General features: G+C 69.4%; 55 protein-coding genes and 3 tRNA genes (1 of these 58 cut by a window edge). 20 read left to right on the forward strand and 38 right to left on the reverse strand.

Annotation, left to right across the window (positions count from 1 at the left end; genetic code table 11):
• Window position 1 precedes the first annotated feature (1 nt).
• The 12 genes from ITJ43_RS15400 to ITJ43_RS07420 all read right to left on the reverse strand — a co-directional run bounded on the left by ITJ43_RS15400 (window position 2) and on the right by ITJ43_RS07420 (window position 8,361).
• Entirely contained in the window at window positions 2–520 is a 519-nt protein-coding gene (locus ITJ43_RS15400; RefSeq protein ID WP_416361065.1) for a transposase, read from the reverse strand.
• 214 nt (window positions 521–734) lie between these two features.
• A tRNA-Met gene (locus ITJ43_RS07370) sits at window positions 735–811 on the reverse strand.
• A 35-nt stretch (window positions 812–846) separates the two neighbouring features.
• Window positions 847–918 (reverse strand) — tRNA-Thr (locus tag ITJ43_RS07375).
• 63 nt (window positions 919–981) lie between these two features.
• Window positions 982–2,400: a M23 family metallopeptidase gene (locus ITJ43_RS07380; protein ID WP_194583217.1), complete on the reverse strand. Its 1,419-nt coding sequence runs from the start codon at window positions 2,398–2,400 to the stop codon at window positions 982–984.
• 181 nt (window positions 2,401–2,581) lie between these two features.
• Complete coding sequence (locus ITJ43_RS07385; RefSeq protein ID WP_228495603.1) at window positions 2,582–3,373, reverse strand: inositol monophosphatase family protein; 792 nt, start codon at window positions 3,371–3,373, stop codon at window positions 2,582–2,584.
• Between the two features lie 61 nt (window positions 3,374–3,434).
• Window positions 3,435–4,355: a hypothetical protein gene (locus tag ITJ43_RS07390; RefSeq protein WP_194583218.1), complete on the reverse strand. Its 921-nt coding sequence runs from the start codon at window positions 4,353–4,355 to the stop codon at window positions 3,435–3,437.
• Between the two features lie 142 nt (window positions 4,356–4,497).
• Window positions 4,498–4,579, reverse strand: a tRNA-Tyr gene (locus tag ITJ43_RS07395).
• Window positions 4,580–4,678: 99 nt separating this feature from the next.
• On the reverse strand, window positions 4,679–5,164 hold the full coding sequence (locus tag ITJ43_RS07400; RefSeq protein WP_194583219.1) for an FBP domain-containing protein: 486 nt from the start codon (window positions 5,162–5,164) through the stop codon (window positions 4,679–4,681).
• Between the two features lie 9 nt (window positions 5,165–5,173).
• Entirely contained in the window at window positions 5,174–6,049 is an 876-nt protein-coding gene (locus tag ITJ43_RS07405) for a phosphotransferase (RefSeq protein ID WP_194583220.1), read from the reverse strand.
• 36 nt (window positions 6,050–6,085) lie between these two features.
• Complete coding sequence (locus ITJ43_RS07410; RefSeq protein ID WP_194583221.1) at window positions 6,086–6,628, reverse strand: hypothetical protein; 543 nt, start codon at window positions 6,626–6,628, stop codon at window positions 6,086–6,088.
• Between the two features lie 197 nt (window positions 6,629–6,825).
• Window positions 6,826–7,605, reverse strand: coding sequence for a Sua5/YciO/YrdC/YwlC family protein (locus tag ITJ43_RS07415; RefSeq protein WP_194583222.1), 780 nt, complete (start codon window positions 7,603–7,605; stop codon window positions 6,826–6,828).
• Between the two features lie 114 nt (window positions 7,606–7,719).
• Complete coding sequence (locus tag ITJ43_RS07420; protein ID WP_194583223.1) at window positions 7,720–8,361, reverse strand: TetR family transcriptional regulator; 642 nt, start codon at window positions 8,359–8,361, stop codon at window positions 7,720–7,722.
• 215 nt (window positions 8,362–8,576) lie between these two features.
• On the opposite strand from ITJ43_RS07420, the gene ITJ43_RS07425 reads away from it, so the two are divergent.
• Both ITJ43_RS07425 and ITJ43_RS07430 read left to right on the forward strand, forming a co-directional pair.
• Window positions 8,577–9,065 carry a YajQ family cyclic di-GMP-binding protein gene (locus ITJ43_RS07425; RefSeq protein ID WP_194583224.1) on the forward strand — a complete coding sequence of 163 codons (489 nt, stop codon included), beginning with the start codon at window positions 8,577–8,579 and terminating at the stop codon, window positions 9,063–9,065.
• A gap of 63 nt (window positions 9,066–9,128) precedes the next feature.
• The gene (locus ITJ43_RS07430) at window positions 9,129–9,791 is read left to right on the forward strand and encodes a L,D-transpeptidase (RefSeq protein WP_228495604.1); all 663 of its coding nucleotides are present in this window, start codon (window positions 9,129–9,131) and stop codon (window positions 9,789–9,791) included.
• 123 nt (window positions 9,792–9,914) lie between these two features.
• Here ITJ43_RS07430 and ITJ43_RS07435 read toward each other — a convergent pair whose 3' ends face one another.
• A complete protein-coding gene (locus tag ITJ43_RS07435) occupies window positions 9,915–10,790 on the reverse strand; it encodes a DUF1295 domain-containing protein (RefSeq protein ID WP_194583225.1) in 876 nt (291 codons plus the stop codon).
• A 33-nt stretch (window positions 10,791–10,823) separates the two neighbouring features.
• Window positions 10,824–12,584, reverse strand: coding sequence for an AMP-dependent synthetase/ligase (locus ITJ43_RS07440; RefSeq protein WP_194583226.1), 1,761 nt, complete (start codon window positions 12,582–12,584; stop codon window positions 10,824–10,826).
• Window positions 12,585–12,726: 142 nt separating this feature from the next.
• On the opposite strand from ITJ43_RS07440, the gene ITJ43_RS07445 reads away from it, so the two are divergent.
• Window positions 12,727–14,145, forward strand: a complete 1,419-nt coding sequence (locus ITJ43_RS07445; RefSeq protein WP_323741156.1) for a D-alanyl-D-alanine carboxypeptidase — start codon at window positions 12,727–12,729, stop codon at window positions 14,143–14,145.
• Between the two features lie 18 nt (window positions 14,146–14,163).
• Here ITJ43_RS07445 and ITJ43_RS07450 read toward each other — a convergent pair whose 3' ends face one another.
• The 5 genes from ITJ43_RS07450 to ITJ43_RS07470 form a co-directional block, all read right to left on the reverse strand.
• A complete protein-coding gene (locus tag ITJ43_RS07450; protein ID WP_194583228.1) occupies window positions 14,164–15,135 on the reverse strand; it encodes an alpha/beta hydrolase in 972 nt (323 codons plus the stop codon).
• Window positions 15,136–15,182: 47 nt separating this feature from the next.
• On the reverse strand, window positions 15,183–16,556 hold the full coding sequence (locus tag ITJ43_RS07455) for an FAD-dependent oxidoreductase (RefSeq protein ID WP_194583229.1): 1,374 nt from the start codon (window positions 16,554–16,556) through the stop codon (window positions 15,183–15,185).
• Window positions 16,557–16,581: 25 nt separating this feature from the next.
• Window positions 16,582–17,643, reverse strand: coding sequence for a polyprenyl synthetase family protein (locus ITJ43_RS07460; RefSeq protein ID WP_194583230.1), 1,062 nt, complete (start codon window positions 17,641–17,643; stop codon window positions 16,582–16,584).
• Between the two features lie 117 nt (window positions 17,644–17,760).
• Window positions 17,761–18,474, reverse strand: coding sequence for a bifunctional demethylmenaquinone methyltransferase/2-methoxy-6-polyprenyl-1,4-benzoquinol methylase UbiE (gene ubiE, locus ITJ43_RS07465; protein WP_194583231.1), 714 nt, complete (start codon window positions 18,472–18,474; stop codon window positions 17,761–17,763).
• Window positions 18,475–18,517: 43 nt separating this feature from the next.
• Complete coding sequence (locus ITJ43_RS07470) at window positions 18,518–19,069, reverse strand: YgaC family protein (protein WP_194583232.1); 552 nt, start codon at window positions 19,067–19,069, stop codon at window positions 18,518–18,520.
• Between the two features lie 44 nt (window positions 19,070–19,113).
• On the opposite strand from ITJ43_RS07470, the gene ITJ43_RS07475 reads away from it, so the two are divergent.
• Window positions 19,114–20,376 carry an isochorismate synthase gene (locus ITJ43_RS07475; RefSeq protein ID WP_194583233.1) on the forward strand — a complete coding sequence of 421 codons (1,263 nt, stop codon included), beginning with the start codon at window positions 19,114–19,116 and terminating at the stop codon, window positions 20,374–20,376.
• 20 nt (window positions 20,377–20,396) lie between these two features.
• Here the strand turns inward: ITJ43_RS07475 and ITJ43_RS07480 are convergent, their stop codons facing one another.
• From ITJ43_RS07480 to ITJ43_RS07490, 3 genes are read right to left on the reverse strand one after another with little or no spacing between them, the layout of a single operon-like run.
• Window positions 20,397–21,275, reverse strand: a complete 879-nt coding sequence (locus ITJ43_RS07480) for a polyphosphate kinase 2 family protein (RefSeq protein WP_194583234.1) — start codon at window positions 21,273–21,275, stop codon at window positions 20,397–20,399.
• A gap of 42 nt (window positions 21,276–21,317) precedes the next feature.
• Window positions 21,318–23,123, reverse strand: coding sequence for a 2-succinyl-5-enolpyruvyl-6-hydroxy-3-cyclohexene-1-carboxylic-acid synthase (menD, locus tag ITJ43_RS07485; RefSeq protein ID WP_194583235.1), 1,806 nt, complete (start codon window positions 23,121–23,123; stop codon window positions 21,318–21,320).
• Between the two features lies 1 nt (window position 23,124).
• Window positions 23,125–23,514, reverse strand: a complete 390-nt coding sequence (locus ITJ43_RS07490) for a PLD nuclease N-terminal domain-containing protein (RefSeq protein ID WP_194583236.1) — start codon at window positions 23,512–23,514, stop codon at window positions 23,125–23,127.
• A 95-nt stretch (window positions 23,515–23,609) separates the two neighbouring features.
• Here ITJ43_RS07490 and ITJ43_RS07495 point away from each other — a divergent pair, with 95 nt between their 5' ends.
• Window positions 23,610–23,888, forward strand: coding sequence for a DUF4229 domain-containing protein (locus ITJ43_RS07495; RefSeq protein WP_194583237.1), 279 nt, complete (start codon window positions 23,610–23,612; stop codon window positions 23,886–23,888).
• 19 nt (window positions 23,889–23,907) lie between these two features.
• Here the strand turns inward: ITJ43_RS07495 and ITJ43_RS07500 are convergent, their stop codons facing one another.
• The 3 genes from ITJ43_RS07500 to ITJ43_RS07510 form a co-directional block, all read right to left on the reverse strand.
• Window positions 23,908–24,897 (reverse strand): 1,4-dihydroxy-2-naphthoate polyprenyltransferase, encoded by a 990-nt coding sequence (locus tag ITJ43_RS07500; RefSeq protein WP_194583238.1) that lies wholly within the window; start codon window positions 24,895–24,897, stop codon window positions 23,908–23,910.
• A gap of 93 nt (window positions 24,898–24,990) precedes the next feature.
• Complete coding sequence (locus ITJ43_RS07505) at window positions 24,991–26,172, reverse strand: AMP-binding protein (RefSeq protein WP_194583239.1); 1,182 nt, start codon at window positions 26,170–26,172, stop codon at window positions 24,991–24,993.
• Window positions 26,173–26,182: 10 nt separating this feature from the next.
• Window positions 26,183–27,094 carry a 1,4-dihydroxy-2-naphthoyl-CoA synthase gene (locus ITJ43_RS07510; protein WP_194583240.1) on the reverse strand — a complete coding sequence of 304 codons (912 nt, stop codon included), beginning with the start codon at window positions 27,092–27,094 and terminating at the stop codon, window positions 26,183–26,185.
• 69 nt (window positions 27,095–27,163) lie between these two features.
• Between ITJ43_RS07510 and ITJ43_RS07515 the strand changes: the two genes are divergently transcribed.
• The 6 genes from ITJ43_RS07515 to ITJ43_RS07540 all read left to right on the forward strand — a co-directional run bounded on the left by ITJ43_RS07515 (window position 27,164) and on the right by ITJ43_RS07540 (window position 32,857).
• The gene (locus ITJ43_RS07515; RefSeq protein ID WP_323741157.1) at window positions 27,164–27,712 is read left to right on the forward strand and encodes a hypothetical protein; all 549 of its coding nucleotides are present in this window, start codon (window positions 27,164–27,166) and stop codon (window positions 27,710–27,712) included.
• Between the two features lie 23 nt (window positions 27,713–27,735).
• A complete protein-coding gene (locus ITJ43_RS07520) occupies window positions 27,736–30,621 on the forward strand; it encodes an ATP-binding cassette domain-containing protein (RefSeq protein ID WP_194583242.1) in 2,886 nt (961 codons plus the stop codon).
• Entirely contained in the window at window positions 30,618–31,058 is a 441-nt protein-coding gene (locus ITJ43_RS07525) for a GNAT family N-acetyltransferase (RefSeq protein WP_194583243.1), read from the forward strand. The genes ITJ43_RS07520 and ITJ43_RS07525 overlap by 4 nt, the downstream gene beginning before the upstream one ends.
• A gap of 151 nt (window positions 31,059–31,209) precedes the next feature.
• Window positions 31,210–31,614 carry a glucose-6-phosphate dehydrogenase gene (locus tag ITJ43_RS07530; RefSeq protein ID WP_194583244.1) on the forward strand — a complete coding sequence of 135 codons (405 nt, stop codon included), beginning with the start codon at window positions 31,210–31,212 and terminating at the stop codon, window positions 31,612–31,614.
• A 160-nt stretch (window positions 31,615–31,774) separates the two neighbouring features.
• Window positions 31,775–32,284 carry a hypothetical protein gene (locus ITJ43_RS07535; protein ID WP_194583245.1) on the forward strand — a complete coding sequence of 170 codons (510 nt, stop codon included), beginning with the start codon at window positions 31,775–31,777 and terminating at the stop codon, window positions 32,282–32,284.
• 9 nt (window positions 32,285–32,293) lie between these two features.
• Window positions 32,294–32,857 carry a hypothetical protein gene (locus ITJ43_RS07540; RefSeq protein ID WP_194583246.1) on the forward strand — a complete coding sequence of 188 codons (564 nt, stop codon included), beginning with the start codon at window positions 32,294–32,296 and terminating at the stop codon, window positions 32,855–32,857.
• Between the two features lie 24 nt (window positions 32,858–32,881).
• On the opposite strand, the gene metH is transcribed toward ITJ43_RS07540, so the two are convergent.
• Entirely contained in the window at window positions 32,882–36,556 is a 3,675-nt protein-coding gene (gene metH, locus ITJ43_RS07545) for a methionine synthase (protein WP_194583247.1), read from the reverse strand.
• 66 nt (window positions 36,557–36,622) lie between these two features.
• On the opposite strand from metH, the gene ITJ43_RS07550 reads away from it, so the two are divergent.
• The gene (locus ITJ43_RS07550; protein ID WP_194583248.1) at window positions 36,623–37,600 is read left to right on the forward strand and encodes an o-succinylbenzoate synthase; all 978 of its coding nucleotides are present in this window, start codon (window positions 36,623–36,625) and stop codon (window positions 37,598–37,600) included.
• 33 nt (window positions 37,601–37,633) lie between these two features.
• Here the strand turns inward: ITJ43_RS07550 and ITJ43_RS07555 are convergent, their stop codons facing one another.
• On the reverse strand, window positions 37,634–38,302 hold the full coding sequence (locus tag ITJ43_RS07555) for a TetR/AcrR family transcriptional regulator (protein WP_228495605.1): 669 nt from the start codon (window positions 38,300–38,302) through the stop codon (window positions 37,634–37,636).
• Window positions 38,303–38,472: 170 nt separating this feature from the next.
• Here ITJ43_RS07555 and ITJ43_RS07560 point away from each other — a divergent pair, with 170 nt between their 5' ends.
• The gene (locus ITJ43_RS07560; protein ID WP_194583249.1) at window positions 38,473–41,370 is read left to right on the forward strand and encodes an MMPL family transporter; all 2,898 of its coding nucleotides are present in this window, start codon (window positions 38,473–38,475) and stop codon (window positions 41,368–41,370) included.
• The gene (locus ITJ43_RS07565; RefSeq protein ID WP_194583250.1) at window positions 41,367–43,328 is read left to right on the forward strand and encodes a YhgE/Pip family protein; all 1,962 of its coding nucleotides are present in this window, start codon (window positions 41,367–41,369) and stop codon (window positions 43,326–43,328) included. Before ITJ43_RS07560 ends, ITJ43_RS07565 begins: the two co-directional genes overlap by 4 nt.
• Before the next feature lie 107 nt (window positions 43,329–43,435).
• Here ITJ43_RS07565 and ccsB read toward each other — a convergent pair whose 3' ends face one another.
• From ccsB to ITJ43_RS07595, 6 genes are all read right to left on the reverse strand, one after another.
• Window positions 43,436–44,503: a c-type cytochrome biogenesis protein CcsB gene (gene ccsB / locus ITJ43_RS07570; RefSeq protein WP_194583251.1), complete on the reverse strand. Its 1,068-nt coding sequence runs from the start codon at window positions 44,501–44,503 to the stop codon at window positions 43,436–43,438.
• 29 nt (window positions 44,504–44,532) lie between these two features.
• The gene (resB, locus tag ITJ43_RS07575) at window positions 44,533–46,308 is read right to left on the reverse strand and encodes a cytochrome c biogenesis protein ResB (RefSeq protein ID WP_194583815.1); all 1,776 of its coding nucleotides are present in this window, start codon (window positions 46,306–46,308) and stop codon (window positions 44,533–44,535) included.
• Window positions 46,289–47,041 carry a cytochrome c biogenesis CcdA family protein gene (locus tag ITJ43_RS07580; RefSeq protein WP_323741158.1) on the reverse strand — a complete coding sequence of 251 codons (753 nt, stop codon included), beginning with the start codon at window positions 47,039–47,041 and terminating at the stop codon, window positions 46,289–46,291. The genes resB and ITJ43_RS07580 overlap by 20 nt, the downstream gene beginning before the upstream one ends.
• Window positions 47,038–47,652, reverse strand: a complete 615-nt coding sequence (locus tag ITJ43_RS07585) for a TlpA family protein disulfide reductase (RefSeq protein WP_194583252.1) — start codon at window positions 47,650–47,652, stop codon at window positions 47,038–47,040. The genes ITJ43_RS07580 and ITJ43_RS07585 overlap by 4 nt, the downstream gene beginning before the upstream one ends.
• The gene (locus ITJ43_RS07590; protein ID WP_194583253.1) at window positions 47,649–48,278 is read right to left on the reverse strand and encodes a histidine phosphatase family protein; all 630 of its coding nucleotides are present in this window, start codon (window positions 48,276–48,278) and stop codon (window positions 47,649–47,651) included. Before ITJ43_RS07590 ends, ITJ43_RS07585 begins: the two co-directional genes overlap by 4 nt.
• 62 nt (window positions 48,279–48,340) lie before the next feature.
• Window positions 48,341–48,997 carry a DedA family protein gene (locus tag ITJ43_RS07595; RefSeq protein ID WP_194583254.1) on the reverse strand — a complete coding sequence of 219 codons (657 nt, stop codon included), beginning with the start codon at window positions 48,995–48,997 and terminating at the stop codon, window positions 48,341–48,343.
• A 77-nt stretch (window positions 48,998–49,074) separates the two neighbouring features.
• Here ITJ43_RS07595 and aspS point away from each other — a divergent pair, with 77 nt between their 5' ends.
• From aspS to ITJ43_RS07620, 5 genes are all read left to right on the forward strand, one after another.
• The gene (gene aspS, locus ITJ43_RS07600; RefSeq protein ID WP_194583255.1) at window positions 49,075–50,415 is read left to right on the forward strand and encodes an aspartate--tRNA(Asn) ligase; all 1,341 of its coding nucleotides are present in this window, start codon (window positions 49,075–49,077) and stop codon (window positions 50,413–50,415) included.
• Window positions 50,416–50,575: 160 nt separating this feature from the next.
• Window positions 50,576–51,706 (forward strand): ABC transporter substrate-binding protein, encoded by a 1,131-nt coding sequence (locus ITJ43_RS07605; RefSeq protein ID WP_194583256.1) that lies wholly within the window; start codon window positions 50,576–50,578, stop codon window positions 51,704–51,706.
• Complete coding sequence (locus tag ITJ43_RS07610) at window positions 51,703–52,605, forward strand: ABC transporter permease (RefSeq protein ID WP_194583257.1); 903 nt, start codon at window positions 51,703–51,705, stop codon at window positions 52,603–52,605. Before ITJ43_RS07605 ends, ITJ43_RS07610 begins: the two co-directional genes overlap by 4 nt.
• The gene (locus ITJ43_RS07615; RefSeq protein WP_194583258.1) at window positions 52,602–53,396 is read left to right on the forward strand and encodes an ABC transporter permease; all 795 of its coding nucleotides are present in this window, start codon (window positions 52,602–52,604) and stop codon (window positions 53,394–53,396) included. The genes ITJ43_RS07610 and ITJ43_RS07615 overlap by 4 nt, the downstream gene beginning before the upstream one ends.
• Window positions 53,393–54,511, forward strand: coding sequence for an ABC transporter ATP-binding protein (locus ITJ43_RS07620; protein ID WP_194583259.1), 1,119 nt, complete (start codon window positions 53,393–53,395; stop codon window positions 54,509–54,511). Before ITJ43_RS07615 ends, ITJ43_RS07620 begins: the two co-directional genes overlap by 4 nt.
• Window positions 54,512–54,518: 7 nt before the next feature.
• Here the strand turns inward: ITJ43_RS07620 and ITJ43_RS07625 are convergent, their stop codons facing one another.
• From ITJ43_RS07625 to ITJ43_RS07645, 5 genes are all read right to left on the reverse strand, one after another.
• A complete protein-coding gene (locus tag ITJ43_RS07625) occupies window positions 54,519–54,815 on the reverse strand; it encodes a Dabb family protein (RefSeq protein ID WP_194583260.1) in 297 nt (98 codons plus the stop codon).
• Window positions 54,812–55,108, reverse strand: a complete 297-nt coding sequence (locus tag ITJ43_RS07630; protein WP_194583261.1) for a glutaredoxin family protein — start codon at window positions 55,106–55,108, stop codon at window positions 54,812–54,814. Before ITJ43_RS07630 ends, ITJ43_RS07625 begins: the two co-directional genes overlap by 4 nt.
• 94 nt (window positions 55,109–55,202) lie before the next feature.
• Window positions 55,203–55,301, reverse strand: coding sequence for a 30S ribosomal protein bS22 (locus ITJ43_RS07635; protein WP_194583262.1), 99 nt, complete (start codon window positions 55,299–55,301; stop codon window positions 55,203–55,205).
• Between the two features lie 82 nt (window positions 55,302–55,383).
• On the reverse strand, window positions 55,384–55,575 hold the full coding sequence (locus ITJ43_RS07640) for a helix-turn-helix domain-containing protein (RefSeq protein WP_101305621.1): 192 nt from the start codon (window positions 55,573–55,575) through the stop codon (window positions 55,384–55,386).
• Window positions 55,576–55,683: 108 nt separating this feature from the next.
• Window positions 55,684–56,091 (reverse strand): ArsR/SmtB family transcription factor, encoded by a 408-nt coding sequence (locus ITJ43_RS07645; protein WP_194583263.1) that lies wholly within the window; start codon window positions 56,089–56,091, stop codon window positions 55,684–55,686.
• A 121-nt stretch (window positions 56,092–56,212) separates the two neighbouring features.
• Here ITJ43_RS07645 and ITJ43_RS07650 point away from each other — a divergent pair, with 121 nt between their 5' ends.
• On the forward strand, window positions 56,213–56,848 hold the start of the coding sequence (locus tag ITJ43_RS07650) for a TrkH family potassium uptake protein (protein ID WP_228495661.1). 756 nt of this gene lie beyond the right edge of the window; only the first 636 of its 1,392 coding nucleotides appear in the window; it begins with the start codon at window positions 56,213–56,215; its stop codon lies off the right edge, out of view.

Below are 56,848 nucleotides of genomic sequence, written 5' to 3' on the forward strand. Positions count from 1 at the left end.
GTCAGCGTCCCCGCCCGACGGCGCTGCGGCGCTTGGTAGAAGCCGCCGAACGGCAACAGGATCGAGAAGATCGATCCTGGCGGTGACCCCACCGTTCGAGAGATCTCACTGATCGACGCTCCCGCCTTCCACAGCTCCCACACCTGTTGCCGCCGATCCGACGGTAAACCCGGTCTCCCGATCTTCGCCACGCCACACCTCCGAGATGATCATCGATGGTGTTGCGCTGACGGGTTGAGTTCACCCTGGCGCGCTTGAGGATCTCGTTCTCCATCTCGAGCACTCGCAGCCGACGGCGCAGCTCGACGAGCTCCTTGTGCTCATCTGTCGTCAGACCGGGCTTGCGGCCGCTGTCGACCGCGTCACGGTTCATCCAATTCCGAAGACAGGACTCGCTGATTCCGAGATCACGGGCAGTCTGGCCGACAGGGTTTCCCTGGGCGACCAGATCCAAGGCTCGACGCCGGAACTCCGGCGGGTGGGCAGCAGGCATCTCACGGACTCCTTCCGAGACGATCATCGCCTCAACTCAGGTGTCCGGGAAACCGGGTCAGGCTCCCACCTCCTCCAGGTCAGTCGAGAGTTCCAACCCCTCGTCGCCGACATCCGCGACGCCGCCCTCAACAACCCACCCACACCAACCAACACGAAAAGCGCCGGAGAAATCTCCGACGCTTCTTCTTCCCAACGCCTCGACCTTTATCTCAAGGTCATTTGTTTGAGGAAAACTAGTTTGGTAGCGGGAGCGGGGCTTGAACCCGCGACCTCACGATTATGAGTCGTGCGCTCTCACCAACTGAGCTACCCCGCCGCGCCGCACCCACACGGCGAGATGTGGATGCTGCGAGCCCCGAGTCAGGATTGAACTGACGACCCCTTCCTTACCATGGAAGTGCTCTGCCACTGAGCTATCGGGGCGTGCTGCCCGTCTCGGGGCAACCAGAAAAGAATATCAGAGCCGAGGCATCCGACAGAATCGGCTCAGCCGACGGTGTGACCGCCCTTGGTGTGCTCGGCCAGCCACGGCATCGGGTCGATGCGCGTGGTGCCGCCCAGCAGCACCTCGAGGTGCAGGTGCGGGCCGGTGGCCTTGCCCGTCTGACCGACGAGTCCGATGACCTGGCCGACCGTGACGTGGTCGCCCACCTTCACCCGCAGCGAGCCGTACTGCATGTGCCCGTAGCGCGTGGAGACCAACTGACCGTCGATGATGTGGTCGATGAGCACCGTGACGCCGTAGTCACCCCCGGATTCGGTGGCGATCCGCACGGTTCCCGCCGCCACGGCGTGGATCTCTGCCCCGGCGCCGGGCGTGAGGTCGACACCGTTGTGCGGCGTGGCGAACTCCGACTCGTACGCGATCGAGCCGAAGGCAGCCGAGATCGGCACTCCGACGGGGAACGGGTATTGGATCGGCGAGGAGGGATCGTTGACCCACGTGTTCGCGAACAGGCGCACACCCGACTCCGCGGCGAGCTCCGCCATCGACGTGACGCTGTAGTTGTCCGGCCGCTCGAGGGTCGTCGGCTGCGTGGCGCCGGAAGCGACGAAGGCCTGGATCTGATCCGTCGACGACGTCAGCTTCGTCCCCGTCTTCGCGCTCGACGCCACGACAGTCGGCTGCGACGCCGTCGACACCTGGGATGCCGAGGCGACCGCCGCCGCCGGGGTTGTCGTCCCCACGGCCAGCAGTCCCACGACGGTCATCACGCCGACCGAGAAGGATGCCGCGGCCATCCGCTTGACGACCGTGGCCCCTCGCGTGCGTCGCCGCGGTGCCACGTGGGGCGGGACGTCATCGGAAGCGTTCGGCGCGGTGCTGTCCGCACCGTCCGCGGGGGGCGCCTTCTGGACGGGAGTCGCACCGGTGAAGGAAAACAGGCGCGCGGCAAGCTCGAACTCGTCGACGTCGCAGGATTCCTCTGCCGCGGCGGGAGCTACGAAGACCGACCCGGTCGGGAGCTGGTCTACAACCGGAAGGGGCGTCTCATCCATGATGAGCTGCTCGGCGGGCATCACGCGAGCCGACGTGTCCGTCGCATCCTGAGCCACAACCTCCGTCGTCGCCGACTCCGCAGCAACCGACTCGAATACGGCACGCGCGGCGCGGCGCATGCGACGGCGCGACGCCTCGTCGGGCTGAGCTCCCACCGCGGTCTCCGCGACGATAGCCGCGGCCACATCCGCGATGACCGTTTCGGCCAGCGAGGGCTCCTCCACCGCGGGAGTCTCCACGACCTCGTCCGCGGGGGCTGCAGAAACCGCGTCCGACTGGGCCGCGAGACGCCGATACTCGGCCCGAGTCAGCCCACCCGACCCGCTCGGCGTGGTCGCCGTCTCGGGTCGCCGGCGTGCGCGTCGCGAAGGCGCGGCGTCGGCCGTGGGGGTGTCAGAGGTCACATCGCAGCTCTCGTCAGGCCGCACGGGAGGGGGTGAGGTCCGTGCGGGGACGTCGTACAGGGGCTTCAGATCACTTCAGCCGTTCGGGCCGGCGAAGATAACGATCAGGTAAACACTACATCGCCGACGCTGAGAATGCGATGAAAACCGCAGCGGCGGTGAGCGTCTTCGGAAGCCGGCGTCACTGCTCGAGCAACTCCCGCATGCGATCGAAGAGTTCCGGTCCGGCGGCGATGGTCATGTCTGCTCCCGGCGCACCGCCGGGGCGTCCGCCCAGACGTCCGCCGGCTTCGGTCACCAGCAGAGCACCTGCCGCGTGATCCCAGGGCTTCAGGCCGCGCTCGAAGTAGCCGTCGAGCCGTCCGGCAGCGACGTAGGCCAGGTCCAGCGAGGCCGCACCGGCGCGGCGGAGATCGCGCGCGAGCGGCATCAAACGTCGCACGCGGGCGATGTCGCCGTCGTGGGTGGCGGGGTCATATCCGAACCCCGTAGCGAGCAGGGCACCGGCATCCGTCACCGTCGACACCTGCAGCCGCCGCTCCCCCAGCCAGGCGCCCTCGCCGCGGGAGGCACGGAAGAGCTCGTCGACGACCGGCGTATAAACGACCGCGGTCTGAGCGATCCAACCGGCGGGGTCGGGCTCGCCCGTCACCGCGGCGATGCTCACGGCGTAGTGCGGGATGCCGTAGGCGTAATTGACCGTGCCGTCGATCGGATCGACCACCCAGGTCACGCCACTCGTTCCGGGGTGCGGGTCGGATTCCTCTCCGAGGAAACCGTCGTCGGGGCGTGCCGCAGCAAGGCGGTCGCGGATCAGTTGCTCGACCTCACGGTCGGCTTCCGTGACGATGTCGGCGAGCGATGACTTGGTCGCGGCAAGGGCGACACCCTCCGTGCGACGCCGACGGGCCAGTTCACCTGCCTCACGCGCGATATCGACGGCGAGAATCTGCAACTGTCCGGCATCCACCATCCCTCCACGCTACGCGCACGAACGGCACGCGTAGCGCAGACGGAACGTCGACGCCCCTGGATCAGGAGTGCTGCTGCGGTGGCAGCGGCGGAGCCGGCGGGAAACCCTGGTAACCCTGGGGCGCCTGAGCGGGCTCGGATGCCGAGTGCGACGGTTGCCCCGTGTAGTAGGCGTTCCAGTCGGGCGTGCCGTCGGGCAGGACCGGCAGCGGGGTCACGCCGTCGGCGTGCGTCGGCCAGGGCGCCGGAGCCGGGGTCGCCGCGGCGGTGTAGCCGGACTGGCCGTACGTCGCCGGCGCCGAACCGTAGGGGGCCGCGGCATAGCCCGCAGCGCCGTAGGGCACCGCTGCAGCGACCGGCGGACGGGGCCGCTTGGGCGCGAAGAGGGCGTTCACGAGCGGGATCAGAGCGGTGCCGACGGCGCCAAGGATGGCGAGTGCGACGACGACCCGCCAGTACAGGGGGCGATAGTCGACGAACTCCTCGGTCATCAGGGGAAGCACGAGCATGACCATGAGGATCACGACGAGGCCGATGGTGACATACGAGACGATCGTCGTGAAGGTCGTCTGGTGACGCAGGAAGGCCTTCAGGTACAGGCGGGTGTGCAGCAGCGCCCCCTGAATGATGATCGCGATGAGGACGAACTTGAACACCCGTTCCGCGCCGACGCCGAAGTGCGAGTCGGTCGGCATCCAAATCAGGAACGCACCGGCGAGCAGCGTGATGACCCAGGAGATCATGCTCGCGAGCGTGAGCCAGGTGGGCCGACGCACAGCCAGGTTCGACTCTGCGATCGCGACCCCGGCGAAACCGGCCAGCAGCAGGATCGTGAGGAACGCTTTGCCGACGATTCCGTTCGAATCTCCGATCAGCACCCACACGACACACACGATGGCCGCCGCGATGAGCGCCCCGATCGCTACCCAAATCGTCGCGCGAAGCACTTTGCTGGACTCTGGTGAGGTCGTCGGTTCGGTCATGTCGCTCCCCTTCGTCGGCAGTCGCCGGTGCACCCATCCTGACATGCGCAACCCCCGGCGTGCGGGTGGACTGCACAGCGACGCCGTCCCGGGGAGGCTAGGGGCAGACGAAAGGCCCCGCTGATGCGGGGCCTTTCTGATGTGGCGAGTGAGGGATTCGAACCCCCGAAGTCGAAGACGGCTGATTTACAGTCAGATCCCTTTGGCCGCTTGGGTAACTCGCCAAGTGCGCACCCGCCCAGCTTTTGCAGTCGACCGGAGGCGCGATCAACCATCTTACCCGGCGACGACGGTTCCGAAAAACCACGAGGTCGATGTCGGGGTCACGCCGCGCCGATGACCCGTTCCACGAACGCCTCGACGCGCTGACGCGTTCCATCGATGCGCCGATCCACGCTCGCGCGCACTTCGCTCGGCGCCAACGGCGCAGCGAGTCGCACATTCTCATGACATCCCAGATCGGCGCAGATGTACGTTCCGACGCTGTCGCCGCGCGCACCGGCATCCCCCGCGCGCCGCGCCGAGAACAGCGCAACCTGGTTGCCGGGCTGCATCGTGTGGCAGAGATTGCAGAGCGCAGCATGCGAGCGGCCTCCGGATGCCGCGCGCAGCACGATCGCGGTCGCGACCCCGTCACGCTCGATGACGAGGAATCCGCGCCCGCGGAATTCCGGATCAGTCCAGGCGAGGAAATCCACGTGATCCCACTCGACGAGGACGAACGAGAGCGGAAAAGCCAATCGGTCGGCTTCGTCCGCGGTGGCGTTGACGAGGGCGGCGCGCACCTGGTCTTCCGTGAGCGGCTGCATCGACCCAGTCTACGAACGGGCAGCGCTCGAGGCGCTGGCATCGGCGTAGCGGTTGTTCGCGCGAGCGACCGCACGGTCGATCTCCGCCTGGGGACGCGCACCCACGACAGCGAAGCTCACGAGCTGCAGAGGATAGGTCGCGGCGATCGTGCGCGCCCGGGCGAGAGTCTCGGACGGAACGATGCCCGCGAGCGCGTTCCAACCGTGCCAGGTGGCGAGCGCGGCGACGTCTTTCGACTCGTCATCGGCTGCGGCGAGGTCCCAGTCGATGACGGCGCTGACCGCTCCCCCGCTCCACATCACGTTCGCTCCGGCGAGGTCGCCGTGCGTGAAGAGCTCAGGCGCTGCGTCGAGCGCGGCGAGCGCATCGGCGGCCGCGCGCGCCCGCGCCTGCGCGGCGGGGTCGAGGAGCGGGATGACGCGGTCGGTCAGAATGCCGCGCCACGCACCACCGCCCAGGTATGCGTCGCGGTGGGCGAGGTGTGGCGCCAGCGGAGCGAGCGGAACCTCTCGCACCGCATCGAGGAGACGCCGAAGCTGAGCGCCGTCGCCGCTGCCGCTCGGATGGGGCTCACCCGCGACACGCTCTTGCGCGATGGCGACGATCTGACCGGCGTGTGCGGGCGCGGCGACGGATCGCGGCAACGCGAAGGGCAACGGGGGCAGAAGATCGATGAGCCGTTGAGCCCGGACAGCCTCGGCGGCTGCGGCAGGCGTGCGGGATACGCGGACAGCGACCCGACCCGCGAGGATCACGAGGTTCGCGGACCCGTGCTCGATCCGTCGCCAACGCGTCGGGTCATCGCTCTCACCGGCCGCGCGCAGAACGTCCGCGACCAGGCCTGTGACGACCTCATCGGGCGGGGCGACGAAGTCCTGCTGCACACCACGACCCTACGCGGGCGTCATACCGCTGCGACGTCAGCGTAGGGAGATACGCGGAGCCCGGAAGGTGTAGACGCTCCAGTGAGTGAAGCGCGTCGAGATCGTGCCCGTCGACCAGTGGTAGTTGAACCCGTCGGCGCAAGCGGAGTCTTTGTAGGACGAGGCCGTGTACTCGGCGGGGTAGGCGAGCTGCACCGGCAGCTCGTTCCAGGTCGGCACCGCCGACTGCGGCAGATCGATGCACCTCGACCAGCCGGGGCGACCCGTCTCGGGGTCGGGACCCTGGAGGAGCACCGATGTCACCACGTCGCCCGTGCGGTGCGCGAGCGTCGAGAGTCTCACCGTGATGTCGTGGTGCGCGGCGTCGTCGGAGCTCGCGATATCCGGATCTCCCCGCGGCTCGAGGTCGGCGAGTGCCACTGCACCACCGGCGATGCCGGTCGCTCCGGCGGCCCCTGCGGCGCTGGCCGGAACGGAAGCGAACGTGGTGGCCGCCCCCATCATCACCACGCCGGCGAGCATCAGCGCGACGGGTCCACGGACGGATGTCGGGGGCAGGCGAGACGTGCGGGAGATCATGGCGCTCCTTCTGCGACTGAATCAGACGAACGTCTGGCGAATGAGCTTCACCATACGGGATGCCGTCACTCTTCTCCATCAGACGATCGTCTAGTTAACGAGAAGCGTCTCCGCAATAGACAAAACCTGCACGACGCACGAACGAGCGGCCCTCCCGTGGGGAAGGGCCGCTCGTTGCGCTCCGGGCTGCCCGCCCGTCAGTAGTACTCGCCGTGGCGATAGTCCCAGGTAGGGAACGACGTCGCGAGCATCATCATGATCCGATCCAGCGCGAGCCCCTTCCTGATCAGCGTCGGCGCGGGAAGCACAGAACGCTCGCCGTGCTGCTCGGGAACGAGCCTGCCCTCGGCATCCACCATCGACACCATCACGCCTTGCTCGTAGCGGTCATTCTCGGTGCGGTCGGGCTGGATGGATGCCACGTAGTCGTCGGCTTCGATGAGAAGATCGGCGTGAGTCGCGATGCGCGCACCTACCCCCGCGAGGACTCCCCGGTTCCCCATCCCCGAGGGGTTGGCAGAGCTGGCGAAGGTCAGCATGCCGTACTGCTCCCACAGATCCTGCGCGATGACCTCCGAGGGGGCGCCGAAACGGATGACGAAGCACGACGTCTTGCGATTGTCCATGACGAGCTCGACCGACTCGTCATCGGGGATCATCGCGATCCCGCTTTCGCGCCAGGGCAGGATGCAGCCGAGCAGCACATCCTCATCCCAGCAGCGCTGGTACAGAGCCTCGATTTCGGGGGTCAGCTGGGCCAGCCGACGCAGCATCTGCATCGAACTGACCAGAACCACACCGGGCTTCGACCGCGAGCGCTGTTTGGCGTCGAACTTGCGCTCGAGCCCTTCACGATCGACCGCCATGACGATGTAGCCCACTTTGGTGGGCGACACGATCATGCCCGCCCGTGCCGCCAGGATGCTCACGGCCTCCAGCCGCGCCGCGCTGCCCCATCTGATCTGCGTGCCGTCCATGTTCTCCTCTCCGCACCGGGTGTCACCGGCCGCGCGATTGTCTAGACGATCGTCTGACCAGCGGCTATGCGTCGAGTGAGCGGGCGTTATGAAGGAGAAAGGAGTCGAGCAGCCTCAGTGGGCGACGGCGGCTGTGCCGGCGCGCACGGCACGCTCGACGGATGCCGCGGCATCCGAGAATCCGAAGGACTGGAACAGCGGGATCCACAACGCGGCGAGACGGTCCACGAACGCCGCGTCGTCGACGTCATCCGCCGTCCCGAAGACACCGTATGTCGCGCCCAACAGAAGCTTCGACGCGTACGCGGGGGGTTCCGCAACCCCCTGAGCCTCGGCCTCGGCGCGCAGTTCCCGAGCGATCATGCCGTACCAATCGAACCCGATGGACCCCTTGGGCAGTTCGATCTGGTCCGCGCCCAGCTCGTGAAGGAGTCGGGTCGCACCGGCCGCGATCGGGCACGCGCGCGCATCCATCGTCGTCGCGAGGATGAAAGCGGCAAGCCGCTCGATGCCCGGCGGCTGATCCAGGCCTGCCTCGATGGCCACCCAGCGGCTGTGCTGCGATTCGACTACTGCGGCGGCAAGTGCCGCTTTCGAGGGGAACTGGTGATAGCCGACCGCAGATTTCGGACGCCCCATCGCCTCGGCGACCCGCGCGAACGACGTTCCCTCGTATCCGTGGGCCGCGAACTGCACGCCTGCGGCCTCGATGATCGCTTGGCGCGTCTGTGCCATGCCCTGCTGTCGTCGGTTCATCCCTTGCCTCGTCTCGTCTGCGGGCGGGCCCCAGTCGGCCCGTCGAGACCATCGGCTCCCAGACCGACGGCCATCATGTCCCGCTCCCCGCCCCCAGTATCGCGAACAATGTGACGAGGCGTCGATGGTGCGGCCCTGTGAATGCCCGATATTTCTGGGCTGGCCGCGCGTTCTTGTCGGCGGGGCCGCGGCGCCGCGTGGCTAGACTCGCTGGCATGGCCGACAGTTCCTTCGACATCGTTTCCAAGATCGACCGCCAAGAGGCGGACAACGCGCTCAACCAGGCCCGCAAAGAGGTCGAGCAGCGCTACGACTTCAAGGGCACGGACGCCTCGATCGACTGGAGCGGCGACGCGATCCTCATCAAGGCGAACAGCGAGGAGCGCGCGAAGGCCGTTCTCGACGTGTTCCAGAGCAAGTTGATCAAGCGCGGCATCTCACTCAAGTCGCTGGACTCCGGCGAGCCCCAGGCGTCGGGCAAGGAGTACCGCATCTCCTCCACGTTGAAGGAGGGCATCTCCTCAGAGGACGCGAAGAAGATCTCCAAGCTCATCCGCGACGAAGGCCCCAAGTCGGTCAAGGCGCAGATCCAGGGCGACGAGTTGCGCGTGCAGTCCAAGTCGCGCGACGACCTGCAGGAAGTGCAGCGCCTTCTGACGGCCGCCGACCTCGACGTCGACCTGCAGTTCGTCAACTACCGGTAAGGCGCGGCGCTGGCCCGCGTGACCATTCACCGGATTCATCATCGGGCCCCGTAGGGTTCCCGCATGCTCGACCCGCGCCGCCGGCCCCGACTCTTCGCCGCCGTGACAGTGCTCGCTGCCGCCGGCATCCTGTGCCTCGCGGGTTGCGGCACGCCGGCGGCCTCCGCCCCGCCGGCCTTCTCGCCGCAGGCGGAGGCGACCGCGACAGCGACGCCGTCGCCCACCCCGACGCCGACTCCCACGCCCACACCGGCACCCGCGATCTGGACGGTACACGCGAACCCGGCGCCCGATCCGAACTGCACCGGTCCGGGTCGAGAGGCGGCGCAGGACGGGGTGCTGCACGTGTACGTCAGCATCACGGCACAACACCTCTGGGAGTGCTCAGGCGAGAACCTGCTGATGGACTCGGCCGTAACTACCGGGGCATCCGGGTTCGACCCCGACTACGCCACCCCCACGGGTACGTTCGCGATCACACGGATGACCCGCGACACCGAACTCGTCGGCCACGACAGCCACGGTTCCTGGGACGACAAGGTCGCCTACTGGATGCCGTTCCAAGGCGGCGACGTCGGATTCCACGACGCCTCCTGGCAAACCGTCCCCTTCGGCGGCGACGGGTACCTGCAGAACGGGTCGCACGGGTGCGTGCACATGCCTACCGACGCCATCGCCCACCTCTATGCGGACGTCTCCGTCGGCACGCGGGTCACGGTGCGCTGAGCCGCGGCATCCCTCCGTCACGGATGCCGAGAACCGGCGATCTGCCCGGAACAGGCTGATCGCGGGAGCATCGTCCTGCTCTCGGCAGATCGCCTGCTCTCGGCAGGAGGCCTGCGACGGCCGTCAGCCGCGACCGAAGCCGGGCACCAGCACGGGCGTGCGCTTCTTGTACTCCTGGTACGCCGGCTCGCTGCCCCAGCGGTCGTCGGCGCGCTTCTCGAGCATGGGGATGCCGCTGACCTTCGTCAGCAGCAGCACGACGAACACGGGTGAGATCAGGGTGACCCACTGCCAGCCGACCGCCACCGGCAGCGCGACGATCGCCACACCGACCCAGACGAGGATCTCGCCGACGTAGTTCGGATGCCGCGACCACGCCCAGACGCCGCCGTCGATGAACCGCCCCTTGTTGGCGGGGTCACGACGGAAGGCTGCTTTCTGTGCGTCGGCGACGATCTCCAGCGCGATGCCGACGAGCCACACGAGCGCACCGACGACGACCCAGGCATCCAGGCCGCCGCTGCGCGCAGCGGTGATGCCCACCCAGGCGGCCGACGAGGTCGCCACGACCCACAGCCCTTGGATGATCCACACCCGCAGGAAGGCGAGCGGGTTGATCTTGATGTCGTCGAAGCGACCGTCCGAGCCCTGTGCGTGCACACGCACGAAAAGAAAAACGGAGAGCCGCACCCCCCACACGACGATCATGGCGACCAGCATCCAGGCACGGACGCCGGCTGGAGCGACGGCGACCAGCAGCCCGACGGCCACGAGGGCGAACGTCAGGCCGCCGGTCAGATCGAAGAATTTCTCGGTCCGCAGCAGCACCGCCGGGACGTAGGCGACGACCTGGATCGCGAACGCCGCCACGACGGCGAGGGCGAACAAGGGGATGCCGCCGACCGTCTGTCCCGCCGCACTGCCGGCGGCGGCGAGCCCGCCGCCGAGGGCGAGCGCGATGACGATGGTGAGGATGATGGCTCCAGGGCGCTGAGACATGGGGATCTTTCTCGGGTGGTGAAAGAGAGCGGTTCAGAGGTAGAGGGCGTCGATCGTGCTCGACTCGCGGTTGAGCAGCTCGCGGCGACGGATCTTCAGCGTGGGCGTGACGATCTCGCGATCCTCGGCGTCCGCGAACACCAGCGCGAACCGACGCACCTGCTCGCTGCGTGCAACCAGCGTGTTGGCGTCATCGATCGCGCGTTGCACGGTCGCCCGCAGGCTCGGGTCATCGAGAGCGACGCCGTGCCCGCCGCGCGACGCGATGACGGCCTCCTGGTCGAGCACGATGAGCGCAGTGAGGTAGGGACGCCCCTCGCCGACGGTGACTGCGGAAGAGATCAGCGGATGCTCTTCGATGGCCGCTTCCCACCGGGCCGGAGCGACGGTCTTGCCACCCGATGTGGTCACGACATCCTTGACGCGACCTTGCAGGATGAGCCGCCCGCGGCCGTCGAGCCTGCCGAGGTCGCCGGTGCGGAAGAACCCGTCGAAGAACGCGTCGGCGTCGTCGCCCTCGTTGCGGTAGCCGGAGAAGACACCGACGCCCTTGGCGAGCACCTCCCCCTCATCGGAGATGCGCACCGTCGACCCGGGCAGAGGCACCCCGACCGTTCCCGACCGGATGCCTCCGGGCAGGTTTCCCGTGAGCGGCGCCGTCGTCTCGGTGAGACCGTAGCCTTCGATCACCGGAATGCCCATGCCGCGAAACAGCAGCGACAGTCGTGCCGGCAGGGTCGCGCCGCCCGAGAGGACGTAACCGATCCGACCTCCCATGAGTGCGCGGATACGGCGGTAGAACAGGGCGTCGAACAGTCGCTGCCGCAGCGAGAGCGTTCGCGAGGATGCCGCCTCTTGCCCATCGTCGAGACGCTCGGCACGCGTCGCGACCTCGATCGCCGTCCGCATCGCGGCATCCCACACCGGGCCCAGACGCTTGTCTGCAGCCTTCGCACCGGCGGCGGCCGCAATCTTCTCCAGAATGCGCGGCACCACGACGAGGAAGGTGGGCCGCAGCACCGCGAGTGAGGCGACGACCGCCGACGGCTCGGCTACGTGCGCGATGCGCATGCCGTTTGCAAGGCAGATCAACTGCAGACCGCGGGCGAGCACGTGGGCGAGGGGCAGGAAGATGATCGTGCTGCCGTCGGCGCGCACGATGTCGGAATAGGCGGCCGCGATGTTGAGCACCTGGCCGAGGAAGTTCTCGTGACTGAGCACGACGCCCTTCGGCGTGCCGCTCGTTCCCGAGGTGTAGACGATGGTCGCGGGAGACGTCGGACCGGCATGCTGACGGGCACGCTCGAGTTCGGTGTCGCTGATTCCCATTCCCTCCGCCGACAGGACGCCGAGGCCGTTTCGCAGGTCGATGATCGTGGGCGTCTGGGCGTGCTCGAGGGCGGCGCGTGAACGCTCATCGCCCGCGAAGCCGATGCGGACGTGAGCATCGTGCACGATCGCCGCGACCTGACTCGGAGCCGACGAGTCGTAGACGGGCACGACCACGCCGCCGGCGAACCATACCGCCAGGTCAGCGACCGCCCATTCGTAACGAGTGGGTGCCATGATGGCCACCGCGTCACCGGGGAGCAGTCCCCGAGCGATCATGCCCTTCGCGACGGCGCGCACCTCGTCGGCGAACTGCCTCGTCGAGACCTGACGCCACGTCTTGTCGGCGTTGGCCACGTCGAAGGCGATGTGCTCCGGCGCGTGAGCGAGGCGGCGCAGCAGCAGATCGGTGACGTTGCGGTAACCGGACAGATCGGCGAGCGCCGGGGTCGACACTTCTCTCACGGACGGAGTTCTCCTTCGGATGGGCGTGGCTGCCAGTACTTCGGAGCCGAGGCCCGATCGGATGGGGGATCCGCAGCGACATCTTCGCATGGCGGGTCGATCCGTCTCGGGGCTGCCGGATCAGAACGGATACGCTCGGAGGGTGGAAGACGGGCTCGATGATCTTGCCGACGTGATGAGTTCGGCGCCGGCAGGTGAGCAGCCCTCTGAAGCGGATGCCGAGCGCGCGCGCCTGCACAGGCGTCGCGTGCGGCGCGGCTGGCTGATCACAGTCGGCATCCTCGTTGCGATCCTCGCCGCGGGCGGCGGCTACACGGCCTGGGCGCTGTCGGCCGCGCTGCCCGCACCCGACGTGGCGACCCGTGTCCCCACCGTGGCTGCGGGCGCCCCCGTCGCCCTCCAGCTGCCCGCCGATCGCGCCGCGGCCATTGCCGTCGTCGGCGCTGCGAATGACATCGGCACCGACGGTCTGCACGGCATCAGCGGCGACGATGCTCCCCGCCCGATCGCGAGCATCAGCAAACTCATCACCGCGCTCGTCGTGCTCGATGCCCACCCCCTCCAGAACGCCGACGATCCCGGCCCCACCCTCACCTTCAGCAAGGCCGACCACGCCCTCTACGACCAGTACTACGTGCTCGGGGCCGCGATCGCGGAGATGCCCACCGGCAGTTCGATGTCTCTCCACGATGCACTCACGATGATGCTGCTCCCGTCGGCGAGCAACTACGCCGATGCCGTGGCGAGCTGGGCCTTCGGCTCACGATCGGCCTATCTCTCGGCCGCCCACGCGTGGCTGGCCGAGCACCAGCTCAACGGCACGACGATCGTGGAGCCCACGGGTGTCGACGCGCGCAACGCGAGCACGCCGAGCGATCTGCTGGCGATTGCGAAGCTCGCCGCCGCCAACCCCGCCATCGCGCACATCGCGTCGATGGCCACGGCGACCGTGCCGGGCATCGGCGAGGTCGACAACACCAACGACCTGCTCGGCCAGAACGGGATCAACGGTCTCAAGACCGGCAACAACGGGCCGGGGACATTCGCGCTGCTCTACACCGCGACGTTCAACCTCGGGTTTGGCCAGCCACTGACCGCCGTGGGGGTGTCGCTCGACGGTGAATCGCGCGAGCAGGTGGATGCCGACGTCACTCGCGTGCTGCAGAGCGTGTCGGCCGGCTTTCATCTGATCACGGTCGCCGCGGCCGGTACGCCTGTGGGCACCGTGGAGACCGCCTGGGGAGGATCGGCTCAGCTCGTCCTGTCCTCCGCCCAGTCCCTCGCCGTCTGGTCGGACACGCCGATCACCGCGACCATCGCATTGACAGCAACACCCACCGGCGAGGACGGCCAGCAGGTCGGCGTCGCGACGTGGACGGCCGGCTCACGCACGACCAGCGTTCCCGTCGTCGTGCGTGGCGCCATCGCTGCACCAGACGACTGGTGGCGTCTGACGCACCCCGGGCTCCTGGGGAAGGCTGCGCCCGCGACGACTCCCACCCCCACACTCCCGCCCTCGGCGACGCCCGCGGCATCCCCGGCATCCCCGACAGCCCCCTGACACCGGAGTCCGGCAACATCAGCGCAGGGCGCCCGACAACAGCCACCGCCGGAGTGCGCGATAGGCGGCATCCTTCGGCCCGGGGGCCGACAGGAACACATCGTGGATCGCACCCTTGATGCGTGCGACGGTCACGAGGGAGCCGAGGCGAGGCGCCGCACGCGCGATGTCGTCGACGTCGAGCACGCTGTCGGTCGATGTCATCTGCTCATTCCACTGCAACGGCGAGGTCCACCGGGCCGACAGCAGCGTGAACACTGGGCAATCGATCGCCAGTCCGGCGGCGACCGCGGCATGCCCGCGCAGCACCGCTGCAAGCCACCCCGGGTGCGTGGGAAAGCCCCGCTCCGGCCGCCATCCGTCGGGGCTTTCGGGCAGCGTGCCCAGCTCGCGCTGCGCGCGCGTGTACAAGCCGAGGTCGACGACGGGGTGTGCACCGAGAGGATCGAAGCGGGCACGCACCTCGATCAGCGGGGCGATCGCCTGGCGACCGATGGATCCCGTCTGCAACTCGAGCCACGGGCTGTTGAGCACCAGGGCTGCGGCGACCCCGGGGTGACGCGCCGCCCACAGGCTGATCGTGAGCCCGCCCGTCGAGTGGCCCATGAGCACGAGCCGCCGACCACGGACACGCGCACGCGCGCTGCCGCCGTGCCCCATCGCCGCGAGGGCGGCGGCGATGTCGGCGTCGTACTCCTCGAGCGACGTGATGTAACCCGGCGTCTGCCCGGGGCGGAGACTCCGACCGTACCGACGCAGATCCAGCGCGTAGAAGCGCGCACCGAGACTGTTCCAGAACCGCGCGAGCTGCATCTGGAAGAAGTAGTCCGACCACCCGTGCACGTACAGCACGTCCACGTCGGCGAGCGGGCGCAACCATGCCGCGCGCGGCAGCGATCGCACCACCGTGGCGGGATCGTCTGTTCCGAGGTCGAGTGTCTGCTGCTCGAACCCCGGTCCGAGGATGTCCTCGACCCACGTACCCGGCATGGTGTCAGCCTAACCGCGGCATCGCACCGCGGTGAGAGGCATCGACACTACTCGCCGCGGGAGACGCGCACCATCTCGTCACGGTCGACGACCTTGATGCGCGCGCGCTCGTGGGGGGCACCGAGGGCGACCTCGTGCTCGTCGAGGCGGTGCCAGCCGTCCAGGTCGGTCCACCGAACGCCGCGCGATTCGAGGAGTGCGACGATCGCCTCGGGCGACGGATCGGCCGGCTGCCACCACGACGCCTGGTCGTTGATGACGTGGCTGATCGTCTCCATCGCATCCGACTTGGTGTGGCCGATCAGGCCGACGGGGCCGCGCTTGATCCAGCCGGTCGCATAGACGCCGGGCACGCGCTCGTTGGAGTCCTTGTGCAGCACCTGACCCTCGTGGTTGGGGATCACACCGTGCTTCTTGTCGAAGGGCACGCCGGGCAGCGGCGAGCCGAAGTAGCCGACAGCACGGTACAGCTGCTGGATCGGCACCTCGCGCAGCTCTCCCGTGCCCACGACGCCGCCTTCGGCATCGGGCCGGGTGCGCTCGTAGACGAGCGCCGCCACGCGGCCGGTCTCGTCGGTCTTCACCTCGACGGGCTTGGCCCAGAAGTGCAGGTGCAGACGGCGCGACGCCTCGCCGCCGGAGTTGTTGGCCCCCGGACGCTGACGCCACGACTGGAGCACCCGGTCGATCACCATGACCTGCTTGTTGCTGGCGACGGCCGCACGCGAGGCCTCGTCGTAGTCGAAGTCCTCGTCGTAGACGACCATGTCGACGTCGCGCAGCTCACCGAGTTCGCGCAGTTCGAGCGGCGTGAACTTGACCTGCGCGGGACCGCGGCGTCCGAACACGTGCACGTCGGTCACCTGCGAGGCTTCCAGCCCGGCCTGCACGTTGGCGGGGATCTCTGTGACCAGCAGGTCCTCGGCGTGCTTGGCGAGCACGCGGGCGACGTCGAGGGCGACGTTGCCGTTTCCGATGACGGCGACGGATGCCGCATCCAGCGGCCACTCGCGCGGGAAGTCCGGGTGGCCGTCGTACCAGCTGACGAAGTCGGCGGCGCCGAAGGAGCCGACGGCGTCGATGCCGGGGATGTCGAGGCCGGCATCCTTGATGGCGCCGGTGGAGAAGATGACCGCGTTGTAGTGCTGCTTGAGATCGTCGAGGGTGATGTCTTCGCCGAAGCGGACGTTGCCGAAAATGCGGATGTCACCGCGGTCGAGCACGTCACGAAGCGCCGTGATGATGCCCTTGATGCGCGGGTGGTCGGGCGCCACGCCGTAGCGCACCAGGCCGTAGGGCGCCGGTAGGTGATCGAACAGATCGATCGAGACGTCGAACTTGCGCTCGGCCTTCAGCAGGATGTCCGCCGCGTAGATGCCCGCGGGTCCCGCGCCGACGATGGCCAGCCTGAGCTTGGTCATGGGTGATTCCTTTGCGTTCTTCCGGTCAGCTGGAGCGGTTGACGATCACGTGCGCGAGCTTGACGAGCGCGTCGCGGACGACACCCGCCGGCAGCGGATCGATCGCGGCGATCGCGGCGTCGGACCACTCGTAGGCCTTTGCCCGCGTCGCCTCGGTGACCGCGTGCGTGCGGAGCTGTTCGATCGCGTCGTCCAGAATCGCGGGGTCGGCCCCGTCGGCGATGCGGGCGACGCCGTCGTCGATCGTCGCCTTCAGCGAGCGCGACGTCGGGTCGGTGGCACGCCCGAGCAGCAGGTAGGGCATGGTGGGCACGCCGGCACGAAGGTCGGTGCCGGGCACCTTGCCGGTCTGCGTGGGATCGTCCGACAGGTCGATCACGTCGTCGAGCAGTTGGAAGGCCACGCCGACCTTCTCGCCGTACTCGAGGGTCGGCTGCCGGTACTCGGACGGGGCATCGGAGAAGAGGATGCCTGCCTGGGCGGATGCCGCGATGAGCGAGCCCGTCTTGTCGGCGAGCACCTGCAGGTAGAAGTCGACAGGGTCATCGTCCGCCTGAGCGCCCACCGTCTCGTGCATCTGACCGAGAACGAGGCGCTCGAAGGTGTCGGCCTGGAGGCGGATCGCCCGCTCTCCGATCTGCGCCATGAGCTGGCTGGCACGGGAGAACATGAGGTCGCCGGTGAGGATCGCGACGTTGTTGCCCCACACCGCGTGGGCGCTGGGCACGCCGCGGCGGACGTCCGCGCCGTCCATGACGTCGTCGTGGTACAACGAGCCGAGGTGCGTCATCTCCAGCGCCGTGGCTGCGGTGACGACGTGATCGGTGACGCCCTCTCCGAGCTGCGCGGTCAGCAGCGTCAGCATCGGACGCACCCGTTTGCCGCCGGCCTGGTAGAGATAGCGAGTCGTCGCGTCGGCCAGGGCGTCGCTGACACGCAGCTCACGGGCGAGGGTGTCCTCGACGCGATCGAGGCCGTCTTCGACGACAGCGAGGAGCTTGCGCATCCGGGGACCGGCGAGCACGCGCTCGGTCAGGCCGAGGTTGGCCGTCAGTCGCGCGCCGGCAGCGGAAGAGCTCGGAGTCACTCTCACAGCCTACCGGGGCCGCCGACCCCGGGCTGCGGCGCGGCCGAACCCACAGCCGCCGGGTCGGCGGGGGGCAGGTGCATCACCCGGTCGTGAGCGAGCGCAGCGAGTCGAACCTCAGACCAGCGGCTTGACGGCGCGGTGCAGCGCGACGATGCCGAACGTCAGGTCGCGGTGCGCCACGCGGGTCCACCCGGCATCCCGAATCCACGCCGACAAGGTGACCTGGTCGGGCCAGTCCTTGATCGACTCGTTGAGATAGTCGTAGGCGTCGGCGTTCGAGCTGACCGTGCGCGCGACCGTCGGCAGAATCCGGTCGTTGTAGAAGCGGTAGAGGCCGGCGAAGACCGGGTTGTGCGGGTGGGAGAACTCGCAGATGACGAGCGTGCCGCCGGGAGCGGTGACCCGCAGCATCTCGGCGAGCGCTTTCTTCGGGTCGTTGACGTTGCGCAGGCCGAACGAGATCGTCACCGCGTCGAACTCACCATCGGCGAACGGCAGTGCGGTGGCATCGGCTTCGACGAAGGTGACATTGGGCACGTGACCGTGACGGCGACGACCCTCGGCGATCATTCCGGGCGAGAAGTCACCCGCGACGACCTCGGCGCCGCCGCGTGCCAGGGCGACGGAGCTGGCTCCGGTGCCGGCGGCGAGGTCGAGGATGCGCTGGCCGCGGCGCGGTGCGACCGCCCGGGTCGTGGCGACGCGCCACAGACGGTCTTGCCCGAGGCTCAGCACGGTGTTCGTGCGGTCGTAGCCGGCGGCGACCTCGTCGAACATGCCGCTCACGCGGGACGGATCCTTGCCCAGATCGGCGCGGTGCTCACTCACCCTTCGATCCTAAGCGGGCACCGCCGCGCACGGCGCCGACCGCTCAGTTCGCGCTCAGCGCCGCGAGCACGGAGAGCCACCGCGCCGCCGTGTCGCCGTCGTACGGTGCCCGCTCCGCGCGCACCTCGGCTTCGAGTTCGAGCGCCGCCCGCTCGAGGCGATCGACGATCTCCAGCGGGTACCCGTACTGCACGCGGTGCTCGTCCCACTCGTCGCGATCGTCGATCCAGATACCGCGACCGTCCCGGGAACGCACGACATCGAGATCCATGTCGATGCCGATGGGCTCAGGCGATCCAGTGGCCGCGGCATCCCACCGCACGTCCCACGCGACATCGATGTAGATCGCGATGTGCGGGTGGGTCGCGTTGAGGGTCGCCGCGTACTCGCCGCCCGACGGGATGAGGGTGACGTTGTCACCCTCGCTCACGGTGTCACGCCCAGGCCGCGCGCTTCGCCAGCCGCCCCGCTGACCGACCCAATCGCCGTGCTCGTCGCTGCCGAGGTAGACGCAGTCGTGTTCCCAGTGCGGCGAGCCGTCCCACTTGCGCCAGCGGAAGACGAGCGGGGTGCCAGGATGCGGCCGAGTGGTCATGGACGGGAGCCTATCCGCGGCCCACCCCGGATTAGGCTGGACGAGTGAGTTCCGCGCCGTCCCGCCCGCCCCGCCTGCGCATCGTGACGCGCGAGATCGCGCCGATCGACGATCTGCTCGAATACGCCGATCCGGCCGACCCGCTCGTCTGGACCCGCCGCGGCTCGTGGCTCGTCGGCGTCGGCTCGGCTCTGACGCTGACGGCCCCCGCGGCGGATGCCGCCACACTCGCGGATCGCTGGCGAGAGGTCGCCGCGAACGCCGTCGTCGACGACCACCTCGAACAGCCCGGGTCGGGACTCGTCGCCTTCGGCGCCCTCCCCTTCGACGTGCGGTCGGCGTCGTCCGCTGTGCTCACCGTCCCGCGGCTCACCGTCGGGTCGCGCGAAGGCCGCACCTGGGCGTCGTGGGTGCTGCCCGATGACGGCGCCCCCGAGCCCGACGAACCCCGCGCGATCCCGTACGGCAGGCACTGGTCGGCCGCTGTGGGTCCCGGCGCGCTCACGCCCGACGGATATCAGGATGCCGTCCGCGCCGGCCTCGCCGCGATCGCCCAGGGCGAGGTCAGCAAGGTGGTGCTCGCCCGCGACTTGGCCGGAACGGTCCCGGCCGGCTCGGACCTCCGCCGCCTCGTGCGTTCGCTCGCCTCGTCGTACCCGGATACCTGGGTCTACGCCGTCGACGGCCTCATCGGCGCGAGCCCGGAGACCCTCGTCACCGTCTCGGGAGGGCAGGTGACCGCCCGGGTGCTCGCCGGTACGGTCGCGCGGGGTGCGGGCCCGGATGCCGACCGCGAGGCCGCACTGCGCCTGGCGACGAGCGCGAAAGACCTGGCCGAGCACCAGTACGCCGTCCGGAGTCTCGTCGATGCGCTGAGCCCGCACGCCACCGCTCTGGCGGCGGCCGAGCAGCCCTTCACGCTCGCACTGCCCAACGTCTGGCACCTGGCGACCGACGTCGAGGCGACGATCTCGACGGAGACCTCGGCGCTGGATCTGCTGGGCGTGCTGCACCCGACGGCGGCGGTGGCGGGAACGCCGACCGCGGCGGCCCTCGATGCGATCCGCCGGATCGAGCCGTTCGACCGCGGCCGGTACGCCGGACCGGTCGGCTGGGTCGATGCGCACGGCGACGGCGAGTGGGCGATCGCTCTGCGCGGCGCGCAGTTCGATCTGGCGGTGGCCGATGGCGCGGGCATCCCCTTCCGCGCCCACGCCGGCGCCGGCATCGTGGCCGGCAGCGATCCCGAGGCGGAGATGCTCGAGACACGGGTGAAGTTCCGTCCGATCGTCGACGCCCTCGCGTAGAGGGTTTCGACGCGGCCGGATCAGCTGGCGGCGAGACGCTTCTTCTCGGCATCCACGTCGAAATCCGCCACCGGCCACTGCGGGTCGCTGTCTTTCAGCGCGGCGAGCAGCAGCTCCTGCACCGCCAGCCGCGCGTACCACTTGCGGTTCGCCGGCACGACGTACCACGGTGCATTCGGCGTCGACGTGCGCTCGAAGACCGTCTGATAGGCGGCCATGTAGTCGTCCCACAACAGCCGCTCATCGACGTCGCCCGGGTTGTACTTCCAGTGCTTGTCGGGCCGATCAAGCCGCTCCATCAACCGCTGCTTCTGTTCCTCGGCGGAGATGTGCAGCATGACCTTGACCACCCGGACGCCGCGATCGGTGAGCTCCTTCTCGAAATCGACGATCGCGCCGTAGCGCCGCTCGATCTCCTCGGGTGCGGCGAGGGCGCGAACGCGGCCGATGAGCACATCCTCGTAGTGCGACCGGTCGAAGACCCCGATGAAGCCGGGCGCGGGCACGCGTGAACGGATACGCCACAGGAAGTCGTGGGCGCGCTCTTCCGGCGTGGGCTTCTTGAACGCCGCAAGCGAGACTCCCTGCGGGTCCACCGAGCCGACGACGTGGCGCACGATGCCGCCCTTTCCTGCCGAGTCCATCGCCTGCAGCACGAGCAGAACGGCGGCGCTGCCCTCCTTCGTGCGGCTCTGCGCGAAGAGACGCTCCTGCAGGTCATCCACCTCATCAAGACCGGCAGCGAGCGCGGCCTGTCCTTCGCTCTTGCCGCCGGAGTACCCCGGCGTCGTAGCGGGGTCGAGGTCGGCGAGGCGGAAGCCCTGACCGGCTCGGAGGAGGTCGGCGACGGTGCGCCGGCCGCCGCGGCTGCGGTCGTGCGAGTGAGGGTGCGCGGTCATCCCCACATCATGGCGGGTAGGGCGGGCTTCAGGAAGGCGGGCTCAGCGCGCGAGCGCAACTTCGACGATCTGGCGACCCGCGACGCGACCGGTGAGCGCCTGGTCGAGCTCCGTGCGCGTCGACGCCCGCATGTACTCCCAGCCATACGCGGCGGCGAGGGCGGCGACATCGACGGCCTGCGGCGTGTACTGCACACGCTCCATCGCGCTCGCGCCGGCCACCCCGGCGACTTCCAGGCCGTCGAAGATCGTCCCGCCGCCGTCATTGCCGATCACGATCTGCAGCCGCGGAGCCTCCTCGCCGACCGGCAGCAGCAGGGCGCCGACGTCGTGCAGAAACGCGAGGTCACCCATCAGCACACGGGTCACACCCGCGGCAGCGTCGGCCTGGCTCGCCAGCGCGATACCCATGCCGGTGGCGATCGTGCCGTCGATTCCGGCGAGACCACGGTTCGCATGCACCGGCACCTTCTTGCCCGCCAACACGTCGTCGGCGACACGCACGAGACGCGACGACGCGAACAGCAGCCGGTCGTGCGGCCACGTCGCCCGCCAGACGGCATCGACCAACGCGACCCGGTCGATCGGTGCGCGTGCGACGGCGAGTTCCGCGGCGATCGCGCCGAGGCGCTCGGCCGGAACAGCCGAGGAGAGCGCGTCGGCATCCGGAGCCGGCGGCGCAAGATCGACGGATGCCGCGCGCGACGCGCGCATCCACGCACCGAACCAGTCACGATCGACATCGCCGACGGCGGCGACCACGGCATCCACCGCAACCGACGACCCGTTGAGGTTGAGGGGCTCGCCCGGCCCGCGCACCGCAAGCACCTCGACGTCGTCGCGCGCGAGCACCGCGACGACTTCGCGGCTGAGCGTGGGATGGCCGAACACGACCGCCCGTTCGATGCGACCGCCGAGCTCGGGGTCACGCAACAACTGCCGGTAGCCGTGCACGACGTTGCGGCCGAAGCGCGCGCCGCTGACGATCTCCGCGACGAGCGGCCAGCCCCCGGCGTGCGCGAGCGCCTCGGCGTCGGCACCGGCATCCGCTCCCGCGATCACGACGGTGCGCGGTCCCCGCACGAGAACGTGCGGATCACCGTCGGGGTCGGTCGGCAGGTTCGATTCACCGATGCCGCCCCCGCCTTGGTAGAGCGCGCCGGACGGTTCGGCTGGTACCACCTCGTCGACGGCGACATCTGGGCCGACGTTCGCGGCGGGCAGCGCCCGTTCGGGCACGCCCAGCCACTCGGGCAGCGCACCGGCGAGCGGCTCGCGCAACGGCAGGTTCAGATGCACCGGGCCCGCCGGACGAGTGCCGGCTCCGAGCGCAGCGGCCACGGCATCCTCCGCCACGCGGCGGAGCATCATCGACTGCTCGCCCGTGCCGTCGGCGTCGACGGCGTCGGGAACAGGGAGGTCTTCTTCGAGGCGCATGTTCGGAGCGAACATGCCGGGTTGGCGCGTCGTCTGGTTGGCGCCCACGCCTCGCAGCTCGGGCGGACGGTCTGCGGTGAGCAGCAGCAGCGGCACCCCGGAGTGGTGCGCCTCCAGCGCTGCCGGCAGAAGGTTGGCGACCGCCGTGCCCGACGTGCAGATCACCGCGGCAGGCATGCCTGATTCGCGTCCGATGCCGAGGGCCGTGAACCCCGCGACACGTTCGTCGATGCGCACATGCACGCGCACCACGCCGCGGCTCTCCAACTCGGCGGCGACGAGAGCGAGCGCTTGAGATCGCGACCCCGGGCTGACGATGAGGTGACGCACACCCCGTTCGATCAGGCGGCCGAGGAGCGCGGCCGCGGCATCCGTCGCCGGGGAGCGACCGGCCAGAGCACTGTCGGACATGTCAGGCGGCGCTGCCGCGACGGTGTTCGTCCGGATCGTCGTCGGTCGTGCGGCCCGGCAGCGGACCCGGGTCGGGGGCGTCGGAATCGAGAGCGGCGAGCTCGGCCTCGAGGCGGCGGATGCGCTCGTCCTGATCGGAGATCGTGCCGATGCTGCCGAGGAAATCGGGGTTGTCATCGGGAGCGCGGAAGGAGGACGGCTGCTGTCGGCGCCCACGGCCGACGACGAACCACATCACCCCGCCGATGATCGGCAGCAGCACGACGATGAGCAACCAGACCGGCTTGCTCACTCCGCGATGACGCGTGGGCGGCTGCAGGGCGCAGTCGACGATGCTGTAGACCCAGAAGGCGATCAGCAACAGTGCCAGAGGCAGCAAGACGCGCACCACCCCTCCATCCTAGGCGCCGCACGGCGAGGAGGCCCCGCCCCGTGGTCACGACAGGAGCGGCGTCGAGCGGACGGTGACGCGCGTACTCTGGAGGCATGCGTGTCCGCTCGGCCCTCGTCTACACGGTGCTGCGTCTTCTGGTGTTCATCGTCCCCTTCGGCATCATGATGCTGTTCCCGGTGATGCGCGAGTACTACTGGCTGTCCGCGATCTTCGCCGCTCTCATCGGTCTGAGCTTGTCGGTGCTGTTCTTGCGCCGGCCGCTGGACGATCTGACCGCCGGCCTCGCGGAGCGCCGCCGCAATCGCACGACCACGGACGAAGATGTCGAAGATGCCGCCGCCGACGAGATCGTCACGACGCCGTCGGAGTGAGTGAACGGGCGCTGCGCGCTCAGCCGGTGAAGGCCCAGAAGAGCAGAGCGGCGACGGCCAGCGACGTCAATGACGTGAGCCCGAGGGCGACGACCAGTTCGCGCGGTGCCCGGTAGGTCCAGACGATCAGCACGGCACAGGCCGCCGGAATGAGCGCCAACAGGGTGAGCCAGGCCAGCGGGTAGAAGAGTGCGAGGAACGCGACGATCGCGAACGCGCCCAGCACCAGCGCGGTGAACAGCACCTGCGTCGCACGGCGTCCGATGCGCACGGTCAGAGTGCGCTTTCCGGCGAGGCGATCCTGATCGATGTCGCGCAGGTTGTTGGCGAGCAGCACGGCGCACGCCAACAGGCCGGCGATGACGCCGCCGAACCAGCTCTCCTGCGGCACCGTGCCGGACTGCACGAACGTGGTGCCGACGGTGGCCACCAGCCCGAAGAAGACGAAGACGAAGAGCTCGCCGAACCCGGCGTAGCCGTACGGGCGCTTGCCGCCCGTGTAGAACCACGCGGCAACGAGACACGCGACGCCGATGAGAGCCATCCACCAGTGGCCGGTGCGCACGATGATCGCGATACCGGCGGCGGCCGCGATGCCGAAGAAGACAAGCGCCACCGTGAGCACCGTGCGCGGCTTCACGAGACGCGATGCGGTCAGCCGCGCCGGCCCCACGCGGTGGTCATCGGTGCCGCGGATGCCGTCGCTGTAGTCGTTGGCGTAGTTGACCCCGATCTGGATCGCCACGGCCACGATCAGGCAGCACAGCGCGATCACGCCATGGAAGGGGCTTTCGGCGATGAGCGCCGCGCCGGTTCCGATGACGACGGGGGCGATGGCCAGCGGCAGGGTGCGCAGCCGGGCGGCGCCGATCCAGTCGCCGACGGTGACGCGGCGGACGTGCGCGGGGTCACGCGACACGTGCGCTTTCTGCGGATTACCGTGCGTCTTCTGCTTCGCCGGACCTCGGCTCGAACGGGAGTTCTTCTTCTTACGGGTGCTGCCAGCCACGCGAGAATCCTATGCCCGCAGGTGCGGGCCGCCCGGGTGCCCGGTACGGGGGCAACGCACGAATACCCTCTGAATCCGCGCATGAAGCACGCGTCAGCGCTCCGAGTGCGCGCCTGCGACGATGCGGGCGAGCTCGGCACGGTCGGGCTTTCCACTGGTGAGCAGCGGAAAGCCCGCGACGGTCACGACGGCGCGCGGCCGGGCGGGTGTGCCGAGCTGTTCCGCGACGGCGGCGCGCACCCGTGAGAGCACGTCGTCGCCGTCCCGCCCCTCCGCACCCACCCCAGCGGCGGCGCGGTGGGGCACGACCACGACCGAGGCCTGTCCCCATCGCGGATCGGAGACGGGAACGACGACCGCATCGTCGAGACCCGCGAGCGCGCGCACGACCAGCTCGACGCGGTCGAGCGACACGTTGACACCACCCGAGACGATCACGTTGTCGACACGCCCCGTAACCGACAGCTGCCGGCCAAACGTGCCGGTGTCGCCCGTGCGGTACCAGCGGGTGCCCGCGGCATCGCGCACGAACGCGGTGGCCGTGCGGTCGGGCTCGCCCAGATAGCCCTCGGCGAGGGTGGGTCCCGACAGCTGCACCTCGCCGTCGACGATGCGCACCCCCACCCCCGCGAGAGGGATGCCGTCGTACACGCAGCCGCCCGCCGTCTCGCTCGAGCCGTAGGTGCGCACCACACGCACACCCGCTTCGGCCGCGCGGGCAGCGAGGGCGGGCGCGAGTGCCTGTCCCCCGATCAGGACCGCCGCGAACGCCGCGAGGGCACGACGGGCTTCCGTGCCGGGAGCGTCGAGCAGCGTCTGCAGTTGGGCGGGCACGAGCGAGGTGTACGTCGGCACCCGTTGCCCGCCACGGGAGGATGCCATCGACGACGCGGCGGCCACGAACGCGTTCGCGCTGAAAGAACCCGAGAGGATCGCGGGCTCGCGACCCGAGACCAGCGCCCGCACAAGCACCTGCACACCCGCGATGTAGCCCGGCGGGAGGGCGAGCAGCCATGCACCGGAGCCGATGCGGTCGGACGTCGCCAGAGCGGATGCCGTGAGCGCAGCGCGACTGAGCACGACCGACTTCGGAAAGCCCGTCGAGCCGGAGGTCGTGACGATGACGCCGGTACCCGGCGGCACATCGGGCGGGAGCGCCGCCGCCTCGTCACGCGACCCGCCGAGCGCGATGGCCGGCCCCGCGCCCAGAACAGCTCCGCGCAGACCGCGCAATACCGCTCGCGCGTCGGTGGGATCGACCCGTTCGAGCTTCATGGTCGCCCCGTCAGTAGTGGTACGGGTACGGTGACCAGTCGGGTTCGCGCTTCTGCAGGAAGGCATCGCGACCCTCGACGGCTTCGTCCGTCCCGTAAGCCAGTCGCGTGGCCTCGCCCGCGAACACCTGCTGGCCGACCATGCCGTCGTCGATCGCGTTGAACGCGAACTTCAGCATGCGGATCGCCGTCGGGGATTTGCCGAGGATGGTGCGAGCCATCGCGATCGCCTCGCGCTCCAGCTCGGCGTGCGGGACCACCCGGTTCACCGCACCCATCTCGTACGCCCGCTGGGCGGAGTACTCCTCGGCGAGGAAGAACACCTCACGGGCGAGCTTCTGGCCCACCTGGCGGGCCATGTACGCCGAACCGTAACCGGCATCGAACGAGCCGACATCAGCATCCGTCTGCTTGAAGCGACCCTGCTCGGCGCTGGCGATCGACAGATCACAGACGATGTGCAGCGAGTGGCCACCCCCGGCCGCCCACCCGGGGATCACCGCGATGACCACCTTGGGCATGAAGCGGATAAGGCGCTGCACCTCGAGGATGTGCAGGCGGCCCGCACGCGCCGGATCGGGGACCGTCGCGTCGTCCGCGGCATACGTATAACCGTCGCGCCCACGGATGCGCTGGTCTCCCCCGGAGCAGAACGCCCATCCGCCGTCTTTCGGGCTCGGACCGTTGCCGGTGAGCAGCACGACGCCGATACACGGATCCTGGCGGGCGATGTCGAGCGCGCGGTAGAGCTCGTCGACCGTGTGGGGACGGAAGGCGTTGCGCACCTCGGGACGGTCGAACGCGATGCGCGCGATGCGGCCGTCGGTGGAGACATGAGCCGTGATGTCGGTGTAGACGGCGGCGCCGGGCGCGAGCACCCAGGCGGACGGATCGAACAGCTCGGAGACGAAGGGGTCGGTCACCCGCCCAGCCTACGCGCGGGCCTCGTCATGTGGCCGGACCGACCGGTGCGCTCCCCCTACGCTGGGACGGTGACGTCGACGACCCGCCTCCTGACCCTGTTCGCCGCCGGTGCTCTCGCGCTCGGACTGTCCGCTTGTGCGTCGACCGGCGCGGCCGAGCGCGCCGAGACCGAATCACCCGATCCGGGTCAGACCCTCGTGGACGGCACCTGCCCGACAGGCAAAGGGGTCACGCTCACCGTCGACGCGTCGCCACTGAAGGGCGGCTCCTCCCAGACCTGGTGCTACGCCACCACCGAGAAGGTCACCGTCGCCGACATCGTCGCCGCTGTGGGCCTGAGCATCGAGGGCACGAAGCAGTACGGCGACCAGGTCATCTGCCGCGTCAACGGTCTGCCCTCGGCATCCGAGCCTGTCGGATCGGCCCAAGACCCCGCGTACGTCGAGAAGTGCGAGGGCATGCCCGCCGCGTTCGCCTACTGGGCGCTGTGGGCCAAGCCCGTCGGCGGCGCGTGGGACTACGCCCAGGAGGGCGTGTCGACGCTGACCGCACAGCCCGGCGAGAGCGTCGAGCTGCTCTTCACGCTCGACGGCGCACCGGCCGCGCCGTCGGCGTGAGCGCGGCCGCGTAACCTCTGGGCGTGAGCTTCCGCCCCGGCCCCCTGCGCGCCGCCCTCGCCCTGGCGGTGGCGTTCGTGGTGATCCGGGTGGTCTACCGGGTGTTGTTCCACGGGGCGGACGGCTCCGGACCGGTCGTCCTCCCGCTGCCGCTGTGGCGGCTCGCGCCGCCGCTCGCCCACGTGCAGGTGCTCGGGCCCGTCACGCTCGACGGCCTCGCGGATGCCGCGGCGAGCGCCCTGCCGATCGCTCTGACGATCCTTGCGTTCGGGCTGCTCAGCGCAGTGCTCGATCTGCCTCGACTGATCGCACGGGGTGCGCGGCGCGGACCGTTCCAGGGGCTCGCGCGGGCGGTGTCGATCGCCTGGGCCACGCTGCCCTCGCTCGCCGACGGCGTCCGCACGGCGCGGCGGGCGCAGCGCCTCCGCGGCGAGCGCGGCGGCATCGTGGGCGGTGCCCGTCTGCTGGCACCGGTGCTCGAGACGACGCTCGAGCGGGCGACCGCGATCGCCGCGGCGCTCGAATTGCGCGGCTACGCGGGGCGGGGCATCGGGGCCGGCGTCGGGGAGCTGGTGGTCGCCGAGGGGGTGACGCTGGGGTTCGGGGCGGGCGGCGCGACGGTCGCGACCGGGGAGCTGGCTCGCGGCATCCGATCCGGGACTCTCACCGTGCTCACCGGAGCGACGGGATCGGGCAAGACGACGTTGTTGCGATCGCTGAGTGGGCTGCACAGCCACCTCGACGGCGGGTGGATCGACGGCGAGCTGTGGGTCATGGGGCATGATCGCGCCACGACGCCTCCGCGCGATCTGTCTCGCGTCATCGGCGTGGTGCTGCAGAACCCGCGGGCGGGGTTCGCGACGACGCGCGTGCGCGAGGAGATCGGCTTGGCACTCGAGCTGCGTGGGGCCTCGCGGCCCGACGTCGGGGAACGGGTGCTGTCGGCCGCTGCCCGGGTCGGCGCCGAAGAACTGCTCGACCGCGAGCTGCGTACCCTGTCGGCCGGCCAAGCCACGCTCGTCGCGATCGCGTCCGCGATCGTCGAGCAGCCCGCGCTGTTGCTCGTCGACGAGCCACTGGCCGACCTCGACCGCGCCGCTCGCGCGCGGATCGTCGCGTTGCTCGACACGCTCGCGCACCATGACGGCATGGCCGTCGTCGTGGCGGAGCACCGCGGCGCAGAATTCGCGGGCGTTGCCGATCAGTGGCTGGGAGTCGGTCCGGCGTCCGCGTCCGCCCCCGACGGTCCCCCGGCCGCCGCGTTCACAACTCCGGAGTTTCCAACCCCGGCCCCCTCTAGAGACCACCACGACGCGGTTTCGGCATCGGATCTCCGGAGTTCTGAACGAGCCACAGCCCTCACGGCTCATGTCACCGTCCGCTACGGCGGACTCGTCGCGGTCGACGATGCCCACCTCACGCTGCGCGCCGGAGAGATCGTGGCCCTCGTGGGTGCCAACGGGGCGGGCAAGTCGAGTCTGCTGATGGGGCTCGCCACCGGCCCGCGCGCCCGCGCTGTGCGTCTCGTTCCCGACGACTCCGATGCACTGTTCGTCCGCGACACGGTCGCCGCCGAATGTCGCCGAGCCGACCGCCACGCCCATCTCCCCCTGGGGACGACGGCGCAGCGCTGGCATGACCTGCTCGGACGGCCCGACGACACGGATGCCGCGCGGGCGCAGCTGCGGCGGCATCCGCGCGACCTGTCCGCCGGCGAACGCCGCTGCCTCGCTCTCGCGATCCAGGCGGCGCCGGCCGCTGCGGTGCTGCTGGTCGACGAGCCCACGCGCGGGCTCGATCCCGGAGCTCGCGCCCTCGTCGATACCGCCCTCGTGCGCCTCGCGGATGCCGGAACCGCCGTGCTCGTCGCGACGCACGACTCCGCGGTCATCGCGGACGCCGACCGCGTGCTGCGGATCGAGGCCGGCCGGTTGGGCGCAGCGGCAGCGACCACCCGTGCCGAACTCCCCCATTCCGCCGCACCGCGGCACGCCACAGCAGCAAACGCGGTCGATGCGGAACGAGATGCCGGAGTCGGGCACCGGGACGCGCGAGCACCCCGGCCCATCGAGCAACCGGCGCCCCCTCCCACGCGGCGTTCGGCCCATCGGCCGCGGCGCACCCTCACCGCGGCGCTGATCGCCGCGAATCTCGCCGCCGCAGCCGCGTTCCTGTGGCCTCTCGCGGCGAGTGCGCTGCCGGCGCAGGCGCAGTCGGCCGTGCCGTACATCGCGCTCGCGCTGGCACCGTTGGCGGTTCTCGTGACCCTGGCCGCGCTCGACACGTCGGTGCGCTCGGCGCACACGCTGGCATTGCTCGCCGTCCTCGCGGCGATCGGCGCGGCCATCCGCATCGCCAGCACCGGCGTGGGCGGGGTCGAGGCCCTATTCGTCTTGCTGATCCTTGCGGGCCGGGCCTATGGGGCACGGTTCGGGCTGCTGTTGGGCGCGGCATCCCTCGCTCTCTCGGCCCTCCTCTGGGGCGGGGTCGGGCCGTGGCTGCCGTTCCAGATGTTCGCGTGCGGGTGGGTCGGCGCCGGGGCGGGTCTGCTGCCGCGACGCCTGCGCGGCAAGAGCGAGGTCGCGATGCTCGCGGCCTACGGGATCGTCTCGTCGTACCTGTTCGGCCTCGTGATGAACATGTGGTTCTGGCCCTTCGCCGTCGGCGCCGGAACGAGCATTTCGTACACGCCCGGAGCCGGCCTCACCGAGAACCTGGGCAGCTTCCTCGTCTACTCGTTGCTCACCTCGACGCTCAGCTGGGACACCCTGCGTGCCGTGACGACGGTGCTCGGACTCGCCCTGGTCGGACGCGCCCTCCTGCGGTCGTTGCGCCGCGCGAAGCCGGTCGCGGCGGTGACGGCGACGTCCCAGCCCCGCACAGAGACGCTCGCTACAGTCGACACATGACCGCAGCGGTGCGCCCTTTGACTGCCGATGAGATCGGCTCGGCGAGTTTCCTTCCTCTCCTGTGGGAGGCCGCCGGAGTGGATGCCGACGCGCTCGCCTGGATTCGCGACGTCGACCTGCCGAAGCTCCAGGTCGTCGGCGCCGTGGACGGCGGCGTCCGAGGATTCGCCGCATTCAGCCCTGACGGAGATCGCACCGAGCTCCACTACATCGCCGTCGCCCACGAGGCGCGCGGCACCGGCCTCGGTCGCCGGCTCGTGGATGCCGCGCGCCGCGCCGACAGCACGCTCCCCCTTTTCGCGAGCACCGATGACGACGCGGTCGAGTTCTACCGTCGGCTCGGTTTCACGATCACCGGCGCACCACGTGATCCGCGCTGGCCGACGCGGCAGCGATACCACTGCACCATCGCGCCGCTGGGAACTCCCGTGGACTGACCCTCGCCGCCTACCGCACGCAGGCTCTGCGGTACGACCCGGCTCACCCCCGCGCCCCGCCCACCCCACGCCCGGAGACGACCTGACGCGAGCCGTGGGACAATGGAGCACGGCCGTCGTCCGCCCGAGGACGCCACCGGAAGGGCATATCGTGCAGATCAGGAACTCCTCGGACTGGCGAGACGCGCTCCCGTTCGAACTCGCCGTCGCGGCCGCGGACGCCGTACCCGGCGACGCGACTCGCTGTTCGGGCTGCGGCCCCGCGAGCGAGCCGTGGCCACGTGAGGCCCTCTGGGTGATGAAGCACCGGCATCCGAACAACCACGCCGGCTTCGTGCGCTTCTACTGCGCCGAGCACAAGCCGGCTGCGAAGCTCGCCGCCGCGCCCGCGCCGACCACGCGAGAGCGCGCTCGCGCCGCCCGTGTCGCATCGGGCACCCCGCGCAGGGCCCCGGCGCCGATCATTCCCGAGCGCCCCGCCGTGCTGTGCCCCGACTGCTTCGTGCAGGTTCCCGCCACGGGTGTCTGCGGCATGTGCGGCGCCCGCGTCGGCTGACGCCCGTCCCGTCCGGTCATCTCCGCACCGCACCCGAACGGCAAGGTCGCGCACGCAACACGGCGCGAGCGCGGCCTCAACGACGGCGAGCCGCCCGTCATCCCTTGCCGTTCGGGCGGGGAGGATGCCGTCGCGACGGCATCTCCGGCAGGATGACCCCATGGATGCGAATCAACGGCAGAAGCTCGCGCTCGCCATCGCAGGAACGGTGATCGTCGTGGCCTACGCCGCCTGGGCGGCAGTCCACATCCTGATCGTGAACCCGCTCGCCGCGATGCCCGGGTACACGGCCGGCGAGATCCACGACGCGATGACAGCGGCCGGCCAGTGGTCGGGTCCATTCCACGTGTACATCACCCTCGCCATCGGCCCGGCGCTCGCGATCGCGGCACTCATCCTCGCTGTCCGCCGCCGCGAACTCTCCGTCGCCGCGATCGTGAGCGGCTACCTCGCGCTGATCGTGCTCGGCGCCCCCGGCTACTTCTGGGCGTCGTTCGACATCGGCATGGGGATGGCCGATACGTTCCAGATCAACGGTGGCGACTATTCGCCGTGGGCCGGGCCGCTGTACGCCCTGAGTTTCGCGGCGCTCGTCGCGCTGGTCGTCGTCGGCGCATCGGTCCTGCTGCGCCGCCGCACCGCGCCACCCGTCGCAGGCGCGGGCCGCTAGCATCGCGAAATGGTCATCCTGCACCGCCTCACCCCGGCCGCGGATACCGCCCGCACAGCGGTTCTCCTCCCCGGGCACGGCTACACCGCGCAGGCGCCCCTGCTCCATTGGAGCGGACTGCTGCTCGCCGAGGCGGGCTGGAACGTGTACGCCGTCGAGTGGACGGATGCCGCAGCCGACGATCCGGCCGCGTTCCTCCGCCGAGCCTGGGCAGAAGCGACGGGAGCGCTGGAGCGCGTGCCCGACCTCGTCGTCGCCAAATCGCTGGGCACCTTCGCCGCACCGCTCGCGATCGCCGCCGGCATCCCGGGTGTCTGGCTCACACCGCTCGTGCGTCACGACATCGTCGCGGAGGCGCTGAGCGCGGCATCCGACGATCATCTCGTCGTGGCAGGAACAGCGGATGCCTCGTGGAATCGCGACCGCATCGTCGGCACCCGGGCGAGCGTCGCCGTGGTCGCCGATGCCGACCACAGCCTGCTGATCCCGGGCGATTGGCGCGCGTCGTACGCCGCCCAGCAGACGGTGTTCGCCCGCATCGCCGCCCACGTCGCCGACGTGCCGCACAGCTGAGCGCCGGCGGATGCCGCACTCCGCTCAGACCGAGAAGTACTTCGCCTCGGGGTGGTGGAACACGAACGCGTCGGTGGACTGCTCAGGGTGCAGCTGCAGCTCGTCGCTGAGTTCGACGCCCATTCGCTCGGGACGCAGCAGTTCGACGACCTTGCGGCGATCCTCCATGTCGGGGCACGCCGGGTAGCCGAGCGAGAATCGCGCGCCGCGGTATTCGAGTTTGAACAGGCCCGCGGTGTCGCGCGGGTCCTCGTCGGAGAAGCCGAGCTCGGCGCGGATGCGGGCGTGCCAGAACTCGGCGAGCGACTCGGTCAGCTGCATGACGAGCCCGTTGAGCTCGTAGTAGTCGCGATAGCGGTCTTCAGCGAACATCTTCGCCGTCACCGCGTCGATGGCCGCGCCGGCGGTCACGAGTTGCACGGGCATGACATCGACCTGGCCCGATTCGCGGGGGCGCACGAAGTCGGCCAGGTTGAGGTGGCGATCGCGCCGCTGCCGCGGGAAGTGGAAGCGCAGCCGGTCCGTACCGAGGGCTCCCTCAGAGCCCCCGTCCGGGGCGAGCAGCCCGGCCTTCCCGAGAAGACCCGTCGGGTCATCGCCGTGATGGAGGACGACGATGTCGTCGCCGTCCGATACGACCGGGAAGTACCCGTACGCAACGGAAGCGTCGAGCATCCGCTCGCCGAGGATGCGGTCGAGCCAGTACCGCAGCCGCGGCCGACCCTCGCTGTCGACGAGCTGCTCGTACGACAGCGCGTCCTCACCGCGGCCGGGTTTGAGCCCCCACTGGCCCATGAACGTCGCGCGCTCGTCGAGGAAGGCGGCGTAGTCGGCGAGCGCGATACCGCGGACGATCCGCGTTCCCCAGAACGGCGGCGCCGGCACGGGATTGTCGGATGCCACGTCCGAGCGGGCCGGCATCGCTTCCGGCTCGGTCAGGGTCAGGCGCGAACCCGCCGTGTGGATGCGCTTCTTCAGGGGCGGCAGTCCGACGGCATCCGGAGCCTCGCCGCGCGCGATCCGCACGAGCGGCTCCATGAGGGCGAGGCCCTCGAACGCGTCTTTCGCGTAGCGGACTTCGCCGTCGAAGAGCTCCGCGAGGTCCTGCTCGACGTAGGCGCGCGTCAACGCCGCACCGCCGAGGATCACCGGCCACCGCGTGCCGAGCCCCCGCGCCGACAGCTCCTGCAGGTTCTCCTTCATGACGACGGTCGACTTCACGAGCAGCCCGCTCATGCCGATCACATCGGCGTTGTGCTCTTCGGCGGCGGCGATGATGTCGGCGATCGGCTGCTTGATGCCGAGGTTGATCACCGTGTAGCCGTTGTTGGTCAGGATGATGTCGACGAGGTTCTTGCCGATGTCGTGCACGTCGCCGCGGACGGTGGCCAGCACGATCGTGCCCTTACCGGCTTCGTCGGTCTTCTCCATGTGCGGCTCGAGCAGGGCGACCGCGGTCTTCATGACTTCGGCCGACTGCAGCACGAACGGCAGCTGCATCTGCCCCGACCCGAAGCGCTCGCCGACGATCTTCATCCCCTCGAGCAGATGGTCGTTGATGATCTGCAGCGGGGTGAGGGCCAGGGCATCGGCACTGCCCGCGCGCGCGAGGTCGAGGTCGGCCTCGAGCCCTTTCAACTCGCCGTCGATGATGCGACGCTCCAGCCGCTCGCCCACGGGCAGGGCGGCGAGCTCGGCGGCGCGCTGATCGCGCAGGGCCGCCGTGTCCACCCCGGCGAACAGGTCGAGCATCGTCGCGAGCGGGTCGTACGTGAGGTTGCCGTCGGCATCCCATTCGCGCCGATCCCAGACGAGATCGAGCGCGACCTTGCGCTGTTCTTCGGCAAGGGATGCCAGAGGCACGATCTTCGCGGCATCGATGATGCCGCTGGTCAGTCCCGCCTGAGTCGCCTCGTGCAGGAACACCGAGTTCAGCACCGAACGGGCCGCCGGGTTGAGGCCGAACGAGACGTTCGAAACGCCCAGCGTCGTGTTGATGCCGGGATACTTCGCAACCAGTCCGCGGATCGCCTCGATCGTCTCGATCGCGTCGCGGCGGGTCTCCTCCTGACCTGTCGCGATCGGGAACGTGAGGCAGTCGACGATGATGTCCTCCACCCGCATGCCCCACGTGCCGACGAGCTCGTCGACGAGGCGCGAGGCGATGCGCACCTTGTCCTCGGCGGTGCGCGCTTGGCCCTGCTCGTCGATCGTGAGCGCGACGACCGCGGTGCCGTGTTCTTTGACGAGCGGCATGATGCGCCCGAACCGGGATGCCGCGCCGTCGCCGTCTTCGTAGTTCACCGAGTTCACGACCGGACGGCCACCGATCAGCTCGAGCCCCGCCTGAATGACGGCCGGCTCGGTCGAGTCGATGACGAGGGGAAGAGTGGATGCCGAGGCGAACCGCGACACCACCTCGCGGATGTCCGCGACGCCATCGCGGCCGACATAGTCGACGCAGACGTCGAGCACGTGCGCACCGACCCGCGTCTGATTGCGGGCGATCTCGACGCAGTCGTCCCAGCGACCTTCGAGCATCGCCTCGCGGAACGCCTTCGACCCGTTGGCGTTGGTGCGCTCGCCGATCGCGAGGTAGCTGGCATCCTGCTGGAACGGCACGTGCTGGTACAGCGACGCCACGCCGGGCTCGTGGGCGATGGCGAGCGGCGTTTCGACGGGCGCCTCCGGCGCGCGCTCACCGACCGGAGAGGACCCCAGGCGCTCCACGACGGCGGCCAGATGCTCGGGCGTGGTGCCGCAGCATCCGCCGATGAGCCCGAGTCCGAATTCGCGCACGAACTGCTCGTGGGCGGTGGCGAGCTCCGCCGGCGTCAGCGGGTAGTGCGCGCCGTCCGCGGTCAGCACCGGCAGTCCCGCGTTGGGCATGCAGGCGATCGTCACCGACGAGTGCGTCGACAGGTGGCGCAGATGCTCGCTCATCTCGGCCGGCCCCGTCGCGCAGTTGAGGCCGATCGCATCGACGCCGAGCGGCTCCAGCGCCGTGAGCGCCGCGCCGATCTCCGACCCCATCAGCATGGTGCCGGTGGTTTCGACGGTCACCTCGACGAAGATCGGCAACCGGATGCCGCGGGCTACGATCGCCTGCTTGCACCCGTTGACCGCGGCCTTGGTCTGCAGGAGGTCCTGGCTGGTCTCGACGAGGAACGCGTCGGCGCCGCCGTCGATGAGGCCCTCGGCCTGCAGCGCGAAAGTCTCCTTCAGGTGGGCGTAGGTCGTGTGCCCGAGGCTCGGCAGCTTGGTGCCGGGCCCCATTGAGCCGAGCACCCAGCGCATGCGCCCATCAGCGGCTTCCGCCATCTCGGCACGCTCGCGCGCGATCCGGGCTCCGGCCGCAGCGAGCTCGGTGATGCGGTCGTCTATGCCGTAGTCGGAAAGGTTCGACCAGTTCGCCCCGAACGTGTTCGTCTCCACGGCATCCACGCCGACGGCGAAGTACGCGTCGTGGATCGCGCCGACGACGTCCGGGCGCGTGACATTGAGGATCTCGTTGCACCCCTCGAGCCCCTGGAAGTCAGTGTCGATCTGCAGGTCGTGACGCTGCAGCATGGTTCCCATGGCGCCGTCGGCGATGACGACGCGCTCGGCGAGAGCGTCGAGCAGGGCCTGGGCTCGACGCGACCGTCCGACACCGTCGATGTCGAGCGCGAACCGGGGCGGAGCGGGAGAGTCGGGCACCGCCCGATTCTACGGGCGCCGATCGCGCGCGCCCACGGCGAGACGAGGTCGGGCCAGGATGGACCCATGACCCTGCCTTCTCTTGGAGACCTGATCGCTGCGGCGCACATCGTCTCGCTCCCCCTGGTCACGCGATTCCGCGGTGTGGAGCATCGGGAGGCCGTGCTGTTCAAGGGCCCCGAGGGGTGGACGGAGTTCTCGCCCTTCCTCGAGTATGAAGACGCCGAGGCGTCCGTGTGGCTCTCCGCGGCGATCGACTTCGGCTGGCGGCGGCAACCCGATCCGGTGCGCGATCGGGTGCCGGTGAACGCGACAGTCCCCGCCGTCGACGCCGCCGATGTTCCTGGAGTGCTCGCCCGTTTCGACGGATGCCGCACCGCGAAGGTGAAGGTCGCCGAACGCGGGCAGACCCTCGCCGATGATGTGGCGCGGGTACGTGCGGTGCGGGCGGTCATGGGCCCGGAGGGGCGCGTTCGCGTCGACGCGAACGGCGGATGGAACGTCGATGAGGCGGAGCACGCGGTGCACGCCCTCGCAGAGTTCGACCTGGAGTATCTCGAGCAGCCCTGTGCCGATGTCGAGGAACTGGCCGAACTGCGGGCACGCATCGCCGACTGGGACATCCCCCTCGCCGCAGACGAGTCGGTGCGCAAGGCCGCCGATCCCCTCGCTGTCGCGCGGGCGGGGGCGGCCGACCTGCTGGTCGTGAAAGCCCAGCCGCTCGGCGGCGTCGCGCGCGCGCTGGCGATCGTCGACGAGGCGGGGCTTCCCGCTGTGGTCTCCAGCGCGCTCGATACGAGCATCGGCCTCTCGATGGGCGTGGCCCTCGCTGCGGCGCTCCCCGACCTCCCCTACGACTGCGGACTCGGTACGGCGTCGCTGCTGGCCGCCGACGTCACGGCGCGGCCGCTGCGGCCGGTGGGCGGAATGCTGCCCGTGGGTCGGATCGAGCCGGATGCCGCGCTCCTTACGCGCCACGCGGCATCTCCCGAACGCCGTGCGTGGTGGCTGGAGCGTCTGGAGCGGAGCGCCGCGTTGCTCTAGGCGTTCGCTGTGGCCGCGCCGGTGCGACGACGGTCAGGCGGGGCGGCGAAAGGCGGTCTCGCCGCCCGATGCCACAAGCACGGGAACCAGCGCGTCGAGACGAACGCGCAACACCTCGGTGACCTCTTCGGCTCGCAGCCCCTGCAGCATGGCGGTCGTGCAGCACTCGTTCGACACGTCCAGCAGGATGCGCGCCGCTTCTGCCACCGGCAACCGCAGAGTCAACCCGTAGGTGGCGATGATGTGGGTGAGAAAGCCTTCGATGCGATCGAGCACTCGTCGTTGCAGGGTCAGGAAGGCCTCAGCCAGGCGCGGATCACGAAGCGCCTGAACTCGGATCTCGGTGAGCAGGTGAGGATCCATCCCCTCGCCGAACGGCGCGCCCAGGTGCCCGACCAGGTCGGAGATGTCGACGAGACCGTCTGGCGTCAGCCGCTGTACGCGACTCGCCACGGCATCCATTTTGGCGTCGGAAAGCCGCGTCACGAGCGCGAGGAACAGCTCGTCCTTCGACTCGAAGTTGGAGTAGAAGGCGCCACGGGTGAACCCCGCACGTTCGCAGATCACTTCGACGGATGCGGCATCCATACCGACCTCCGCGAAGACGTCGTGGGCCGCGTCGAGCAGGCGTGCACGCGTCTGCTCGCGGCGCTGGCTGGGCGGGCGGGTACCGTCGGTGCGCTCGGCGGCGTCCGTCATCATGCCCTCCCTTCTTCGGTGGGCGACGGCGATTTTCGCCGGCCCTCAGTTTCACATCCACTGTTCAGGATTGCGAGCACTTCTGCTCTTAGGATACATCTGTGTATCGGATACAGCGGTGTATCGGAACGTCCTTATCCGTCATTTCCCAGATCGCCTGAACCGGAGCACCCGTGTCCACTCTCCTGTACTCGCTCGGCCGCTGGTCGTACCGTCACTCGTGGCGCGTCCTCACGTCGTGGCTGCTGCTGTTCGCCGTCGTCGGAGGCTCGGTGGGCGTGGGCATCGCCACCGGTGCGATCAAAGGCTTCGACAACGCCTTCACCATCCCCGGCACCGAGGGTCAGGAGGGAATCGAGCTCCTCAACCGCACGTTCCCGCAGGCCAGCGGCACGAGCGCGCAGTACGTCATCGTCGCCGCGCCCGGGGCGCGGGTCGACCAGGAGCCCTACACCGACCAGATCGCCTCCGCCATCACGAAGCTCGAGGGACTGGACGGCGTGCTCGCCGTCACCGATCCGTTCGACAAGATGGTGTCGGGCATGGTGAGCGACGACGGGCAGGCAGCTCTGCTACGCCTGCAGTTCAAGGGCACCAGCACGGAGGTGCCCGCCGCCACCAAGACCAGTCTTCAGGACGAAGCCACGACTCTCGGCACCGCCCTGCCCGCGGGGTCGCAGGTGGTGGTCGGCGGCGACCTCTTCTCCACCTCCCTGCCCGGCCTTTCACTCGTCGAAGTCGTGGGCGTGCTGATCGCCCTCTTCGTGCTCATCGTGACGTTCCGCTCATTGGCGGTCGCGTGGTTCCCCTTGGTCAGCGCGCTGATCGGCGTGATCCTCTCGATCACGCTGATCTATGCGGCGACCGCCTTCGCGGCCGTCTCGTCGACGACCCCGATGCTCGCGATCATGCTGGGGCTCGCGGTCGGCATCGACTATGCGCTGTTCATCGTCGCCCGACATCAAGACCAAGTACGCGCCGGAATGCCTCCCGAAGAGTCAGCGGCGCGGGCGACTGGGACCGCTGGCTCGGCCGTGCTGTTCGCCGGCGTCACCGTGCTCATCGCGCTCATCGGACTGGGCTTCGCCGGCATCCCCTTCCTCACGACGATGGGTATCGCCGCCGCCGGCGCGGTCGCGGTCGCGGTCTGTGTCGCCGTGACGCTGACGCCCGCCCTCCTCGGCTTCGCCAAGGAGCGGGTCGCCGGATGGAAGCCGCGAATGAAGCGGGGCACCGCCGTCGGTCTCCGCCGCTCACGCGCAGCCGCCGCAGACGCGGCGCTGGCAACGGATGCCACCGACGACACCGATACGGCCGTGCCGGTGGCCGTGAAGAAGACCAACCGCTGGGTCATGCTCGTCACACGGCATCCGGTGGTCACCACACTGGCGGTCATCATCACGCTCGGCATCGTCGCGATCCCCGCGGCCAGCCTGCAGCTGGCTTTGCCGAACGCGGGCATGCAGCCCACCTCCAGCCAGGCTCGCCACGCGTACGACCTCACTGCCGATCACTTCGGTCCGGGTTCGAACGGCCCGCTCATCCTCACCGGCACCATCGTCACCTCCACCGATCCCCTCACGCTCATGGCCGATCTCAAGGCTGACGTCGAGAAGATCCCCGGCGTCAAGGAGGTCGCCCTGGCGACTCCGAACCAGACCGCCGACACGGGGCTCGTGCAGATCGTGCCGACGACTGCGCCTGATTCGCCCGAGACCGCCCAGCTCGTGCGCGAGCTTCGCGCCCACCACGACGAGTGGCTGTCGAAGTACGGCATCGACCTCAAGGTGACCGGCTTCACGGCCATCGCGATCGACATCTCCGACCGCCTGGGCGCTGCTCTGCTGCCGTTCGGACTGTTCGTGGTCGGCCTGTCGTTCGTGCTGCTCATGATCGTGTTCCGTTCGATCTGGGTGCCGCTGAAGGCGACGCTCGGCTACCTCCTCTCGATCCTCGCCGCGTTCGGCGTGGTCGCCGCGGTGTTCGAATGGGGATGGCTCGCCGACGCACTGCACGTGGCGCGCACCGGCCCGGTGATCTCCTTCATGCCGATCATCCTCATGGGCGTGTTGTTCGGCCTTGCCATGGACTACGAGGTGTTCCTCGTCTCGCGGATGCGCGAAGACTTCGTCCACGCTCGACGCGCGCGCGGCGGACGTGCCGGGCGCGAAACGGCGGTCGCGGCCGTGCGCAGCGGCTTCACGGCCTCGGCACGCGTGGTCAGCGCCGCAGCCGTCATCATGTTCGCCGTCTTCGCCGCCTTCGTTCCCGAGGGCGACACCGCGATCAAGCCGATCGCTCTCGGGCTCGCTGTCGGCATCGCCGTCGACGCCTTCCTCGTCCGCATGACCTTGGGCCCGGCGATCATGGCGCTCCTCGGCGACAAGGCGTGGTGGATGCCGAGGTGGCTCGACCGTCTGCTGCCCCACTTCGACATCGAGGGCGAGGCCGTCGAGCGCGAGGTCGCGCTGAAGTCGTGGCCCGAGCCCGACTACGGCGGCGCGCTCGCGGCCGACGACCTCGGCGTGCGCGTCGAGGGCGGCGCCGGCATCGGCGAGGTCGATCTGTTCCGCGGCGCGACCGTGCGCCTCGAACAGGGCGGCACGCTGCTGGTCACGGCGTCAGACCCCCGCGGCGGGCGCGCGTTCGTCCTGACGGTCGCCGGACGGATCGATCCCAGCGAGGGAAGACTGCGCGTCGCCGGACACCTCCTGCCCGGTCGGGCCGCGTGGGTACGCGCCCACGTCGGCGTCGCTCTGCTGGACGGTGCCGCGGCCCCCCTCACGGAACTGCGCCGCGCGCTGTCCGGCGGAACGACGCTCGTCGCGATCGACGGCCTCGACACCCTCACCGGCGCCGACCGCGATCAGGCCTCCGGACTGCTGCGCGATGCGACCGAACGAGCGGCCGCCCGCACGGGCGCACGCGCCCACCCGCTCACCATCGTCGCATCGGCCCGACGCGACGGCCCCGCACTCGACATCCTCGCCGACGCCCATCGCCCGCACGTGACCGCACTCGCGCTCGCCACGGGTACCGCCGACTCTCCCACGCAGGTGATCTCCGCATGACTCTCTCCCTCGAACGCGCCCGCTCCCGACGGCCGGTGACCTGGCTGACGATCGTCGGCGTCCTGTTGCTACCCGTCGTGATCGGCGGAATCCTCATCGCCGCGCTCTACAACCCGACCGATCGACTCGGGAACGTCCGCGCCGCCATCGTCAACAACGACACCCCCGTGCAGATCAACGGTCAGACCGCGCCCCTCGGGCGTCAGCTCACGGCGGGGCTGGTCCAGGGGTCCGACCAGATCCCGAGCAATCTCGACTGGGTGATCTCCAACGACAGCGACGCCGCCGCCGGGCTCGCCTCAGGCAAGTACGACGCCGTCATCACCATCCCGGAGAACTTCTCCGCGGCCGCGACCTCCACCGCGCCCGGCAAGTCGCCCGAGAAAGCGACGATCCGGGTGCAGACGGCGCCGGACGGGCGCGTCGTCGACGGCGCCATCACCGCCACCATCACGCAGACGGCGGCATCGGTGTTCGGCAGCGCCGTCTCGGAGCAGTACCTCACGAACGTGCTCATGGGCTTCACCACGCTGCACGACCAGCTCGGTCAGGCCGCCAGTGGAGCCGATCAGCTCGCCAACGGCGCGCAGCAGGCGGCGACCGGTGCCGCACAATTGCCGAGCGGCGCGACGGCGCTGGCGTCGGGCGCGGGTCAGCTGGGCAGTGGGGCGAGCCAGCTGTCGTCGGGCCTGGACAAGCTCTCGACCGGCGCCCGCGATTCCGCAGCAGGGGCGGGCCAGCTCGGCGATGGCCTGGGCCAGCTGTCATCGCAGTTCACGTCCACCGCGCCGAACACGCTGGGCGGCACCGTGTCGACGACCGCCGACTACGCGTCGGCGGCGGCAGCGTCGACGCAGGCACTCGCGGCCACATACCAGGAACAGTTGAAGAACAACGCCTGCGACCCGACGGCCACGCTCCAGACGCCGACGTGCGCCGCACTCCTCTCTCTCGCACCGGAAGTCACGAAGTCCGCTACCGACGCCGGCTACGCCGCGGCATATGCGGCGGGGGTGAAGAACCAGGCCCTCCCTGAAGCCGCCACGGGCGTCGACCAGCTCACCGCTGGCGCGCGTGGACTGCAGGCCGGTCTCGGCCAGCTCGCGAGCGGTATCGACCAAGCCGCGACCGGCGCGACCGGCCTCTCGACCGGTGCTGCGCAGCTGTCCGACGGCGCCACGCAGCTCGCGACGGGCGCGAGCCAGCTGAGCACCGGCGTCACCCAGCTCGCCACCGGTTCCAGTTCGCTGGCGACCGGGCTCGACTCGGCGGTGTCGCAGATTCCGACGTACTCACAGCAGCAGGCCGACGCCACGGCCAAGGTGGTCTCGAACCCGGTGACGGCGGAGGGCATCGGGACGAACTTGTTCGGCGCCTCGGCGATTCCACTGCTGGCCATGCTCGCGCTGTGGTTCGGTGGGCTCGGCTCGTTCGTCGCGCTCCAGGCGGTGCCGCGCTACGCACTGAGCTCACGTCGACCGTCCGTGCTCCTCGCCCTCCGCAGCCTCGCGCCCGCGGCGGGGATCGGGGCCGCCCAGGGTCTTCTCGTGGCCGGGATCGTGCAGTTCGCGGCACAGTACGACGCCGGCACCTGGTTCGCGTTCACCGGCTTGTCCGTGGTCGCCGGCATCGCCTTCGCTGCCGTCAACCAGGCGCTGGTTGCCGTCTTCGGCGGCGCCGGCAGGTGGATCTCCACCCTCGTCGGCGTGCTCGCCGTTGCGACCGGCATCGTCTCGACAATTCCGGGCGTCTTGGCTTCCATCGCCGGTGTCCTGCCGACGATGCCCGCCTATTCGGCACTGCTCGCGACCATCACCCCGGCGTCGGGGGCGGCGGCCGGCCTGGCGGGCATGATCGTCTGGGCGGTGTTGGCGTTCCTCGCAACGACGATCGCGGTGACCCGTCGGCGCACGGCCAGTGCGCGGACTCTGCTCGCGGCATCCCCCGTCCTGGCCTGACGCCTCGCGGTCACGAAGACGGCTCGCCCTGCGAAATCAATCGCAGGGCGAGCCGTCTTGCGTGGCGCGGATACCGAGACCCGCGCGAACGCGCCGGTCGCGGCGGATCAGTTCAGGCCGCTGTAGACGTGCAGGCCCTTGAAGAACAGATTCACGATCGTGAAGTTGAACATGACGGCCGCGAAGCCGATGATCGATAGCCACGCCGAGCGCGTGCCGCGCCAGCCGCGCGTCGCACGGGCATGGATGTAGCCGGCGTAGAGCACCCAGATGACGAAGGTCCAGACTTCCTTCGTGTCGAAGCCCCAGTACCGCCCCCACGCGTCGTTGGCCCAGATCGAGCCGGCGATGAGGGTGAAGGTCCAGAAGATGAAACCGATGATCGTGAAGCGGTACGCGAGCGATTCGAGCACATCGGCCGAGGGCAGCGTGCGCAGGTATCTGGGTCCGCGCAGGCGGGGCGCGGTCTCTTGCGGGGCGTCGAGCGCGGCGATCGCCAGACGCTCGCGCCGCGTCTGCATCAGTTGGATGGCCGACAGCGCGAACGCGAGGGCGAACAGCGCGGTCGCGAGCGACGCGACGAACACGTGGATGACGAGCCAGACGCTCTTCAGCGGGTCGGACAGCGGCACGACGGCGGTATAGAACCAGATCACTGTGCCGCCGAGCAGCACGACGACGAGCCCAGTGATGAACGTGCCGAGGAAGCGCAGATCGTACTTGAACAGCACGACCAGGTAGACGGCCATGATCAGCATCGTCCCTGTGAGGGCGAACTCGTACATGTTCGACCACGGCACACGCCCCGACGCGACGCCGCGCAGCACATCTCCGGTGACGTGGAAGAGGAAGCCGAGAACGGTCAGCGACGTGCCGATGCGGGCCCACAGGTAGCGCGTGCGCTGGGCGAGCGGAGCCTCGAGCTCAGCCTTCGCAGCCCGCTGCTCCGCGCGCATCTGATCGAGAGAGCCGTCGAGCGCGGCCGATCCCGATGCCGACACCCCGGCGACCGCACCGACGAGCTCGCGCTCCTTCGCGGCATCCTTCTGCTGGATGGCGAGGTCGGAGCGCCGACCGAGGTCGATCGCGTAGGCGATGAACGCGAGCGCGTAGATCGCCACTGCGGTCCAGACGATGAGCCGGGAGATCTGGTCGAGAGAGAGGCCGTCGGGCATGACGTTCAGTCTACGTCGGCGCCCCGCGCTCAGGCCCGGTCGGCGGTGTCCTGCGCGGCGTCCGCACCGGCACCGGATGCTGCGGTGTCGGCCGCCGGGGCACCCACCGTGCCTGCAGCATCCATCGCGGCACCGTGCTCGCGCACGAGGTCGGCGACGGCGGCGGCGATTGCCGGATCCTCGCCGCGCGCGAGGCCGGCGTATTCGAGGTGCACGACACCGTCGCCCGGCGTCGCCTTGACCCACATGCGGCGGCGCGGGATGAACAGGCCCGCGAGCAGACCGGCGAGCGCGACGATCGCGAAGCCGAGCACCCACGGTGCTCCCACGTCGCGGTGGATGGAGAGCGACACGTACCGTTTGACCTGCTCGCGGGCGCCGCTGGCCGTCGCATCCTCGAACGTGATGGTGCCGAGCCCGTTCGGCAGGTTCGCGGTCTGTCCGGGAGTGAGCTCGATCGACGGCACGTTGATCTTGCGTCCGGTGAGCTGCGTCATTCCGCTGACGTCGAGCGCGTAGACGTTGCGCGGGGTGCCGTCGTCGATGCCGAGGTCACCGGTGTAGACGTCGAGCGTCAGCACGGGGTTGCCGAGTGCCGGATAAGCCGATGTGAGCGCACCGGTGTCCAGCTTGCCCGCGGTCGGATAGAAGAAGCCGACCAGTCCGACCTGCTGGGCGAGGCCGTCGGGGATCTTCACGACGCCGAGCGAGGTCATCGTCGCGCCCTGCGGCAAGAACTCGACGTCTTCGCGCAGCACGACATCGCCCGCGGGGTTTCGGACCGTGATGCTGGGCGCGTAGCCGTTGCCCATGAGGTAGACCCGATCCCCGGCCATGGCGGCGGGGTGATTGACCCGAACGGTCTGCTGCTGCGGATCCTGTCCGGGCTCGCGCGTGGTCAGGTGCGCGGCGAAGTCGCCGGCCTGTCCCTGACCCGACTGCCCGACCGGCACGTACGAGACGTCGAAGCTGTCGAGTGTGAGCGAGTAGGGCGCCAGCGCGTTGGTGTCGACGAAGCGGCCCGGGTTGAAGGAGGTGTAGCCGAGACCGAGGGAGTTGACGAAGCTGTCACCCTCGACGATGACGGTCTGCCCGGTGTAGGTGAGGCCACCGCCGACGCCGGCCGAGATCAGCACGCCGACGAGCGCGGCGTGGAAGACGAGATTGCCGGTCTCGCGGGCGTAGCCCCGCTCGGCCGACACGGATGCTGTCGCGGGCCGCTTCGCGCTGGCGGCGGTGTCGTACCGCTCCACGCGGTACCCGGCCTTACGCAGTTGCGCCTGGGCGAGCTCGACGGCCGCGATCGCGGCAGCCTCGGCGTCGCCGCCCGAGACCACGCGGTCGAGCTCCGCGTGGTCGTCGAGACGCGACAGCCGCGCCGGTGTGCGGGGCGGGCGTGCACGCAGAGCATTGAAGTGGTGCTTGGTGCGCGGAATCACGCATCCGATCAATGAGATGAACAGCAGGATGTAGATCGCCGAGAACCACGCCGACGAGTACACGTCGAACAGCTGCACCGCGTCGTAGAAGCGGAACAGGTCGGGGTTCTTGCTCTTGAAATCCAGCACGCCGTTCGGATCGGCCGTGCGCTGCGGCACGATCGACCCGGGGATCGCGGCGATCGCGAGCAGCAGCAGCAGCACCAGTGCGGTGCGCATGCTCGTCAGCTGACGCCAGCCCCAACGGAACCAGCCGACGACGCCCAGCTGCGGTTGGGCGATCGCGGCAGCGGGCGCCGCGGAATCGGCGTGGTCGTCGGGACGCAGCGGATCGCTGCCGGCACGTTCAGAGCGGGAGTTCGACACCACCGATCACCCCCGTCAGTTGGGACATGGCCGCGCTCCAGAGCCCGGTGACCATGAGCAGTCCGAGCAGGATCAGCAGCACACCGCCCAGGATGTTCACCACGCGAATGTGGCGACGCAGGAACGCGACCGACCGCGTCGCCCAGCCGAAACCGACGGCGAGCAGAAGGAAGGGGATGCCGAGGCCCAACGAGTACGCGATGGCCAGCAGCACCGCGCGGGTCGGGTCGGCCTGGCTGAGCGAGATCGACAGGATCGCCGCATAGGTCGGGCCGATGCAGGGCGCCCAGCCGATGCCCATCGCCACTCCGAGCAGGGGCGCTCCGACCAACCCGAGGCCGCTTCGCACCTGTGGCTTCATCGTGCGCTGCGCGAAGCCGAACAGACCGAGGAAGACGAGCCCCATGACGATGACGACAACGCCCAGCACGCGGGTGATTACCTCGCCATACTGCAGGAAGAAGCGGCCGAGGGTGCCGGCAAGCACGCCCATGGCGACGAACACGACGGTGAACCCGGCGATGAACAGCAGTACTCCCAGCAGCAGGCGTCCGCGGCCCGCGCGCGCGGCGTTCCCTCGGCGTCCGCCGGCCGCGCCGGACGCGCCGCCCAAGAAACCGAGGTAGCCGGGGACGAGCGGCAGCACGCACGGCGACAGGAACGACACGAGGCCGGCCAGCATGGCGATGGGCACCGCGAGCCACAGTGCTCCACTGAAGACGACCTCGGTCACGGGTTCTCCGACACGACGTCGTTGATGATCGTCTTGAGGATCGACTCGCTCTCGACGCGGCCGATGAACCGCGCCGCGACCCGGCCCTGCTTGTCGAGCACGAGGGTGATCGGCACCGACTGCAGCGGCGTCCACGAGGCGAAGGCGAGCTTGAGGTCGGCGTCGTCCTTCGCCAGCAGAGACGGGTAGCTGATGCCGTACTTCTCGTCGAAGGCGCTCGCACCCTCGGGCCCGTCGTAGATGTTCACGCCGAGGAAGTCGGCACCGGCGGGCTTGACCGCCTGGTAGGCGCTCTCGAGGGTGGGCGCTTCGGCGCGGCACGGCCCGCACTGGGCGTACCAGAAGTTGAGCACGAGCACCTTGTCGGCGTAGTCGGCGCTCGTGATGGTGGATCCGTCGACAGCCGTTCCACTGAACTGCACAGTCGCCCCGCGATCGGCGACGGCGATCTCCTGCACACTGCCGTCGCCGGAGATGTACCCGTTGTTGTTGCCGCCCTGCTTGTACTGGTTGGCGAGATCGTCGTTCGTCCCACCGCAGGCCGCCAGGCCCACCGCCAGGGTGAGAGCGAGAAGGGATGCCGCGAGCCTCGCGAGCTTCGGACGCGTCATACGGCCCCCACATCCACCGCGCGAGCCGTGGATGCCGGCTCCGCGTAGGCGACTTCGCGCCAGCTGTCGCCGTCGCGTTCGAAACTCGTGACGCTCGACAGGGCGCACCGCCGCTTGCGCGGATCGTGGCGCAGGCGCTCACCGGCCACCGCGAGATGCGTGATCCAGATCGGCAACTGGTGCGACACCATCACGACATCGCCGCCGTCGGCGTCGTTCCAGGCCTCGGTCATCGCGGCATCCATGCGAGCGACGACCTGGACGTACGGCTCGCCCCAGCTGGGGACCTCGGGTCGGGTGAGGTGTCGCCAATTGAGGGGGTTGAGCACAGCGCGCTTCATGCGCTTTCCCTCGAAGACGTTCGTCGGCTCGATCACGCGGTCATCGACCACCGGAGAGAGGCCGAACAGCTCCGCAAAAGGTTCGGCCGACTCGCGCGTGCGCTGCAGCGGCGACGCGTACAGCGCGCTCACCGGGCGACCGAGACGCTGCACATGCTCGGCCGCGCTTCGCGCCATCGCCCGCCCGTCGGCGCTCAAGCGGAAGCTCGGGAGACGTCCGTACAAGACGCGCCCCGGATTGTGGACCTCGCCATGGCGCACGAGGTGGAGGCGGTCGGCGGGCACACCTTCAGTCTACGTGGAGCCGATCTGTGGCCGGGCTGGGAGAGGGCCCCGCGCCCACGGCGTCAGGCGGGATCGCTGTTCACAGCGCCGCTGCGCAGCTGGCGCACCCGGTTCACCATGAACCACACGAGGGCGGCCGCCGCGACGGCGATGACCGCATACTGCAGCACCCCCGCGTACTCCTCGACGACGTGCCACTGATCACCCAGGAGATAGCCGGACATCACGAACACCGCGTTCCAGATGAAGGAGCCGGCGAGCGTCAGCATCCCGAAGCGCCAGAGTGGCATCCGCGTGACGCCGGCGGGAATCGAGATGAGGCTGCGGAAGATGGGGAGCATGCGGCCGAAGAAGACGGCCTTGCCGCCGTGCCGCGCGAACCAGGCGACGGTGCGATCGACGTCCTCGAGCTTGAGCAGCGGCATCCGGCGGACGAGCGCGCGGAGGCGATCGATGCCGAGCCAGGCACCCACTGCGTAGAGCGCGAACGCCCCGGCGACGGAGCCGGCGGTGGTCCACGCGAGCGCCTCGACGAGGGTGAACGACCCGCGGGCGGCCGCGAGACCCGCCATCGGGAGGATGACCTCACTCGGAAGCGGCGGAAAGAGGTTCTCGAGCGCGATGGCCAGCCCCGCGCCGGGCGCTCCGATCAGATTCATGAGGCCGACGACGGCATCGACGAGCGCGGTGAGCCAAGAGCCATCGGATGCCAGTGCCATGCCTCGACGCTATGCACAGCGAGTGAAGAAAAGCTGGGCGGATGCCGGGACACAGCTCCCACGTAGACTGGTCCCTCGTGAGTGAACGCACCCTCGTCAGCCAGCTGCAGTCCCGTGAAGACGGCACCGTCTCGGTGTCCGGATGGGTCGAGACCGTCCGCGATCAGAAGAAGGTGCAGTTCGTCATCCTGCGCGACGAGACCGGCGCCGTCCAGCTCGTGAACCCGGCCACGCGCCCCGACCCCGACGGTGCCGAGCAGGATGGCGCGGCCCTGGCGCTGACCGCACTCATCTCCGAGCTGTCGACCGGCACCTTCCTGACGGTCACCGGTGAACTCAAGCACGACGAGCGCGTCAAGCTCGGCGGCGTCGAGATCAAGATCGCCGACCTCGAGGTCGCCTCCGCCGCCCTGCCGGAGACACCGATCGCCGCCGACAGCGGCCTCGACAAGCGCATGGACTGGCGCTTCATCGACCTGCGCCAGCGCCGCAACAACCTCGTCTTCCGCATTCAGACAACGCTCGAGCACGCCATGCGCACCTACTGGGTCGAGCGCGACTACGTCGAGATCCACTCGCCCAAGCTCATGTCCACGCCCGCCGAGGGCAACGCCGAGCTGTTCGCGCTCGAGTACTTCGGCGACCAGACCGCGTATCTGGCGCAGAGCCCGCAGCACTTCAAGCAGATGGCTCAGGCCGCCGGCTTCGGCAAGGTGTTCGAGATCGGCGACGTCTTCCGCGCCGACCCGAGCTTCACAAGCCGCCACGCGACCGAGTTCACCTCGATCGACGCCGAGATCAGCTGGATCGACTCGTATGAAGACGTCGCCGCGATGCAGGAGGAACTGCTCGTGGCCGCCTTCCACGCCGTCAAGGACAAGCACGGCGACGAGATCAAGCAACTCTTCGACATCGACGTGGTCGTCCCCGCGCTCCCCTTCCCGCGCATCCCGCTGGCCGAGGCGCGCGAGATCGTCAAGGCCCGCGGCTACGACATCCCCCGCACCGACGGCGACCTCGACCCCGAGGGCGAGCGCCAGATCTCGGCCCACGTCCGCGAGACGTACGGGCACCAGTTCGTGTTCATCACCGACTACCACCCCGAGATCCGCCCGTTCTACCACATGCGAAACGCCGAGACCGGGCTCACCGCGAGCTACGACCTCCTGTTCCAGGGCACCGAGATCACCACCGGCGCGCAGCGCGAGCACCGCATCGAGGTGCTCGAAGCACAGGCGCTCGAGAAGGGCCTGTCGCTGGAGGGACTCGAGCACTACCTCGACTTCTTCCGCTACGGCATCCCCCCGCACGGCGGGTTCGGCATGGGCCTCGCGCGCGTGCTCATGCTCATGCTCGGGCAGGACTCGATCCGCGAGGTGACCTTCCTCTTCCGCGGCCCCACGCGCCTCGCGCCCTGAGCCGCGCGGCAGAGCCCGCAGACTCGCAAGACGTCACCCTTGCGTCACCGCCGGTTCACCGGCGCTCTGAGTGATCGACACGACGCCGACGTACGTTCCTCGCATCCCCTTCGCACCGCACGCATCGTCGTGCGCGCGCGGATGACCCGAGAGGAACAGCATGTCCCGAACCCTTGCGCGCCGCACCATCGCGGTCACGGCCCTGGCCGCCGTCGCAGCCCTTACCCTCAGCGCGTGTGCCGGCACGTCCGACACCGCCAGTAGCGGCAGCGCCTCGGCATCCACCGCGACGAGCGTCGCCGACTTCGGCACCTTCGCCGATCTGGAGAAGGCCGCCAAGGCGGAGGGCCAGCTCAACGTGATCGCGCTGCCGCACGACTGGGCCAACTACGGCGAGATCATCTCCCTGTTCTCCCAGCGCTACCCCGACATCACTGTCAACGAGCAGTCGCCCGACGCATCGAGCGCCGAAGAGATCCAGGCCGCCAAGACGAACGAGGGCCTCGACACCGCACCCGACGTCTTCGACCTGGGCCTGACCGTCACGCTGCAGAACACCGACCGGTTCGCGCCCTACAAGGTGCAGACGTGGGCCGATGTCCCCGACAACCTCAAGGACCCCTCGGGCCTGTTCGTCGGTGACTACGGCGGGTACATGTCGATCGGCTACGACTCCTCGAAGTTCCCCGCACCGACCAAGCTCACCGACCTGCTCAGCCCGACGTACAAGGGCGCGGTCGCTCTCAACGGCGATCCCACGCAGGCCGGTGCGGCGTTCGCCGCGGTCGGCATGGCGACCGTGCAGTCCGGGGGAACGCTCGACGACTTCCAACCCGGCATCGATTTCTTCAGCTCGCTGCAGAAGGCGGGCAACCTGCTGAAGGTCGACGTGACGACCTCCACGGTCGCCAGCGGCGAGACCCCCGTCGTCTTCGACTGGGACTACCTGAACGCGGCGCACCGCAAGGACAACCCCAACTGGAAGGTCGTCGTCTTCGACGGCACCGGGTACGCCGGCTACTACAACCAGGCCATCAACAAGACGGCTCCCCACCCCGCGGCAGCGCGCCTGTGGCAGGAGTTCCTCTACAGCGACGAGGTGCAGAACCTGTGGCTCAAGGGCGGCGCACGCCCGGCCCGCATGAGTGCGATGACCACCGCCGGCACCATCGATGCGGCCCTCGCCGCGGCGCTGCCGAAGGCTCCCGCCGACACGGTGGTTCCCACCGAGGCGCAATCCAAGGCCGGCGGCACGCTGCTCGGTCAGAATTGGGCGACGGCGGTCCAGTGACCGTCGTCGCCACGGCGGGGGTGGATGCCGCGGCATCCGCCCCCGCCCGCCGCCGCTCGTGGTCGTGGCTCGGCCTCGCGCCATTCGCCGCGTACGTGCTGCTCTTTCTCGCGCTGCCCTCGGTGCTCGCGGTCGCGTCGGGCTTCTTCGACCGGCGCGGAGCGTTCACGTGGAACAACCTCACGGCGCTCGGCGACCCGCTGATCGTGGAGACGTTCGCCAACTCGGCCGGACTCTCGCTGCTGACGGCGGTCATCGGCGCGCTCGTGGGCGCGCTGGTCTGCTACGCGATGCTCGGTCTGCATCCCGAAGGTCTCGTGCGCTCGGCGGTGGATGCCGCGGCCGGCGTGCTCGCGCAGTTCGGCGGCGTCATGCTGGCGTTCGCCTTCATCGCCACGATCGGTCTGCAAGGCGTCGTGCGCGTGTTCCTGCTCGACGGGTTCGGCATCGATATCTTTCCCAACGGCACCTGGCTGTACGACCTGCCCGGCCTGATCCTGCCGTACATCTACTTCCAGATCCCGCTCATGGTCATCACGTTCATGCCGGCCCTCTCGGCGCTGCGTCCGCAGTGGGCCGAAGCCACGCTCACGCTCGGGGGTTCTCGCCGCGCGTTCTGGAGCTACGTCGGCATCCCGGTGCTGGCCCCCTCGTTCTTCGCGAGCCTGCTGCTGCTGTTCGCCAATGCGTTCTCGTCGTACGCGACCGCGGCGGCCCTTGCCAGCCAGGGGGCCGAGATCGTGCCGCTGCGCATCCGCAGCGCGCTCACGAGCGAGACGGTGCTCGGGCGGGAGAATCTCGCCGGCGCGCTGGCTCTCGGGATGATCGTCGTGGTCGGCATCGTCATGTTCGCCTACTCGGCTGTCCAGCGGCGCGCGGCTCGGTGGTACCAGGCATGAAGCGACTCACCCCTTCCCCCGTCACCCGCGCGCTCATCGGTCTCGTCGTCGGGGCGTTCTTCGCGATCCCGCTCGTCTCGACCCTGATCTACACGCTGAGGATGCCGGATGGCAGCCTCTCGTGGAGCCGATGGGCGGGCCTGTTCGACCCGCGCACCACCGCCGCCCTCAAGCCGCTGTGGACCGGCCTGGGCAACTCCCTCGTGCTCTGCGTGGTGACGGTGGCCATCGTGCTGCTCCTGCTTGCGCCGACCATGGTGCTGGTCGCCCTCCGCTTTCCCCGATTGCGGCGGGCGTTCGAGTTCGCCGTGCTGCTGCCGATCTCGATCCCGGCGATCGTGCTGGTCGTCGGTCTGGCACCGATCTATCAGCAGATCGGCCGACTGTTCGGTACCGGCACGTGGACGCTGGCGTTCGCCTACGGAATCACGGTGCTGCCGTTCGCCTACCGCTCGATCCAGGCATCGATCGACGCGGTCGACCTCCGCACGCTCGCCGAGGCGGCACGGTCGCTCGGTGCCGGCTGGACGGCCGTGGTCCTGCGGGTGCTCGCACCCAACCTGCGACAGGGTCTGCTGGCGGCATCGCTCATCTCGATCGCGGTGGTGCTCGGCGAATTCACCATCGCCTCCCTGCTCAACCGTCAGGTCTTCCAGACCGCGATGGTGATCGTGCAGAAGCAGGACCCCTACACCCCCGCGATCTTCACCCTGCTGGCACTCCTGCTGGCCTTCACCCTCCTGCTCCTCATCGGCCGCGCCGCGCGCGGCACGCGAAAGGCCCGTCCATGACCATCGACCGCGCCCTCCCCCGCACCGCCGACAACCTGCTGCTCACCGGAGCCGGCGCCGGCACGCGGGTGCAGCTGCAAGGGATCGTGAAGAGCTTCGGCGCGACACGCGTGCTGCACGGGGTCGACCTCGACGTCGCTCCCGGAGAGTTCGTCTCGCTGCTTGGACCGTCCGGATGCGGCAAGACGACGGCCCTGCGCGTGCTCGCCGGTCTCGAATCTGCCGACAGCGGATCGGTGATGCTGGGCGGCCGGGACGTCTCGCGCGTGCCCACGAACAAGCGCGACATCGGCATGGTCTTCCAGTCGTACTCGTTGTTCCCGCACTTGCGGGTGCTCGAGAACACCGCTTTCGGGCTGCGCCGGCGCGGAGTCGCTCGCGCCGCTGCCGCGACGCGCGCCGCCGACGCACTCGAACTCGTGGGCCTCACGAGTCTCGCCGACCGCTTCCCGCATCAGCTGTCCGGCGGCCAGCAGCAGCGGGTCGCGCTCGCCCGCGCGCTCGTCACTGAGCCGCGCGTGCTGCTGCTCGACGAGCCGTTGTCGGCACTGGATGCCAAGGTGCGCGTCCAGCTGCGCGATGAGATCCGCCGTCTGCAGTTGCGCCTGGGCATCACGACGGTCTTCGTCACCCATGACCAAGAGGAGGCACTGGCCGTTTCCGACCGCATCGCCGTCATGGAAAGCGGTCGCATCGAGCAGATCGGCACGCCGGAAGATCTGTACCTGCGCCCGCAGACGCCCGCCGTCGCCGCCTTCGTCGGGCTCTCAAGCGCCCTTCCGGGCCTCGCCAGCGGTGGCAGCGTCACGGTGTGGGGCACGCGTCTTCCCATTCAGGGCGACCCCGCCGAGGGCCCGGTCGAGGCGCTCGTGCGCCCGGAGAACGTGGTCCTGGCCGCCGCGGGATCCGCGGGCGCTGTCGCCTCCGATGCGGAGGGCATCGATGCGCTCGTCGAAGAGAGCACCTTCCTGGGCAGTTTCCGACGCTCGGCGCTGCGCGCTGCCGACGGCTCGATCGTGCACGTCCAGCACGGCGCGGACGAGCGCCTGGAGTACGGCCAGTCGGTGCGCGTTCGCGTGCTGCCCTCACCGGTCGCTGTGCGCGTGCGCCCCTGACGGAGGCTCAGACCTCGTAATCGACCGCGACTCGGTCGGCGACGACCGAACGCACGTAGCCCACGACGGCCTGATGATCGGGATGGGTCTGGTAGGCGTCCAGCGCCGCCTGATCAGCGAAGTCCGCGACGAGCGCGACATCCCAATTGCCCCCGCCGACGACATCCGGCCCGACAGCGATGTCGATGATCGAAGGAACGACACCCTTGAGCGCGTTCAGATCGGACGACAGCTTCTGCGCCTGAGCGGACCGCTCGAGCGGATCTTCGCTCTTGAGCTTCCAGGCGACGATGTGACGGATCATGCGGATTCCTTACGGGGATTCGAATCAACGGGGGATGCCGTCGCCTGCGCATCGGCGAGCGCGGCGCGCAGGCGCTCGGGCGAGAGGCGCCAGTGCGCGTGCAGCTGATCGTCGATGAGGACGACGGGGATCTTCTCCCACCACTGCTCGAACAGCAGCGGATCGTCGAGAATCGAGAACTCCTCGACCTCGACCGCGTCTTCGGGAAGGTCGGCGACCACGGTCTCCACGATCTCCCGCGCGACATCGCACAGGTGGCAATCGGGTTTCGAGATGATCGTGAGGGTGGCCACGGCATCCATTCTGCCGGAGAACACGAAGCGCCCGTCCCGGATCATCGATCTCGGGGACAGGCGCTCGGTGTCGTTTGCAGCGTGGCGCGAAGAATTACTTCTTGTTGCGGCGCTGGTGGCGAGTCTTGCGAAGCAGCTTGCGGTGCTTCTTCTTCGCCATGCGCTTGCGGCGCTTCTTGATGAGAGAACCCACGGAAAACCTCACTATGTCAGGGGTCTGGACGCGGGTGGCCGCGTCCGGGAACGGGCATCTCGAAAAATGCCCTCGGAGCAGTCTAGCCGACGTCGGCGATAGGACGTTGCACAGCGTCCGTGACAGCGGTCTCGGGCACCCGGTAACTGCGCCCGAAGCGGACCGCCGGGAGTTCGCCGGCGTGCACCAGACGGTAGACCGTCATCTTCGATACGCGCATGATGTCGGCCACCTCCGCGACCGTCAGAAAACGCACGTCAGAAAGGTCCGGCATTCGTCTTCCCCCACCGATCCCGATGCGGTGCCTCCGCATTGCTGTGCCCCAACATTACGGTCTCTATGCGCCGCATGTAAACCCGTGTGGTCCGTGTGACGGATGGGCTCAGCGCCCAGGGAAGCGCTTGCGGGCGTTGTCCCAGGCGTGCTTGGCCGATGCCGCCGCTCGTCCGACCAGGTCGGCGGCGGCGACGGCGGGTTCGGGCAGCGTCGACGCCGGGGCGGCGACCGGAAGAAGGTCCTCGTCGAAGAACGGCACCAGCCAGTCGTCGACGGCGTCCAGGGGGGCGGGCGACAGACTGTAGAAGCGGTGCTGGCCTTCCTCGCGGACGGTCACGAGGTCGGCCTCGCGCAGCACCTTCAGGTGTTTCGACACGGTGGGCTGGCTGACACCGAGCTCGGTGACGATGTGCGACACGCTGGTGCCGTGCTCACCGTCGGAGGCGCGCTCACGCAGCAGCTGCAGGATGTCCCGACGGGTACCGTCGGCGATCACGTCGAAGATGTCCGCCATGACGATAGGTTAGCCCGCGTCGCGGCCCGGAGTACCATGTCAACGGTTCTACGTCAGAGAGGGGCGGACCATGGCGGGCGACACCGTCGGTGCCCGTACGTGGCGCTCCCTGCGCGCGTCGATGAGCGCGACGTGGGACGGACTTCGCGACGCGACCACCGCGTCACCGTCGCGTTTCGCGGTCGGCATCTTCCTGACCCTCATCCTGCTGTTCACCGCGTTGTTCTCGTTGCCGGCGGCATCCGCTGACGGCCGCGTCACCCCGTTCGCCGACGCGCTGTTCACCGCGGTGTCGACGATCTGCGTCACGGGCCTGTCGACGGTCAACATGGGAACGCACTGGAGCGCCTTCGGTCACGTGCTCGTCTACGTGGGTGTGAACGTCGGTGCGCTGGGCGTGCTGACCCTGGCATCCATTCTGGGTCTGGTCATCTCCAAGCGCCTCGGGCTGCGGGCCAAGCTGATCGCCGCCGGCGATAGCAATCCGCTGCGCGCGCACGGCGGACCGGTCAACGAGGGCCAGACCGTGCGTCTCGGCGAGGTGGGCCAGCTGCTCGCCACCGTCGCCCTGTCGACACTCGTCATCGAGGCGGCGCTCGCCGTGCTGCTGTATCCGTCGCTGCTGGCGAGCGGCGTCGATCCGCTGAGCGCGCTGTGGGAGGCGCCGTACTACGCCGCGATGTCGTTCACGAACACCGGCTTCGCCCCGAATGCAGAGGGCATCGCCCCGTTCGCGCACAACTACGTGCTGCTGACC

The organism is Microbacterium sp. VKM Ac-2870 (genome assembly GCF_015350795.1).
GTDB lineage: Bacteria > Actinomycetota > Actinomycetes > Actinomycetales > Microbacteriaceae > Microbacterium.

Coding starts and splice junctions, on each gene's coding strand:
- ITJ43_RS07495 (WP_194583237.1), top strand. CDS start 23,610: ATGCGTGTCCGCTCGGCCCTCGTCTACACGGTGCTGCGTCTTCTGGTG.
- ITJ43_RS07480 (WP_194583234.1), bottom strand. CDS start 21,275: ATGACCGCGCACCCTCACTCGCACGACCGCAGCCGCGGCGGCCGGCGC.
- ITJ43_RS07625 (WP_194583260.1), bottom strand. CDS start 54,815: ATGATCCGTCACATCGTCGCCTGGAAGCTCAAGAGCGAAGATCCGCTC.
- ITJ43_RS07430 (WP_228495604.1), top strand. CDS start 9,129: ATGCTCGACCCGCGCCGCCGGCCCCGACTCTTCGCCGCCGTGACAGTG.
- ITJ43_RS07550 (WP_194583248.1), top strand. CDS start 36,623: ATGACCCTGCCTTCTCTTGGAGACCTGATCGCTGCGGCGCACATCGTC.
- ITJ43_RS07535 (WP_194583245.1), top strand. CDS start 31,775: ATGGATGCGAATCAACGGCAGAAGCTCGCGCTCGCCATCGCAGGAACG.
- ITJ43_RS07565 (WP_194583250.1), top strand. CDS start 41,367: ATGACTCTCTCCCTCGAACGCGCCCGCTCCCGACGGCCGGTGACCTGG.
- ITJ43_RS07410 (WP_194583221.1), bottom strand. CDS start 6,628: ATGATCTCCCGCACGTCTCGCCTGCCCCCGACATCCGTCCGTGGACCC.
- ITJ43_RS07615 (WP_194583258.1), top strand. CDS start 52,602: ATGAAGCGACTCACCCCTTCCCCCGTCACCCGCGCGCTCATCGGTCTC.
- ITJ43_RS07425 (WP_194583224.1), top strand. CDS start 8,577: ATGGCCGACAGTTCCTTCGACATCGTTTCCAAGATCGACCGCCAAGAG.
- ITJ43_RS15400 (WP_416361065.1), bottom strand. CDS start 520: ATGATCGTCTCGGAAGGAGTCCGTGAGATGCCTGCTGCCCACCCGCCG.
- ITJ43_RS07605 (WP_194583256.1), top strand. CDS start 50,576: ATGTCCCGAACCCTTGCGCGCCGCACCATCGCGGTCACGGCCCTGGCC.
- ITJ43_RS07390 (WP_194583218.1), bottom strand. CDS start 4,355: ATGACCGAACCGACGACCTCACCAGAGTCCAGCAAAGTGCTTCGCGCG.
- ITJ43_RS07415 (WP_194583222.1), bottom strand. CDS start 7,605: ATGGACGGCACGCAGATCAGATGGGGCAGCGCGGCGCGGCTGGAGGCC.
- ITJ43_RS07595 (WP_194583254.1), bottom strand. CDS start 48,997: ATGGCACTGGCATCCGATGGCTCTTGGCTCACCGCGCTCGTCGATGCC.
- ITJ43_RS07620 (WP_194583259.1), top strand. CDS start 53,393: ATGACCATCGACCGCGCCCTCCCCCGCACCGCCGACAACCTGCTGCTC.
- ITJ43_RS07585 (WP_194583252.1), bottom strand. CDS start 47,652: ATGACGCGTCCGAAGCTCGCGAGGCTCGCGGCATCCCTTCTCGCTCTC.
- ITJ43_RS07470 (WP_194583232.1), bottom strand. CDS start 19,069: ATGACCACTCGGCCGCATCCTGGCACCCCGCTCGTCTTCCGCTGGCGC.
- menD (WP_194583235.1), bottom strand. CDS start 23,123: ATGTCCGACAGTGCTCTGGCCGGTCGCTCCCCGGCGACGGATGCCGCG.
- ITJ43_RS07640 (WP_101305621.1), bottom strand. CDS start 55,575: ATGCCGGACCTTTCTGACGTGCGTTTTCTGACGGTCGCGGAGGTGGCC.
- ITJ43_RS07450 (WP_194583228.1), bottom strand. CDS start 15,135: ATGCCGGGTACGTGGGTCGAGGACATCCTCGGACCGGGGTTCGAGCAG.
- ITJ43_RS07525 (WP_194583243.1), top strand. CDS start 30,618: ATGACCGCAGCGGTGCGCCCTTTGACTGCCGATGAGATCGGCTCGGCG.
- ITJ43_RS07555 (WP_228495605.1), bottom strand. CDS start 38,302: ATGATGACGGACGCCGCCGAGCGCACCGACGGTACCCGCCCGCCCAGC.
- ITJ43_RS07435 (WP_194583225.1), bottom strand. CDS start 10,790: ATGTCTCAGCGCCCTGGAGCCATCATCCTCACCATCGTCATCGCGCTC.
- ITJ43_RS07505 (WP_194583239.1), bottom strand. CDS start 26,172: ATGAAGCTCGAACGGGTCGATCCCACCGACGCGCGAGCGGTATTGCGC.
- ITJ43_RS07540 (WP_194583246.1), top strand. CDS start 32,294: ATGGTCATCCTGCACCGCCTCACCCCGGCCGCGGATACCGCCCGCACA.
- ITJ43_RS07455 (WP_194583229.1), bottom strand. CDS start 16,556: ATGACCAAGCTCAGGCTGGCCATCGTCGGCGCGGGACCCGCGGGCATC.
- ccsB (WP_194583251.1), bottom strand. CDS start 44,503: ATGCCCGACGGCCTCTCTCTCGACCAGATCTCCCGGCTCATCGTCTGG.
- ITJ43_RS07400 (WP_194583219.1), bottom strand. CDS start 5,164: ATGCAGCCGCTCACGGAAGACCAGGTGCGCGCCGCCCTCGTCAACGCC.
- ITJ43_RS07385 (WP_228495603.1), bottom strand. CDS start 3,373: ATGGTGGATGCCGGACAGTTGCAGATTCTCGCCGTCGATATCGCGCGT.
- ITJ43_RS07420 (WP_194583223.1), bottom strand. CDS start 8,361: ATGAACCGACGACAGCAGGGCATGGCACAGACGCGCCAAGCGATCATC.
- ITJ43_RS07645 (WP_194583263.1), bottom strand. CDS start 56,091: ATGGCGGACATCTTCGACGTGATCGCCGACGGTACCCGTCGGGACATC.